Origin of the sequence: Vitreimonas sp. (assembly GCF_036392335.1) — a bacterium.
Taxonomy (GTDB): domain Bacteria; phylum Pseudomonadota; class Alphaproteobacteria; order Caulobacterales; family Aquidulcibacteraceae; genus Vitreimonas.
Genome location: NZ_DASVYD010000041.1, coordinates 1 through 52,963 on the forward strand (window position 1 = coordinate 1; position 52,963 = coordinate 52,963).

The following is a 52,963-nucleotide window of genomic DNA, read 5'->3' on the forward strand; positions in this document are numbered from 1 at the left end:
GTGATGGAAATCTCGGATCTATCGCGGCTTTATGTGTGGAACGGCCAAGGCGGCGCGCTGCCTTTGGCCGACATCGCCGACCCGCGGCTGGAGGCCGGCCCCGCTTCGATCGACCGCGTCGATCGCGAGCGCACGGCGACGGTGAGCGCCTATACGCAGAGCGGCTATCTGACCAGCGCGGTTACGGCCGATGTCGCTGAGCGTTTGCAGGCGATCAATCTGCCGGCCGGCTATACGATCTCGTTCGGCGGCCAGGCGGAAGCGCAGGAGCGCAGCTTCTCGGGCCTCGGCCCCGCGATCATGATCGCGATCTTCGGCATCCTCGCCGTGCTGCTTCTGGAATTCGGCTCCTTCGCGGTGATGACAGTGGTCGCGTTCGTGATCCCGTTCGGCATCATGGGCGGCCTCATCGCGCTCTGGATCGGGGGCGAGTCGCTCTCCTTCACCGCCATCATCGGCTTCATCGCGCTGATCGGCATCGAGATCAAAAACTCGATCCTGCTGGTGGAGTTCGCCAACCAGATGCGGGCGCGCGGGGCGCCGCTGGAAGAAGCGATCGAGCGCGCCGGCGAAGTGCGGTTCCTGCCCGTGCTGCTCACGAGCGCGACCGCCATCGGCGGCATGATCCCGCTGCTGCTGGAGGATTCGCCGCTGTTCTCACCCATTGCGATGGTGCTGATTGGCGGCCTGATCAGCTCAACCCTGATCGCGCGGATCGTGACGCCGGCTATGTACCTGCTGCTGGCGCCCAAGGACAAGCCGGCGGACGCCGCCGCAGCCTAACGCTTAGGGCAACTGGCGCTGACGCAAATCAGAGTGCTAGAAAAAGCGCGTGGAAGGAAACGCGCGATGAGTGAAGACCTGGAGCAATTCCGCGCCGAGACGCGGGCTTGGTTGGAGGCGAATTGCCCACAATCGATGCGCTCGACGTTTACGTCGGAAGACGAGATCGTTTGGGGCGGTAAGAACGCCAAGTTCGCCAATCCGGATTCAAAGCTGTGGCTTGACCGCATGGCTGAGCGCGGCTGGACGGCGCCGATGTGGCCCAAGAAATACGGTGGGGGCGGACTGAACAATGCCGAAAACGCGGTGTTGCAGGCCGAGCTGAAGCGCATCAATGCGCGCCCGCCGCTCTATTCGTTCGGCCTCTGGATGCTTGGGCCGGTGCTGCTCGAGTACGCCAATGAAGAACAGAAGCTCGAACATCTGCCGAAGATCGTGCGCGGCGAAATTCGCTGGTGCCAGGGCTATTCCGAGCCGGGCGCCGGCTCCGACCTCGCGGGCTTGCAAACCAAGTGCGAGGACAAGGGCGACCATTGGCTGATCAATGGTCAGAAGGTCTGGACGTCTTATGCCAATTACGCCGATTGGTGCTTCTGCCTGGTGCGCACGGACACGAGCGTGAAGCACGAGGGTATTTCGTTCGTGCTGATCGACATGACGACGCCGGGTGTGGAAACGCGACCGATCAAATTGATCTCGGGCTCCTCGCCCTTCTGCGAAACCTTCTTCACCGACGTAAAAGTGCCGAAAGAGCGCATGGTGGGCCGCCTGAATGGCGGCTGGGAAATCGCCAAGCGTTTGCTGCAATATGAGCGCACCAATATTTCGGGCTTCGGCTCGGGCGCGCGCACCGATGTCGTCGATATCGCGCGTGATAATGTGGGCTTGGATGATACGGGCCGCTTGGAGGACACGGACCTCCGCGCACGCATCGCCCAGCACAAGATGTTCGAGCGCGCCTATGCGTTGAGCGTGCAGCGCGCGACCGAGGAAGCGAAAGCTGGCGCCAACGTCAGCCACATGGCGTCGATGTTCAAAGTCGCGGGCGCCACGCTCAATATCGAACGCTGCGAATTGATGGTGGAAGCCGCAGGCTCGCGCGCCTTCGGCTGGTCGGGCGAAGGCTATTCGCCAGATGAACTGGCCGTGACGCGCGGCTGGCTGCGCTCCAAGGGCAATTCGATCGAAGGCGGCACGACCGAGGTGAATCTCAACGTCGTCGCCAAGCGCGTGCTGGGTTTGAGGGACACGCAATGACATTCACGCTGAATGAAGAGCAGAATCTGCTCAAAGACGCCGCGCGCGATTTCTGCCGCGAGCAAGCGCCGGTGACGCGCTTGCGCAAGATGCGCGACGACAAGAAGAACGGCCGCGATCCCGAATTATGGGCCGAGATGGCGGCGATGGGCTGGGCCGGCATTCTCGTGCCGGAAGAGTTCGGCGGCGCGGGGCTGGGCTATGTCGGCCTCGGCGTCGTGCTGGAGCAGAGCGGGCGCACTTTGGTCGCCTCGCCTCTGCTCTCAACGGCGATGATTGGCGCGAGCGCGCTGATGCTTGGCGGTACGGATTCGCAGAAGAAGGAATGGCTGCCGAAGATCGCGGCGGGCGAGTGCATTGTGGCGTTTGCTGTCGATGAGAGCGCGCACCATGCGCCGAACAAGAGCACGCTGAAGTTCGCGGGCGGCAAACTGAGCGGCGTAAAGAGATATGTGGCTGACGGCCATATCGCCGACCTCTTCATCGTCGCCGGCAAGGACGGACTCTATCTGGTGAAGGCCGATGCGGCGGGCGTGACGAAGCGTGAGTTGATCACCGTCGATAGCCGTGGCGCCGCTGACATAACCTTCGAGAACGCGCCGGCGGAAGCTTTGAATGGCGGCGCCGAGCTGGTGCAGAAAGTGCTCGATCGCGCGGCGATTGGCGTGGCGGCTGAGATGATCGGCCAAGCGCAAGAGGCGTTCGAGATTACCGGCGAATATTTGAAGACGCGCAAACAATTCGGCCAAGTGATCGGCGGCTTCCAGGCGCTGCAACATCGCGCCGCGAAGATGTTTACCGATATGGAGCTGACGCGCTCGTGCGTGATGGCCGCCCTCGATGCGCTCGATCGCGATGCGAAGGATGTGTCGGAATATGCGAGCCTGGCGAAAGCGCGCGCGGCCGATACGTTGCATCTGGTGACGAACGAGTTCGTGCAGATGCATGGCGGCATCGGCATGACCGATGCGCACGATGCGGGCTTGTATTTGAAGCGCGCCCGGGTGGCCGAAGCGCTTTATGGCGGCGCTGCGTATCACCGCGACCGGTACGCGAAGCTGCTGGGGTTCTAGCCGAGCGCCCGTTTCGCGTGCGCCAGCGCCTCGGCGCCACGATCCAAGGTCTCGTCACGCTTGGCAAAGCACAAGCGCACGAGATGCGGCGCGCCGGGCGCAGCATAGAACGCCGAATACGGGATCGTCGCGACACCATGCTCGATGGCGTGGCGCGCGAAATCCTCGCTGCTGAGTGCAATGCCGGACGCGGCAAGATCGATGCTGAGGAAGTACGCGCCTTGCGCGGGGAGCGTGGCGAAGCCTTCGTGGCGGAGCGCTTCGTTCAGCCGATCGCGGCCGCGTTGGAACTCGGCTCGCATGGTTTCGAAATAAGCGCGCTCTTTGCTGAGCCCGTAGGCGACGGCCGCCTGCAGACCCGGCGGCGTGGTGAAGGTGAGGAATTGGTGCGCGCGGGCGAAGGCTTCGGTGAGCGCCGGCGCGCCACAGGCGAAGCCGACCTTCCAGCCGGTGAGCGAGAACATTTTGCCGGCGCTGCCGATCTTCAATGTGCGCTCGCGCAAATGATGCAGCATGGACGCGTGCGCGCGCCCGTCGAACAGCACGTGCTCCCAGACTTCGTCGCTGATGACGATCGCGTCGTGCTTGCGGCAGAGCTCGGCGAGCAGCGCAAGGTCTTCCGGCGGCAAGACGCTGGCGGCGGGATTGTGCGGCGTGTTGATCATGACGACACGCGTTTTCGGCGTGAACGCAGCCGCTAATTGTTCCGCATCGAAGCGCCAATGCGGCGGCTCCAGGCGCACGATGCCTGGCACGCCGCCGGCGCGCTGCACCATGGGCAGATAGGCGTCGTAGAGCGGTTCGAACAGGATGACTTCGTCGCCAGGTTCGACGAAGGCGAGCAGCGCGGCTGCCAGCGCTTCGGTGGCGCCAGAGGTGATCGTGACTTCGCGCTGCCAATCGAGATCGATGTTCTGATGCGCGCGGTAATGTGCGGCGACGGCTTCACGCAACACGGGAAGCCCGCGCATCGGCGGATATTGGTTCGGGCCTTCGATCATCGCGCCCGCGGCGCGTTCGCGTATGTCGGCCGGGCCATCGTCCTCCGGGAAGCCCTGCCCCAAATTGACCGCGCCCTTCTCCGCCGCGCGGCGCGACATGATCTCGAAGATCGTCGTGGGCAGATTGGCGAAGACGCGGTTCATGACCGCAATCTCTAACGTGCGAGGATGCTCCGCAAGGCCGTTTCCAGGCTTTGCATCTCCGCCTCCGTGCCGATGGTAATGCGCAGGCAATCGGGCATGGCGTAATTCTGCAGGCCGCGTACGAGAATGCCGCGTTCGGCGAGCGCGCGCTCGATTTCGGCCGCGGTGAGCGGCGCGGTTTCAGGAACGCGCACGGTGACGAAATTGGCGAACGCGGGCAATGGCGCGAGGCCAATCTCCGCCAGCAACGCCGAGAGCTGCGCACGGCCTGCTTCAACACCGGCGAGCGAACGGGCGGAGAAATTCGTATCGTTCAACGCCGCGATCGCCGCTGCTTGCGCGCCGCTGGAAGCGTTGAATGGGAGGCGGATTTTGTTGAGCGCCTGGATGATCTCGGGATTGGCGTAGCCCCAGCCGAGGCGCAGTGCGGCCAGGCCGTAGAGCTTCGAGAAGGTGCGCGTAACGATGATGTTGGACGCGCTACGCGCGAGATCGAAGCCGGCATCGAAATCGGCGCGATTTTCCGCGAACTCGGCATAGGCGCCGTCGAGCACGAGGAGCACGTTTTCTGGTAGCGCGGCGTGCAGGCGCTTGATTTCCGCGAACGGAATGAACGTGCCCGTCGGGCTCGCCGGATTGGCGACGAACATCACGCGCGTGCGTGGGGTGATCGCCGCGAGCATCGCGTCGGCGTCCACGGTATAGTCGCGCTCCGGCGCCGAGACCACGTTCGCGCCCGCCGCACGCGCTGCAATGGCCCAGGCGGCGAAGGCGAATTGTGGCTGCACCATCTCATCGCCGGGATTGAGATACGCTTGACACGCCATGGAGAAGATTTCGTCCGAGCCTGTGCCAAAGATGAGCTGGGACGGCGCGAGTCCGTGCTTTCGCGCCAGCGCCTCGCGGAGCGCGTTGGCTTGCGGATCGGGATAGACGTGCAACGCATTTGCGAGCGCCGCATACGCTTGCGACGCGGCGGGGCTGCAGCCGAGCGCGTTTTCGTTCGCGGATATCTTGATCGGCTTGTCGAAGCCGGCGGCCTTGGCCTTGCCGGCCTTGTATGGCTCAATCTCTGCGATCGTGGGTTTGGCGACGGGGCCGCTCATGATGTCTTCTCGCGCTCCGCCAACACTTGCATCACATCTTCAAACGACGCGCCGCGCGCATGCAGCAGCACGCCGAGGTGATAAAGCAAGTCGGCTGCTTCGTTGCAGAGTTCCTCCTTATCGCCGGCGGCGCCGGCGAGGGCGGTCTCCACGCCCTCCTCGCCGACCTTTTGCGCAATGCGCTTTGGGCCACGCGCGATGAGCTTCGCGGTCCAGCTTTCTTCAGGTGAAGCTTTGGCGCGGTCGGCGATGGTGCGTTCGAGCGCGCCGAGTTGGCCGATGCCGCGTGTCAGCGCCGTGCCGAAGCACGTTTCCGTGCCGAGGTGGCACGCGGGGCCATGCGGTTCGGTGCGCAACAATAATGTATCGCCGTCGCAATCGAGGCTTATCGATTGCACTTTGATGCGATGGCCGGAGGTCTCGCCTTTGCGCCAACGGCCGCCACGCGAGCGCGAGAAGAATGTCGCCTCGCCGCTTTCGAGCGTTTCATCAAGCGCTGCGCGATCCATATAGGCGAGCATCAGAACTTGCAGCGTCGCCGCATCCTGCACGATCGCCGGCACAAGGCCGCCGCCTTTGTTGAAATCGACTTTGCTTGGGTCAAACCTCATGTGCGCACCTCAAAACCTGCCGCGCGCGTCGCCGCCTTCGCTTCGCCGATGCTGACCTTGTTGAAATGGAAAATACTGGCCGCCAGCGCGCCGGAGACATCGGCGCCCGCGAAGACTTCTGGAAAATGCCGCGCCGCGCCCGCGCCGCCGGAGGCGATCAGCGGGATCGAAAGCGATTTGCGCGCGGCGGCGAGTTGGGCGATGTCGTAGCCGTCACGCGTGCCGTCCTTATCCATGCAATTCAACACGATTTCGCCGGCGCCACGCTCTTGCGCCTCCACGATCCAGTCGAGCGTGTGGCGTGAAGTCCGGCGGATCGTGTTCACATCGCCAGTGTATTGATAGATCGACCATTCGCCATTTTCGCTGCGGCTGTCGACGCCGAGCACGACGCATTGCGAACCCGCGACGTTGGCAAGTTCGGTGATGAATTCGGGACGTTCGAGCGCCGGCGAATTGATCGAGACTTTATCGGCGCCGTGTTCGAGGCAGGAGATGGCTTGATCGAGCGTGCGAATGCCGCCGGCAACACACAATGGCACGTCGAGCACGCGCGCGACGCGCGCGAGCCAGGCGTAGTCGATGGTGCGCCCTTCGGCGGAGGCGGCGATATCATAGATCACAATTTCGTCGGCGCCCTCGTCGCGATAGCGCAGCGCGAGTTCAGCGGGATCGCCGGCGTCGGTGTGACCTTCGAAGCGCACGCCTTTGACGACGCGACCGCCTTTCACATCGAGGCACGCGATGATGCGTCTAGCCGGCAAGGGCGTCCTCCAAAGTGAAACGCCGTTCGTAAAGCGCGCGGCCGACGATCACGCCGGCAGCGTTGCTGCGGCGAAGTGTGGAGAGATCGTCAAGCGTGGCGACGCCGCCAGAGGCTTGCACGTCGAGATCGGGGCGCGCGGCGATAATGGTTTGTATCAGCTCGACATTCGGTCCGGTGAGAATGCCGTCGCGTGCAACGTCCGTGACGAGGATGTGCTTGAGCGCGCCGGGTGGATAGAGCGCGAGCGCTTGTTCGATCGTGGCGCCGCCGCCAGCGGTCCAGCCGCCTACGACGACTTCGAAGGCGTCGTCTTCGCGTTGCTTCACATCGAAGGCGCAACAGATGCGCTCGACGCCGAAGGCTTCGATCCAGGCGCGCACGTCTTGAGGGCGCTTCACAGCGGCGGAGCCGATGACGACGCGCGTAACGCCTGCACTGAGCAAAGCTTCCACGTGCTCGCGTTCGCGCACGCCGCCGCCGCTTTGGATGCGCACGTCGGTGCTGCGCGCCAGTTCGCCAATGAGTTCGTATTGCGCGGGTGCGCCCTGCTTGGCGCCGTCGAGATCGACAATGTGCACCCATTGCGCGCCAGCTTGCGCGAACGCTGCGAGTTGCGCGCGCGGATGGCCGTAGCGTGTGGAATCGTCGAAGCGGCCTTGCACGAGACGCACGCAAACGCCGTCCTGCAGATCGATAGCGGGATAGATCAGCATGGCAGACTCAGAAAATTCGCAAGGATGCGCGCGCCGACAGCGCTGGAGCGTTCGGGGTGGAATTGGCAGCCATAGGCGTTGCCGCGATTGACCATCGCGGCGAAGCGCTGGCCATAGGCGGCGCTGGCGATGGTGTTTGCGTCGATCGGGCACACATAAGAATGCACGAAATAGGCGTAAGCGCCGTCTTCGACGCCTTCCAGCAGCGGATTTGCCCGTTCGATTCTGAGCTTGCTCCAGCCCATGTGCGGCGCGGGCGCCTCTTTAGAGGCTGGTAGGCGCGTGACGCGGCCAGGGAGAAGCGCCAGGCCCTCGGCGTCGCCCTCGTCGCTGGACTCGAACAGCAATTGCTGGCCGAGGCAGACGCCGAGCAGTGGGCGTTCGAAGGCGCGCAGAATGTCGCGCAGGCCCTTTTGCGCGATCAGCTCCATCGCGTGCGCGGCGGCGCCGACGCCGGGAAGGATGATGCGCTCTGCGTCAGCGATACGCACGGGATCATCGGTAAGCGTCGCAAGCGCGTTCAAGCGCTCCAAGGCGAACATCACCGACGCCGTATTGCCGACGCCCAGCTTGACCACGACGGTCGACATTAGATCGAGCCTTTGGTGGAGGGCACGCGGTCACCTTCGATGCGCACGGCTTGGCGCAGCGCGCGGCCAAAGGCTTTGAAGCAGGCTTCGGTTTTGTGGTGATCGTTTTCGCCGGTGACGGAGACGTGGATCGCCGCGCCCATGCTTTGCGCCAGCGAGCGGAAGACGTGCTCGGTCATTTCGGTGGGGTACTCACCAAGCAGCGGCGCATCGAACTTGCCGTCGAACACGAGATACGGGCGGCCGCCGAGATCGACGGAGACTTTCGCTTCCGCCTCGTCCATCGGCAGCACGAAGCCGAAGCGCGCGATGCCGCGGCGGGCGCCGAGCGCCTCCTTCAAAGCTTGGCCGAGCGCGAGGGCAGCGTCTTCGATCGAGTGGTGCGTGTCGACTTCGAGGTCGCCGGCGCAGGTGAGCGCGAGCGTGAAGCCGCCGTGCGTGGCGATCTGCGAGAGCATGTGGTCGTAGAAGCCGACGCCCGTGTTGATCTGCGGCGTGGCTTCGGCGTCGAGATCGACTTGCGCGACGATGCGAGTTTCGAGCGTCTCGCGCACGACTTCGCTGCGGCGGGCATTGGATTTGGCCTCGACACCGAACGCGGCGAGTGCGCGATCGTTGGTTTCGGGCTTAAAACTGATCGGGAGCAGCAGCGTGTTCGCGTCGCGCCATTCTACATCGAGTGCGAATTTGCGAAAGACGGCGCGCGTTTCTTCCGGGTTCTCGACGCGGAGTGAGACGGCTGGCGCCTCTTCGGCGCGTGCGTCTAGCGCTTTAGCAATGCGGGTACGCTCTAATTTGACTTGCGCGACGCGGAGCGCATTGGCGCTGATGCGGGAGGGATCGAGTGCGGCGAGCGCGAGTTTGGTGATCGGTGTTGGCAGCGCGTCGGGTTCTAGCACGTCGCGGAGCTTGGCGATCGTGGCGGGCGCGGCGATGACGGCGCCGCAAGGTGCGCCGGCGAGACCGTAGGCTAGGCTGAGCGAACGGATGACGACAATGCTCTCTTGCGTTGTGGCGAACGCGGCGAGCGAGGCGCGATCCGAGAATTCGATGGCGCTTTCATCGATGACGAGGAGGCCCGGCGTGATTTGTTCGAGCTGTGCGCGGGCTTCGGCTTCGCTGAGCGGCGCCACGATGGTTGCGCCGACGCCATCGTTGTTGGTGACAAGATCAAGGCCGGAGATGCGGGCGAGCGTTAGCAGCGCTTTGGTGCTTGGCACGGCGATTTTGACGAAGCCGTCGAGCGCGGCGCTGCGGAAGACGAGTTCGATGCCGTGCAGTGTGCCACGCACGGGTAGAACGGCGCTCTCGTCGACGCCATACACTTCGGCCATACGCTTCTGCAGCGCTTTGGGCGACTGCGGCGGAGCATCGAGACCGTCACCATTGGCGACCAGCGGCGGAAACGGCGCGCGCATCATTGCACCCGCACGTCGGCGGCGCGTGCGTGCGCCTCCAAGCCTTCGAGCCGCGCCAAACGCGCGGCGGCGGGCGCCAACTCGCGGGCGCCCTGCTCGTTCATTTCTTGCACGACGAAGCTCTTCATGAAGGACGCGACATTGACGCCGCTCCAGGCGCGCGCTGCGCCGTCGGTCGGGAGAACGTGGCTAGGGCCGCAGATGTAATCGCCGAATGTCTCGGCGCTCCAGGCGCCGACGAACACCGCGCCGGCGTTGTCGAGGTTTTCAATCAGCGCGTCGGTTTGTTTGACTTGCAGCGACAGGTGTTCCGGCGCGTAGGCGTTGGAGACGTCCGCCGCCTCTTGCGCATCGCGCACACGGATGAGTCGCGCCTGGGCGAGCGAGGCTTGCGCGATCTCTGCGCGCGGCAGCAGCGGTGTTTGTTTCTCGAGCTCGGCGGCGACGGCGGCGACAACAGAGTCCGAGAGTGCGACGAGGACGACTTGCGCATCCGTGTCGTGTTCGGCTTGGCTCAGCAGATCGGCGGCGACGATGCGCGGATCAGCGCCATCATCGGCGATGACCATGAGTTCGCTGGGACCGGCGGGCACATCAATGACCGGGCCGCCGGGCAGCGAGGCCGCGTAACGCTTGGCTTCGGTCACGAAGGCGTTGCCCGGGCCGAAAATTTTCTCGGCTTTCGGCACACCGGCGCCAAAGGTGAGCGCCGCGATCGCTTGGGCCCCGCCAACCAGAGAGAGCGCTTCAACGCCGCACGCGGCGGCCGCGGCGAGGATCATCGGGTGCGGCGCGCCATCGCCCTTGCCGGGCGGGGTCACGATGATGCGTTCGCGCACGCCGGCGACGCGCGCGGGCGCCGCCAGCATGATCAGCGTGGAGAAAAGCGGCGCAGTGCCGCCGGGAATGTAGAGGCCGCAACTGGCGATAGCGCGCCACACGCGGCGGCATCGCACGCCGGCGCGAATTTCAATCTCTTGCGTTTTGGGTTTGATCGCTTCGTGATAGCGCGTGACGTTGTCGACAGCGATGTCGAGCGCTTCGAGGTCCTCACATGAAAGCTTGGCGCGGGCCGCATCCACGGTTGCGGCGTCGAGCGCGAGCGTTTGCGGCGCGCGCTTATCGATGGTTTCGGACCAGCGCCTCACAGCCGCCTCGCCCTCGCGCTCGACGTCGTCGAAGATGCGCCGCACCACGTCGGCGACTTCGTTGTCACGACGGCGCGCGGGACGCGCGAGCGCGGCTTGGCGCTCGGCGGCGTTCAAATTGCTCCACTCAAACCGCTTCATCTCACATCATCTTTTCGATCGGCAGCACCAGAATGGCGGAAGCGCCGGCAGCCTTGAGTTCTTCGAGCGTCTCCCAGAACACGGATTCTTGGCAGACCGCGTGCACCGCGACCATGTCGTCACTGCCCGCGAGCGGCGTCACCGTCGGCGAGCCAGCGCCCGGCAAGATCGCGCTGATCTTCGGCAGCACGGCGCGCGGTGCGTTCATCATCACGTATTTGGCGCCACGGCACGACGTGACGCCTTTGAAGCGCTGCACCACGCTTTCGGCCACCTTCTCCAGCTCCGGGTCGATCTTCTTCGGCGCCCGGATCAGCACGGCTTCGCTGCGCAGCACCGTATCCAGCGGCGCGAGCCCATTGGCTTCGAGCGTGGCTCCGGTGGAAACGAGATCGCAGATGGCGCTGGCGAGCTTTAAGCGTGGCGCCACTTCCACGGCGCCGCGCATGGTCACGATCTCGGCCGTCACGCCATTTTCGGCGAGGAAACGATTGAGCACGTGCGGATAGGTGGTGGCGATGCGCAGACCTTGCAGCGAACGTGGACCGCTATAGGCGAAGCCAATCGGCGCGGCGAGTTTGAGATCGCATTTGCCGAACCCGAGCGCCATCACCTGCACGGGCTCGGCGCTGCGGCCGTCTTCGCGCTCTTCGAGCACGTTCAAGCCGACGATGCCGAGATCGGCGACGCCGTCACCGACAAACGTCGGGATGTCGTCGTCGCGGACGCGCAGCAGGTCAATCGGCGCGTTTTCGATGCGATAAAGCAATTCGTTCGCGCCCTTGATGACGCGCAGGCCCGCAGCCTCGAGCAATTCGAGGCTTTTGTCGGCGAGGCGGCCGCTTTTCTGAATGGCGATGCGGAGACGTGCGGACATTTAGGCGGCTTTCAAACGATCAAGAATGCGGCGATAGCCCTGGTACGGCATATCTTTGAGGAAGCGCGCGACGCGCGTGACGGTCGCGGTGCTGGCTTCGGCGATCTTGGCGATGTCGCGATAAGAGAGCTCCCCTTCATCCAGCAGACGCGCGACCTGCCAACGTTCGTTGAGCGCTTTGACTTCGCCAGGCGTGCAAAGGTCGGCGAGGAACGCCTCTGCTTCCTTGCGGTCGCGGAGCGCCAGGATTGCGTCATAGACGTCGGGGCGCAGAGCGCCGGTTTGAGCTTGCTTGGCCATTGTGGCGCTGTGCTACTACGTTAAAACACGCAGTGCAAGCAGCCAAGCTGCCGCATGGCAGTATTATCTTGTTTTTACTTGATTATCTGGACCGCCCGCGGGCGGTGACAGGCCAGATGTCGACCAAAGTGCCGTCCCGGACCACGTGATAGGCGTCATAGAGGTTCACGGTCGGGTCACAGTGCGGGACGGCGAGGGTAACGAGATCGCCGAGCTTGAATTCGTGGCCGGGCGCGATGAGGGCGGCGTGTTCGTCGCCCATGAAAAAGAACGCCGACGTCGCGGGCGCACCATCGACGATGGTGGGCAGGCCGCCATCGGTGGACATGGATTTGAAGCCGGAATCGAGCGTGGCCATGCTTTGCGCATTGGCGCTGATGACGCGCGCGTCGATGAAAAGCGAGGTCTCGAAACCCGCGCCCCCTTCGCCGGTGATGTCGCATTCATTGTATTGGCGATCCATGAACACGTAGGAGCCGGTCTGCAATTCGTTGAAGACGCCAAGACTGGCGTCGATGCGGTGCGTGCCGGTGCCGCCGCCGGTGATAAAGTCCGGCGCCAGCCCCTCGCCTTCCAGCAATGAAACAACGCTGCTCAGATAGAGCGTGCGCTCTTCAATAGCGCTGCGGCGATCGGCGAAGGACTCGATGTGCTGTTGCTGGCCACAATAGAATTGCACGCCGCGATATTTGAGCGACGGCAAAGCGGCAATGCGTTGCGCGAGCTCCAACGCGGCCTCGGGTGAGGCAACGCCGGTGCGGCGGATGCCGGGATCGATGTCGACGAGCACTTGAAGTACGATATGCGCTTGGGTCGCCGCGATTGCGAGCGCATCGACATTGTCTGGGTGATCGACGACGACCCGCAGCGATTTGATCCGCGCGGCCAGCGAAATGAGGCGCGTGATCGCTTGCGGCGTCACCACCGGCGAGGTGATCAGGATGTCATCGACGCCGCCCTGCGCCAACGCCTCCGCTTCACCCAGCTTGGCGCAGCACACGCCGACAGCGCCCGCTTCGATTTGCATTTGCGCGATATGAGCGCTTTTGTGCGTCTTCGCATGCGGGCGGAGCGCGATCTTGTGTGCGCGCGCGAACGCCGCCATCGCGTCGATATTGCGCTTCAGCGCATCGGCGTCGACAACGAGAACCGGCGTGTTGAGCGCTTGGCGCGAGCCCTGTTGGCCGATGAGCGCACTGTGCAGATTGATGTCGGACATTAAGCAGGCTCCGGGCCGAACAGCGGCGCGAGATGGGCGTTGAGGAATTTGCCGCTTGGATCATAAGCGGCGCGCACGTCGCGGAAGCGCTGCGCTTGCGGATAGAGCGCATCAACGTCCGCGCGATTGAGCGTATGGCGCTTGGCCCAGTGTGGGCGGCCGCCATGGGCGCGGAAAATTTGTTCGGCTTCGGCAAACATCTCGCGCCATTTCATCTTCGCGTATTGGTGCATCGAGATCGAAACGCAGGGCCCTGCGTTGAAAGGGCTCAGCCAGATATCGTCCGCGGCGATGATGCGGAACTCGAACGGGAACGTGACCGGCAGATTGCGCTTTTTGATCCAGGCGATGACCTCACGCAATGCGGCCCACCCGGCTTCGCGCGGGATTTCGTATTCCATTTCCTCGAAGCGCACGGTGCGATCTGAGGGGAAAATTTGATAGGCCGGGCCGACACGGCGTTGGCGCACGCCAGGCGGCACGATGGCGGGTTGCAGCATTGATGTGAGGAACGGCGCGACCGAACACACATCACAAACCATGCGAAACGCGCTCTCGTCCATGTCGTTCTTCTGCGCCAGCGGCCCCTCGCCTGGCACGGGATTGAGGCGCTTCAGCACGACGTTCTTGCCGTACGGAAAAACGAAGAATTCGACGTGGCGATTGCTCGCGGCCATCTCGTCCCAGTTTTCGGCGACCCAGTCGAACGGATGCGATTCCAGCTTTTCCTCGAGATGATAGGCCGGCAGCACATCGATCTCGATGCGCGTGGCGACGCCTAGCATGCCAAGTGAGAGACGCTGCGCTTGGAAGAGATCGGGGTTCTCGGTTTCGCTGCAGGTGACGATCGAGCCATCGGCCAGCATCAGCCGGAAAGCGCGCGCGGCCGTGGAGAGTGAGCCGAGTTCCCGACCCGTGCCGTGCGTGCCCGTGCTGATGGCGCCGGCGAGCGCTTGCGGGTTCACGTCGCCTTGGTTGATGAGCGAGACGCCCTGCGCCCAAAGCGCGGCGGTGAGATCGGCGAGACTTGCGCCCGCGGGCGCCCAGACACGGCTCTTGTCGGCGTTGAACTCGATGCCGCCTTCAAGCTCGGCGAGCGAGAGCAGCGCGCCGTCGGTCGCGCAGAGCGGCATGAACGAATGGCCTGCGCCGACCACGCGGAGCTTGCGGGCTTCGCGGACGATGCGCGCGAGCTCATCTTCAGTCTTGGGTTTGGCCACCTGCGCGGGGCGTGCGCTGACGCTGCCCGACCAATTCTTCCATTCCGCCATGGGCCGCCCTTTTCGCTCGGCGGCAAAGTGCATGATTGCCGTCTTCGCGCCAAGCGGCGCTTAGGCGCACGTCGCCCCACCGCCTTGCGGGCAATGGAGCAGTATCTCGAACAGCGGGCGCAGCGCGTCGAGGTAGTCCTCCTTCTTGAGTCTGGGGTTCTTCACCCCGCGCACGACCCAGCCGTCGATCAGCATGGCGATCATATCAATGCGCGCTTCGAGCTTGTCGTCATCCACGGCGCCGTTGCGCAGCAGCACGTCTTTCAAATGGCCGCGCATCACGCCATCGACCACGCGCACAATCTCGCCGATGCGGGGATTGCGCGCGGCTTCAGCGAGGAATTCGAGCGAGAGCGCGGCTTGTTCGGGCGCGACGACCTTTTCGATATGGAAGCGCGCGACTTCCATCATCTCTTCGAGCAGATCGCCATTGCGGGCGCGCACTTCGGCCATGCGCTTGGCCCATTCAGCGAGCTTCTGCTCGACGATGGCGGCGATCACCGCCTCCTTGTTCTCGAAATAGCGATAAATCTGGCCAACGCTCATGCCGGCTTCGGCGGCGATCGAGGACATGCTCGCGCTGTGAAAGCCCTCGTTGTTGAAGCACTTGGCCGCAGCGTCCAGCACCTGGGCGCGGCGGAGTTCCGCCTTACTTAGCTCGGTGGTCGTGACGGGCTCGGCCGAATCCATCGCGTTTCCTCTCTATTTTTTTAGCACCCTAGCGCTCTTGACTTAGCGCAAAGGAACCCTCATTTCCCCCACATATGAGAATGAACGCTCATTCTCAACCTTTGTGTGTTGTTTTTATGTGCGTTTCCTGAACGCACCGTAATGAAGCGGGGACTTCAAAATGTCATATCGTGTGGTAGCCGGAGCGGGTCTGGTCAGCCTCGCGGCGCTTTTGGCGGCTTGCGGCGGGCCCGCGGGCGCAGAGGGCGCAGCCCCGCCGGCCCCGGAAGTCGGCATCGTCGAAATCGCCCCCCAACAATATGAAGTGACGCTCCGGCTGGCTGGCCGGGTCGCGGCGTTCGAGACCTCGGAAGTCCGACCGCAGATTGGCGGCATCGTGCGCGCGCGCAGGTTCGAGGAAGGCGCGACCGTCCGCGCCGGCCAGGTGCTTTACGAGATCGACGCCGGCCCCGCTCAAGCGCAGCTCTCGAGCGCCAGCGCCGCGGCGGCTTCCGCGCGGGCGCGCTATGAGCGCTACCAGCAATTGATCGAGATCGGCGCCATCAGCCAACAAGAGCTGGACGACGCGCGCGCGGCCGCGGATCAAGCCTCGGCGACCTTGGACAACGCGCGCATCAGCGTGAACTACACGCGCGTGACCGCGCCGATCAGCGGCATTATCGGCGCATCGAGCGTGACGCCAGGCGCGTTGGCGACGCCGGCGCAGGCCGAACCGTTCGCGGTGATCCAAAACATCGATCGCGTCTATGTCGACATGACGCAATCGAGCGCGGACATGCTGCGCTTGCGCCAAGCGCTCGCACAGAATGGCCAAACGCATGCGCAAGTGCGCCTCGTCATGCCGGATGGCAGCGAGTACGCGCACCAAGGCGAGCTGCAATTCTCGGAAGTCACCGTGAACCAAACCACTGGCACGGTGCGTTTGCGCGCCGTCTTCCCCAATCCTGATCACGTTCTTCTCCCCGGTATGTTCGTGCAGGCGCGCCTGATTGAAGGTGTGAACCAGCAGGCGATCCTCGCCCCGCAACAGGGCGTCACGCGCAATGCGCGCGGCGAAGCCGTTGCGATGGTGCTCAACCAACAAAACGTGGTTGAGCAGCGCGTGATCGAGACCGGCGCGACGGCGGGCGACCAATGGGTGGTGACGGCCGGGTTAAATCCCGGCGACCGCCTGATCGTCGACGGCCTGCAACGCATCCGCCCCGGCGCCGAAGCAACGCCCGTCAACATTGAAGCTGAACAATCCACGCAAGAAGGCGCTGTCTCGCTGCGCGGGCGCAACGGCTAACAACGGCTAACAACTCATGTCACGGTTTTTCATTGAACGCCCCATCTTCGCATGGGTGCTGGCGATCGTTGTCGCGCTCATGGGCGCGCTCTCGATCACGCAATTGCCGATCGCGCAATATCCGGAAATCGCCCCCCCGGCGGTGACGATCACCGCGAGCTATCCCGGCGCCTCCGCCCAAACAGTCGAAGACTCGGTCACGCAGGTGATCGAGCAGCAGATGAACGGGATCGACAATCTCCGTTATATGTCGGCCTCAAGCGACAGCTCTGGCACGGCGACCATCACCCTGACCTTCGACCAAGGCACGGATCCCGACATCGCGCAGGTCCAGGTGCAGAACAAATTGCAGAACGCACTGCCGCTCTTGCCGCAAGCGGTGCAGCAGCAGGGCGTGCAGGTCGCCAAGTCCGCGAACAGCTTCTTGATGGTCGTGGGCGTCGTTTCGGACGATCCGAACGCGAATTCGACCGACCTGGGCGATTTCATCGCCTCATCTCTGAAGGACGAAATCAGCCGCGTTGAAGGCGTCGGCGAGGTGCAAACCTTCGGCTCGCCGTACGCGATGCGCATATGGCTCGATCCGAACGCGCTGCTCTCCTATTCGTTGACGCCGGCGGACGTCGCCGCCGCTATTCGCGCGCAAAACGCGGAAGTTTCCGCCGGCCAGATCGGCGGCACGCCCTATGTGGACGGTCAGCAACTCAACGCCACGGTCACGTCGCAATCGCTTTTGACCACGCCCGAAGAGTTTCAACAAATCCTGGTCCGCACCATGCCGGATGGCGCCACGGTGCGCCTGCAGGATGTCGCGCGCGTCGAACTCGGGGCTGAAAGCTACATGATGGAGGGCCGCTTCAACGGCCGGCCAGCAGCAGGCATGGGCATTCGCCTAGCGTCGGGCGCCAATGCGGTCGCCACGGCGGAAGCCGTGCGCCATCGCCTCGATGAACTCTCCGCCAATTTCCCGGCAGGCGTGCGCACGGTTGTGCCCTACGACACGACGCCGTTCGTGGAGAAATCGATTGAGGAAGTGGTCAAGACGCTGATCGAAGCCTTCGTGCTCGTGTTCATCGTCATGTTCCTGTTCCTGCAGAATTGGCGCGCGACCTTGATCACAACGGTCACGGTGCCGGTGGTGTTGCTAGGCACGTTCGCCGTGCTGTCGGTGCTCGGCTTCTCCATCAACACGCTGACGATGTTCGCCATGGTGTTGGCGATCGGCCTCTTGGTCGATGACGCCATCGTCGTGGTGGAAAACGTCGAGCGGGTGATGCGCGAGGAGCATCTCTCGGCCAAGGAAGCCACCAAGAAGTCGATGCAGCAGATCACCGGGGCCTTGATCGGCATCGCGCTGGTGCTCTCGGCCGTGTTCATTCCGATGGCGTTCTTCCCCGGTTCGACCGGCGTGATCTATCGCCAGTTCTCGGTGACGGTGGTCTCGGCGATGGCGCTTTCGGTGCTGGTCGCGCTAACGCTGACGCCGGCCTTGACGGCGACTTTGCTCAAGCACACGCCGCCGCCGCCGGAAGGCTCCCGTCTCGGCAAGTTCTTCAACGCCTTTAATCGCGGCTTCGAGAGCCTTTCCAATCGCTATGCGGGCATTGTCACGCGGACGCTTGCGCCGAAGGCCGGCAAGCGCGTGCTGGGCTTCTACGCCGTGATCCTGGTCGCGCTCGGCCTGCTGATGGCGCGGCTGCCCTCCTCGTTCTTCCCGGAAGAAGATCAAGGCTTCTTCATCACCATCGTGCAGCTGCCCTCCGGCGCCACCGCCGAACGCACACGCGCCGTGATGGAGCAGATCGAGACGTATCTGTTGGAAGATGAAGGCGAAGCCGTCGACTCGGCGTTCTCGGTGATCGGATTTGGCTTTGCTGGCGTCGGCCAGAACCAAGGCATCGTGTTCGTGAACATGAAGGATTGGGCCGAACGCGGTGCCGGCGCCAACAGCGCACAAGCCGTGGTGCAGCGCGCGTTTGGCCGCTTCAGCCAAATCCGCGACGCGATGGTGTTCCCGATCATCCCGCCAGCCGTGTCCGAACTCGGCTTCGCGTCGGGTTTTGACATGCACCTGACCAACCTCTCGGGCATGGAGCGCGCGCAATTCCTCGCCGTGCGCGATCAATTGCTGGGCGCGGCCGCGCAAGACCAACGCTTGCAGCAAGTACGTCCAAACGGTCAGGAAGATACGCCGCAACTGCAGCTCGACATCGACCACCACGCGGCTTCCGCGCTGGGTGTCGCCGTCGCCGACGTGAACAACACGCTCTCGGCGGCGTGGGGCGGTCAATACATCAACGATTTCGTCGATCGCGGCCGGGTGAAGCGCGTCTATTTGCAAGGCGATGCGCCCTACCGCATGGTCCCGGAAGATTTGAATTCCTGGTACGTGCGCAACAGCCAGGGCGAAATGGCGCCGTTCTCGGCTTTCTCCAGCTCGCGTTGGATTTCGGCCCCGCCGCGCCTCGAACGCTTCAACGGCGCGCCGTCGTTCAATATTCAGGGCCAAGGCGCGCCGGGCGTGAGCTCCGGCACGGCGATGGACCGGATGCAAGCCTTGGCCGCCGAATTGCCGCCAGGCACAGGCCTGCAATGGTCGGGCATGTCGTACGAAGAGCGGCTGTCGGGCTCGCAGGCGCCGCTGCTCTACGCGCTGTCGCTGCTCGTCGTCTTCCTCTGCTTGGCCGCACTCTATGAAAGCTGGACCATTCCGCTTTCGGTGCTCGTGGTCGTGCCGCTTGGCCTCTTGGGCGCGGTGTTGGCGGCGAACCTGCGTGGCTTGTCGAACGACATCTATTTCCAAGTCGGCCTGCTGACGACGATGGGCCTCGCCGCGAAGAACGCGATCCTGATCGTGGAATTCGCACGCTCGCTCGCCCAACAAGGCATGGATTGGGCGGACGCCGCACTCGAAGCCGCCAAGCTACGCTTGCGGCCGATCTTGATGACCTCGTTCGCATTCACCTGTGGCGTGCTGCCCTTGGCGATCGCCACGGGCGCAGGTTCGGGCGCGCAAAATGCGATCGGCACCGGCGTAATCGGCGGCATGCTGGCGGCGACTTTGCTCGTCACTGTGCTGACGCCGTTCTTCTTCGTCCTCGTGAGCCGCATGTTCGCGCGCCGCCGCACCAAGCCTGCTGAGGCGACCAACACGACGGCGCAAATTGGAAACGCGTAATGAGAAACCTATTCCTCCCCCCGTTGGCGGCTGTGCTGCTCGCCGGCTGCGTGTCGCTCGACCCGCACTACGAAACGCCGGCCGCGCCGACGCCGGACACTTGGCCGCAAGGTCCGGCGTATGCGGCGCCTGCTGCCGACGCGAGCACGGCGCTGCCGACTTGGCGCGATTTCTACGCTGATCCGAAGCTGCGTCAGGTGATCGAGCTGGCGCTGGACCAGAACCGGGACCTGCGTATCGCCGCGCTCAACATCGAGCGCGCACGCGCCGCCTATCGCATCCAGCGCTCGGAGCTGCTGCCGAGCGTGGATGGTTCGGTGTCGGGTTCATCGCAGGAATTGCCGATTGCGATGGGCGGCACGGGCGAGACCACGCGGCAATATTCCGCGACCGTCGGCGTCACGGCGTTTGAGCTCGATTTCTTCGGCCGCGTGCGCAGCCTCAATCGCGCGGCGCTGCAGAATTATCTGGCCACGGAAGACGCCCGCGACAGCGCCCAGATCAGTTTGATCTCGGAAGTCGCCTCGCTCTATTTCATCTATGCGGGCGATACCGAACTCCTGCGCTTGGCGCAGGAGACGCTGGAGGCGCAGCGCCAGAGCTTTGACCTGACCAATCGCCGCTTCGAAGCCGGCGCGGCGTCCATGCTTGACGTGCGCCGTGCACAGACGACGGTGGAGACGGCGCGGGCGGACGTGGCGCGTTATACGACGCTGGTGGCGCAAGATGAGAACGCGCTGGCCTATCTCGTCGGCGGCACAGTGCCCGAGGAGCTAAAGCCGACCTCCATCGATGCGGTGACGTTCGGCACTGAGACGCTGCCGCCGGGCCTGCCCTCGGAAGTGCTGCTGGCGCGGCCAGACATTCGTGCGGCGGAGCACACCTTGCGCGCATCGAACGCCAATATCGGCGCGGCGCGCGCGGCCTTCTTCCCCAGCGTGTCAATCGCCGGCTCGAGCGGCGAGATCGATTCAAGCTTCGAGAATTTGTTCAATGGCGCGGGCGACATCTGGTCGTTCACGCCGCGCGTGACCATCCCGTTGTTCGACGCCGGCGCGCGCCGCGGGCAGCTAGGCGTCGCCAACGCCGATCGCGACATCGCCGTGGCGCGCTACGAGCAATCGATCCAGGTGGCGTTCCGCGAAGTATCGGACGCGCTGGCTGAATACGGCACGATCGATGAACAAGTCGATGCGCGCCAGTCTCTGGCGGAAGCGGCGACCGATACGTACCGCATGTCCGAAGCCCGCTATCGCCAAGGCATCGACAATTATCTGAGCCTGCTCGACGCACAGCGCGAGCTCTACACGGCGCAACAGGCTTTGGTCAGCGCCCGCGTCCAACGCGCCACGAATTTCGTGACGCTCTACAAGGCGCTCGGCGGCGGCGTTTAGTCCGCACTCGGGATTGGCTGCGTCGCGACCACGATCGTGCGCGCCAGTCCCGCGTCGCGATGATGGAGCGCGGCATGATATTCCGGCACGTTCTCCATCGAAAGAATAGCGGACTGGCTAGGATATCGCATCGCCGCGACGTCATCCCATACGCCAGCGGCCGGCCCCGCCGTCGCCGGCCGCACGATCTCCAGCACCCTGCCGTAGAACATGAGCGCTCCGCCCGTGCGATACACGGTCTTCATCGCGACAGTCCCGTAGCGGCGATAAGCATCGGCGCCCGAACCGGTGCGACCGTCCGCATAATTGGCCTGCGGCAGATAGGCGAGGAAATTGACCATCGTGGGCGCGTAGGCTGTCGGGCGTGACAGAAGAGCCGCGATTGATTCGTTGTTGGGTATCACGTCCTTGCGAAAGTGGACGCCGTCGACATTGCGCATCACCTCCCCTTTCGGCTTCGCGATGATGCCGAGATTGCACAGACAGCGCAGCATGCCGAGCGCGAACGATGGCGGCGCGAACAGCGCTATGCGCGCGACAAAAGCGTCTTCCATGTCGTCAGACAAAAGCGGCGACTGGCCGACCCTTCCTCCCGCGAGAACGTAGAAGCGCGTCCAATACGATTCTTCAGCGCCGATCAGCGGGAAGTCCGCCGCGCCGCTCCAGGTGATGCGCACACCCGGCGTGAAGCGCGGCGTCGCATTCGCGCGCACGGCGACGAACCATGCCGGTTCGCCGTCCTTCACGCTGTACACGGGCTCGCGAGCGCCAATGATCCAGATCGTCCCGATGACCAGGATGATGACGATAACTACAAGCGTCCAAAGCATTCAATTCGACCAGTAGATGTATTCTTGTTCTTCGGTCCAGGGCGCGTTGAGCGGGACGTCGATGCGCACGGGGCCCTCCAGCAGCGCCGGCCACAACGGCGGAGGCAGGTTTGCGTTGTGCTGTTCTATGAGCGCGCGCAGCTCGGCCACGCGTTGCGGCTCCTGCGCGGAAAGATCGTTCTGCTCGTAGGGATCCGCACGCAGATTGAAGAGCCAGACGCGGTTCGGCGTTTCCGAGACCTGCAGCTTCCAATCGCCGGCGCGAACCACGCGATACGGGCCAGAGCGCCAGAACAGCACGTCGTGACGCGGCGCGCCCTGCTCGCCGCGCAGCATCGGTAAGAGGTCAATGCCGTCGACGGCGCGTTCGATCGGCGCGCCTGCGGCGGCCGCAGCCGTCGCGAAGATGTCCATATGCGTCGCCGGGCCCTCAACAACCGTGCCCGCCGGCAAGCGGCCCGGCCAACGCGCGAAGAACGGCGTGCGGATGCCGCCCTCGAAGAAGGTCGCCTTCCAACCGCGGAACGGACGATTGAGGTTGGGCAAGCCAACATACCAGGCCCCGCCATTGTCGCTGGTGAAGATCACAAGCGTGTTGTCGTCGATGCCGTTGTCGCGCAGCGCCTGCATGACTTGGCCAACGCCGCGATCGAGCGCGCGGATCATGGCGCCGTACACACGCTCGGTGTGATCCGGGATGTTGCTCAGCGCCTCGTAATCTTCGCGCGAGGCCTGCAGCGGCGTGTGCGGCGCGTTGAAGGCGAGATACATGAAGAACGGCCGATTGCGGTTCGCTTCGATGGCGCTGACGGCTTGGTTAGCGAAATAATCGGTGATGTAGCCCTCGGGACGGAAGCGTTGGCCCCCATTCCATTGCACAGCATAGGGCAGGTTCGCCCACAGGAAGCGGTCGATGGGATCGAACGACACTTCGGCGTTGACGACGTTGGGATCGTTCGCCGGCAAGAACATGCCGGCGCCGGCCATGAAGCCGAGGCTTTCATTGAAGCCTTGCGCTTCTGGGCGCATCTCGGCTGTCTCACCCAAATGCCATTTGCCGATGTGCATGGTGTGATAACCGCGTCCTTGCAGCAGCTCGGCGATCGTTGTTTCGCTGGGCGGCAAGCCGAGGGTTTCGAGCGGCGGCACATCGGCGACGCGCTCTTCGTGGAAGATGGGACGGCGCAGCGCGTTTTCGTCGCCGTGTGAAAGATAGCGCGAGAACGCAACGGGCGCGGAGGTGAATTCAAAGCCGAAGCGCCACGGATAACGGCCCGTCATCATCGCGGCGCGCGAGGGCGAGCATGTGGCGTTGGCGGCGTAGGCGATATCAACGCTGACACCTTGGCTCGCGAGCGCATCGATGTTTGGCGTTTGCACCAAGCCGCCGGCGACGCCGCCATTGCGCGAAATGTCGTTGAAGCCCAAATCGTCGGCGACGATGACGATGATGTTCGGCGGGCGCTCGCTTTCCGGCGCCTCAGCTGGACCTTGCGCCCAAGTCACGGCCTGCGTGTCGGCGATAGGATCGCGAATGTTGGAGATGATGCCCGGCAAGTAATAGGCGTATTGCTTGAACAGGAAGAAGCCGCCGACGCCGAGGGCGACGAGGATACCGAGAACGATTGCGAGCCGTTTCATGTGCCCTCCTCAACGCATGTGATGTGAGCGGACGAGACCGCCGTCGCGCGGCAGCGAGATCACGTCGCCATCGCGCATCGCCCAGACGGGGCCGGCGTAGGTCGTGCGCGCGGCGCGGACGAAGACTTGATCGAGTCCTGGGATCGGCGTCGGCGGCAGCAGATGCGTGAGCGCAAGCGCGCCGGCTTCCGCTTCGGTCGCGACGGCGCCCGCGTCTTCTGGGCTCGTGTGATAATCGAGGATATCGTTGAAGATCGTTCCGACGTTGCGGCGATCATTGCTGTTCGCCGCGTCTTGCATAATGGCGTTGAGCTCGGTCGAGATGGCTTCGTGCACGAGCAGATCGGCGCCGCGCGCGGCCCGCGCCACGGATTCGGCGCGCGAGGTGTCGCCGCTGACGACGATCGAGCGGCCGGCGTACTCGATGCGATAGCCGAAGGCGTTGTCGACGGGCGCATGATCGACGCCAAACGCCGTGATGCGCACACCGTCCACATCGTAGACGACGAGATCGCTTGCGCCTTCGGGGATGGCGAATTCGGTCGCGGCAAGGCCGAATCCGCCGGCGGGCACGATCTCTGGGCCGTGATGGGCCATGCGATAGCCGCTATCGATCGTGTAGGCCTCATTGAGGCCCGCGGCGACGCGCGACGTGCCGATGGGGCCGACGACGTCGAGCGGCGTGGTCGAAGCGGCGCCCGCCCAATGCTGAAGCGCGAGCGGCGCCAAGCCGTCGAAATGATCTGAGTGAAGGTGCGTGAGGAACACGTGCTCGATGTCGCCCGCGTTCACGCCCATCAACGCGAGCGTTTCAGAAGCGCCCTCACCCGCGTCGAACACGAACACACGCTCGCCCGCGATCACGGCGAAGCACGGCCCGGCGCGGCTGCGATCGGGCAAGGGTGAGCCGGTGCCGCAGAACACGGCGTGCAGTCCGTCAGGGAGTTCGGCCTTGAGCGAGGCGCCGACGCCCGCGCTTGCGGCGCGGCGCAGGATGTTCGTGGCGATGTCGGCTCTGAACCAATAGACAGCCGCAGCGCCAACGCCCAAAAGCGCCAGCACGACGAGCCAGATGATCCCGGTGCGGGATTTCATGGGCTTCCTCCCCTATTGTCTGCGGACCGAATTCACGCTTGACGCCGGCGCCATTCTTTCGGCACTCTTAGTGCCACTATATAAGCCGCATGCCGCAAGGCGGTCAATGCAAAAGCGGTTTGGAGGACACCATGCAGGTTTTGCGCACGCCCGAAGAACGCTTCGCCAATTTGCCGGACTTTCCGTACACGCCGCATTACACAGAGATTTCCGACGCTTCGGGGGCCACGCTGCGCATCGCCGCAATCGACGAAGGCCCACGGAATGTAGCGCCGGTTCTGCTCATGCATGGCGAGCCGACTTGGTCGTTTCTCTATCGGAAAATCATCGCGAAGCTGGTTGAGGCGGGGCACCGCGTGGTCGCGCCGGACCTCGTCGGCTTCGGCCGCTCGGATAAGCCCGCGGCGCGTGAGGACTATACCTACGAGCGGCATGTCAAATGGATGAGCGATTGGCTGGTGGCCAATGAGCTGCGCGACATCACATTGTTCTGCCAGGATTGGGGCGGACTGATCGGCTTGCGCCTGGTGACGGGGATGCCGGAGCGGTTTGCGCGCGTGGTGGCCGCCAACACCTTCTTGCCGGCCGGCACAGGCGCCACGCCAGCGTTCGAAGCGTGGCTGCAATTCAGCCAAAGCGTGCCGGTGTTTCCGACGCCGATGATCGTCAACGGCGGCGCCGTGCGCGAATTGAGCCAAGCCGAGCAGGATGCGTACGAGGCGCCTTATCCGGACGAGAGTTACAAGGCCGGCGCGCGGCAATTCCCGGCCTTGGTGCCGATCAAGCCGGAGATGCCGTCGGTGCAGGAAAATCTGGCGGCGTGGAAAGTGCTTGAGGATTTCAAAAAGCCGTTCCTCACCGCCTTCAGCGATCAGGATCCCATCACGCGCGGCGGCGATCTGCGCTTGCAGGAGCGCATTCCCGGCACAAAGGGCCAAGCGCACACGACGATCCAGAACGGCGGACACTTCTTGCAGGAAGATCAGCCGGACGCGATCGCTGAGGTGATCGATTCATTTATCAGGCGCACGCGCTAGATTGTGAGTCGTGAGCACATCAGAACCCCAGACCGACGGACGCCGGAAACGCGCCGACGCCAACCGCCGCCGCATCGCCCTGGCGATGCTCGAATTGGTGCGCGCGGGTGAGACCAAGCCGAGCGCCGACCAGGTGGCGGAGGCCGCGGGCGTGGGTCGGCGGACCGTGTTCCGCCTGTTCGACGATATGGAAGGCGTCTATCGCGAGATGCACGCGGAGATGACGTCGCGGCTCGCGCCGAGCTTCATGGCGCCCTTTGTATCCACCACGTGGCGCGAGCGTGTGGACGAATTGATCGAGCGGCGCGCACGTATGTTCGAGGAAATGCTGCCGATCAAAACAGCTTCGGACGCACACCGATACGCGTCGCCCTTCTTGCAGGCCGAGCACAAGAAGCTGACCAAACTGCAGCGCGACACGATGCTTGCGGTGCTGCCGCAGAACATTGCGGCGCAGCCCGAACGGGTGAGCGCGCTGGAATTGACCTTGAGCTTTGAGGCGTGGCGGCGGCTGCGTATCGAGCAGAAACTGCCGATCAAACAAGCGATCGCAACGCTGCGGCTGATGGCCAAGGCGCTGCTGCCTTAGAAGCATGCGCTCGGATCTCAATCTCCCACCGTGCGAAACCCGATATGCGACATGCCGAGGCCGGGATCGCCGGGTTGGCGCGCGCCGCTGCGGAAGCGTGCGCAGAAATTGCGGGCGCAGAGATTGGAGCCGCCTTTGATGACGCGCGGATGTTCGCCGCTGGGGCGGCCGACATCGTTCGGCGTGACGCCATCTTCATAGAGATCGCTGGTCCATTCCCACGCATTGCCGATCATGTCGTAGAGGCCGCGCGCATTGGGCGGAAAGCAGCCTATGGGCGCAAGACCTTGGTGACCGTCGTCGCCGCTGTCGCTGATGGGAAAGAAGCCCTGCCAGGTGTTGGCGATCGGTCGGCCTTGCGCGTCGAAGGCTTCGGCGCCGACGTCCTCTGGCGCGGGTGCAGCGCCGCGCATGGCGAATTCCCATTCGTTCTCAGTCGGCAAGCGCCGGCCCGCCCAAGCGGCGTAGGCTTGCGCGTCTTCGTAGGCGACCATCGTCACCGGATAGCGTTCACGGCCTTCTATCGAGGAGCCCGCGCCTTCGGGATGACGCCAATCCGCATCGGCGTCGAGGCGCCAGCCGCCTTGCGCCCGGTCGAAGATCGCCGCGCCGAGGCGTTGACCGTCCGGACCGTCGCGCTCGGCGACGGTGACGTAATTGGTGGCCGCGACGAAGGCGGCGAATTGCTGGTTGGTGACTTCGTGCGCGTCGATATTGAACGCGCCGACCACGCCGCTGCCGCCGACGCGTTCCTCCAGCTCAAAATGGGCGTCGCCGCGGGCAACGCGTCCGCCCTCGATAGCGACCACATCACCGATCTCGACCCCAACGCCGCATTGCGCTACCTGCTGCTGCGCGGGCGCACAGGCGCTGGCGGCCAGTAGCACCGCGATCGACAGCGCGTGCGCCAGAGACATCCAACTCCCGTTCATCGCGTCTTCGATGCTCCACCCGTTTTGCGCCACAATCATAGCCCCGAATGCGCAGGGGGAGGATAGAGTGATCCATCGACGCACATTCGCGCTGGCAGGCGCCGCCGCACTTTTCTCCGGCGCCGCGCGCGCGACCGAGACCGACGAGATGACGATCGGCGCCGCCAATGCGCCGCTGCATCTGATCGAATATGCGTCAGCCACCTGCCCGCATTGCGCGCATTTTCATGAAACAAATTTCGCGCTGCTCAAGTCGAATTATATCGACAGGGGAAGCGTCCGGCTGACGATGCGCGAAATGCTGACGCCGCCGCCGGCCGTCGCGCTCGCGATGTTTCAGGTCGCCCGCTGCGCCGGTGCGGGTGCGGACGAATATTTCCGCCGGTTAGGCGTTTTGTTCGCACGACGCCAAGCCATCCTTGAGAGCGGCACAATGGCTGGGGTCCGCGACGCCTTGTTCGCGATCGGCGGCGAATGGGGCTTGAGCAACGACCAGATCTGGGGGGCGATCTCCGATCCAGCCGGCGCCGCGCGCGTGCGGCGATCCATCGAGGAAGCCTCAGCGCGCGGTGTGAACGGCACGCCCGCCTTCTTCCTGAACGGTCAACGGGTGACCGATCCCAATTTCCTGACACCAGATGGAATGCCCATTATTCTGGACGCAGCGCTGGCTAATTAGGAAGATTGTTTCCCGCACCCCACGTATTGGCTTGCCCAAGGGCAAAATCTTCTCCAGTCTAGGGGTGAAACTATCCCAGCCCGGAGCTGTGGGAGGAAACATTGTCCGAAACGTTGGACGCGGTGGACACCCGCATCCTGGAATTGCTGCAAGACGACGCCAGTCTCTCGATCGCCGATATCGCCGAAAAGGTTGGCCTCTCCTCTTCGCCCGCGTGGCGACGCATCGAGCGGCTCAAGAAGGCGGAAATCATCCAGAAGCAGGTGACCCTGCTCGACAAGAAGAAGCTCGGGTTCAATTTCGAGGTCATGGCCTCGGTGAAGCTGCAGCTGCCGTCGCGCGAGAACCTCGAAAAGTTCGAAAAGGCGGTCGCCGACTGGCCGGAAGTGGTCGATTGCGCGACGGTCACCGGCGCCGTCGATTACATGATGCGGATCGTGACGCTCGACATGCACGCTTATGACGACTTCTTGCGCGACAAGATGTTGGCGCTGGGGCTCGTCTCGGACGTGCAGTCGCGGATCGTGATGCGCGTCTCCAAACGCACTACGGCGGCGCCGCTGGAATTGCTCACGGCCGCCAAGGAGTCCAAGAAAGAGGACTAGCGCGCGGCGCGCTCAGCGCGGCGGAGCATGTCGGCGGCGCGCGCGCCAACGGACCGCTGTGGGTTCGAGGGCGGCGTAAGCCGCTGCTCGCGCTCCCAACGCTCGATCAGAACCTTGGCGCGATCGAAAGCCTCGAGCAGCGGCTCGCCGTTGCGCAGATTGTGGCTGAACAGCGCATCGCCGAAGAACGTCCAATCGCGTTGCGGCTGGCAGCCAAAGGACGAGCGGTCGTGTTGGGCGGCTGTCAATATAATCGTGTTGTCATCCATCAGCGGCGCGATGAATGCGCCGCTGAAACAGGCCGAGACAATAATGACGCGGTTGCGGATGCCGGCGGCGTTGAGCATGTCGCGCAAATGCGTGGGGCGCATCGAAGCGCCGAGCCGATTGTGTTCGCGAATGGCGATCGAGCCGTCGGGCGAGCCGTGTGAGGTGAGAAAGAGCACGACGAGATCCTCGTTTGGATCAATGGTCGCGCCGACCTGGCCGATCGCGGCGGAGAAATTGTCCGGCGTCGCCGCAGGGTAATTGCGCACGCCCTGGCCGCCGGCGCTGAGGACGATGGAGCGCCCCTGCACGGCGTCGCCAAAGTGCGCGCCAAGAATCTCCGCGGCCTGCGTGGTTTCGCGCTCGAAGACGGCGTCACTCCAGAAGCCGGCGCTGATCATATAGACATCGAGCTGGCCCGGACGCTGCGGCGCGAGGCCATCGAGCGAATCGCCCATCAATTTCGCAAGCCGCGCGGCCTCGCCTGGCGGGGCGGCGATCTCGAACGAGCCGAATTGGCCATTGAATGGATCGCGCTGCTGTTGCGCTGCGACGGGCGCGGCGAAGGCCGCCCAAAGCAAAGCGATCAACATCCAGAACCGGGCCATGCATCAGCTCCCTTCGCGAACGGGGCGAGCATTCCGTATCCGGCGCTCCGCCGCAATCCCGACAAGCCGGATAGCGCTGTGGCGCCTGCTGCGCTAGCACTTGGCGCATGTACGAGGGGACCACGATAGACGAGCGCCGCCGCGATGGCTTCATCGCCGCGCGCAAGGGGCAATTGGCCGAGGCGATCGCCGCCGATCCTGGGCTGCCGCCGGGCGACAGCGCGGCCGTGCGCGACCTGTTTCGGTTGCTGGGCGCCTATCTCCACCACGAATCGCACGAGCAGCTGGACGAATTGCGGGCGCTCTATTTCCCGCTGGACCCGGACGCGGCCCCCTCGCTGCGCGACACAAGCGCCAGCGCATTCGAGACTTTTGAAGCCGCCCTGATCGAAGCTTTGGGCCGCGCGAACTTCGTCGAGATCGATCCTGACACAGTGCAGACGCGCGAGGCGACCAAGCGGCTGACGGGGCTGGCGATCAAGCCGTCGCACGCGGGCATTCGACGCATCCGCTATTTCGCGCGCGGGGCGCGGATCGAATCCATCACCGTCAAATCCTGGTTCGGCCTGCGCACGCATGTCATCGAAACACAGATGATGAGCGACGTGGTCGTGCTGGTGGGGTTCAAAGCGAGCGAGGAGATTTCGCGTGAAGATCGGCGCGCCTTCGCCGACACGCGACGCGGCGTGCGGCCCGGCGCGGCGCTGGTGAAGCATTTCCGCAATGTGGCCTCGCCCGAATTGGTGACGCTGCATCCGGGCGCGCGGCCTTCGATGCGGCCGCGCGATCAGGTGTTTTTGGCCGCGCCGGCGGTGGCGACGGGCGTGCCTGTGCTGTTGAATTTGTGGCCGGCGCTGACGGTGCTGTTCGCGGTGATCGCCGCCTATTTCGGCGCGCAGGGCGTGATCGAGGAAAATGAACTGAAGCGCGCCATCGCGGCGATTTCAGGCTTGGTCGCGGTCGGCGCCTTCGTGATGCGGCAGCGGCTCAAATATGAAGCGACGACGCTGCGCTATCAGAAGCGGCTGGCCGACACGGTGTATTTCCGCAATCTCGCCAACAATGCCGGCGTGCTCGATCTGCTGGTCGGCGCCGGCGAGGATCAGGACGCGAAGGAAGCGATCCTGGCCTATGGCTTGCTACGGCGCGCGGGCCGGCCGCTGGCGAAGGGCGAGATCGACAATTTCGCGGAAGATTACCTGCGCGAACGCTTCGGCCTCGATATCGATTTCGAAATCCACGATGCGCTGAACAAGCTGGAACGGCTTGGGCTGGTGACGCGCGAAGGCGAAACCTACACGCCCGTGCCGCCGGATGAAGCGCTGCGCAAGGTGGACGCGGCGTGGGACGGGCTGTTTAGCTTTTCGGCGCGCAGATAAACGCCCAGCACTTTGGGCCGCGCGGAGCTCGGCTCGGCGCGGTTTGGGCTTGGATTGAGGATGCCGGCTGGCAGCCGGCGGTCCGATTAAGAGCTATCGGCGGCGAGCACCTGCGGCGTGGCCAACGTGCGCACGGCATCGTGCGGCGGACGCACGGCGCGGATCGCGAACAAGCGCGTGAGGCCATGGCGCAAGCGGCGCGCGGCGCGGGCGGCCAGTGCGTCGATATCATTGAGCGCTTGAACGATGAGGCCAAGGCGCGCCAGCGGATTGCGATGTTTGAGACGGCGACGCAGCCACACGCCTTGGCCAGCGCGCAGGATGTTGCGCACGTGGGTGCGCAGCGCAAAGCCCGCGCCGGTGTAATCGCGCAGTTTGAAGGGTGTGCCGCCACGGCCTGAATAGCCGAGTTTGGCGAAGGCGTGCAGCAGCACGATATTGGCGATGGTCGCGGCGACGCGGTCGAGATTTGTGTAATACATGCGCGCCAGCAGATGGCGTTCGCTGATCTTGCCGAGCGTCGTCGAAAACATCAGCGCCCCCACCCACGCCAGCATGAGACGGGCCCAGGCGACGAGCCTGGCGTTTCTCTGCGTGCTGAGGATGGGGGACGGTTTTTTCATGCGCCTGATTATGCGGGCGGTGTGAAACCGGTTGAATAGAATCGCCGCTTCGGACCGCCGGCTTCCAGCCGACATGGTGGAAAGGCCAAGACCGTCAAAGGCTTTGCACTCGAAAAAGTAGGCCGGCTGGAAGCCGGCGGTCCGAAGGGGGTGGCGCGAATCCCTCATATTGCGCTGCCCTATGGGCATCTGGCGCGGGGTGGCGCGGCTGCTAGGTTCGGCGCGGGAGAACGCGCATGAATTATGACGAGGTGGTGCTGGGGCGGCGGAGCATTCGCGGATTCAAGCGCGAGCCGGTGCCGAAAACGCTGATCCGCGAGATCCTGCAACTCGCGATGCGGGCCCCCTCTTCGCTCAACACGCAGCCTTGGAATTTCTACGTCGTCAGCGGCGCGCCGCTCGATCGCATTCGCGCCGGCAACACCGAGCGTAATCTCGCGGGCGTGCCAGACTCGCGCGAGTTTCGTACGCAGGGCGCGTATGAAGGCGCGCATCGCGAGCGGCAGATCGAGATCGCCAAGCAATTGTTCGCGGCCATGGGCATCGATCGCCACGACGCCGAGAAGCGCAAGGATTGGGTGCTGCGCGGCTTTCGCCAATTCGATGCGCCGGTCTCGATCGTGGTGACCTATGATCGCGCGGCGCATGGCGGCGATATCGCGCCATTCGATTGCGGCGCGGTGACCAATGCGCTGGTGAATGCGGCGTGGTCGCGCGGGCTCGGCTGCGTGATCAACAGCCAAGGCATCATGCAATCACCCGTGGTGCGCGAGCATGCGAACATTCCGGATGATCAGGTGATCATGATCTGCGTGGCGATGGGTTATCCGGACAATGAGTTTCCCGCGAACGCCGTGGTGTCACGGCGCAAGAGCGTGGATGAGGCGGTGGTGTTTGTGGGGTTTGGGGATTAGGGCGGCGCGCCAAAATCTCTGATTGTGATGAGCCCTCTCTGCATTAGAATTGCGCGAGTCTAAGTGGGGGCGGACGTCATGAAACTCACACGAAACACTATTGGAAGACTTTCGGTCGCGCTCGCGAGCTTAGCGCTGAGCGCATGCGCCAGCATTCCACCGCCACCTGCGAACATGCCTCCGGCCCTCACACTAAGAGAACTCGGCGCCATTCCCGGCGTGCAATACTCTGATGTGATTGAGGCGACCGGCGCCCCATCCATTGCCTCAGGCGATATCGCGAGCGGCGGTGTGCTGATCTCCTTTCCTTACAGGTTCAAACACACGGCCGTTCTAACTGAGGATGTTATTGGATTTAGCATGACGGTCGGTGGCGTGCAGGCGCCCACGGGCTCGCCTGGATATTATGCCGGCACGTTCCGTTCGGTCGGCCCCAACGCGAGCGCTGGACCTTCCGATCTCTGGTGTTTCCTGCCGAGCGCGGCCGGTGGCGAGCGCACGAATATCTGTCTGCTTCGCAGCGCCGGCTCTCTTGCGGCGATCGCGCCCACGAGAATGAATCCGTATCTTTGGCGGCAATTCGCGGCGGCGACAGGGACGTTCGATTATGTTCACACGCCGATCTTCGAGCGCCGCGACATCGATATCCCTGGCGACCTTCGCGTGGAGTATCGGTTCGAGCGTTGGGCGTCGAACTACGTGCGGCTGGGTGAGTATGCCGTCGGCCGCCAAGTGGGCGATCTGACGCTGCCGATCAATCAAGACGGCGTCGCCATACTGCAGACGGTGGCGGGGACCGTGCGTATTTCGCGCGTGCCAGAGAATGACAGCATCGCCCGCGTAAGGACGGACACACCTTAGTCGCCGCGCTATGTTCCTTCGCTTTACGCTTCTCGTTGAGGACACAGATTCTGGACGCAAGCGCGGCGTTTTGGTCGCTGCGCACGAATTGCGCGACTCTGACAAATTGAGTGCGGACGAACACGGCGTGCTTCAAGACGCGCTACGATGGTTCAATCAAAACCTGCACGTCCCACCCTGCCTCAAGCTACCAGAGAACAGGCGCGCGTTGTCGTGGTTCAAGTCCGACGCCAAGGCGCCGCTCAGTCGTATGTGGGCATTGGTAGAAATCTTGAAGGCGCACGGATTGCAGGTTGAACTCCATAAAACGCGAACGCCTGGGCGCGTGATCTATGAGGATGGTTGGCAGGTCGTCGCGAAGCCGGTGCGCGGACAGCGCGAGGGCTGGTAATGCGCCTGTAGAACAGCATCACGCCCGTTACTCATAAATGAGCGGCATTGCGGTCCCAATAACGCGAACCTCGCTCACCAGCGCTTGGCTATCAAACACAAACTCCACCCGACGGCTCTCGGACCAACCAGGTCTGCTGCGGCCCCTGCAATTGAGCAATTCGAATGTCCACGCACCGCTGTCGGGATCGCGCCGCGCATCGAACCCCGAATAATAGACCCATCGATACCGATCGGGCTCTGGCCCGGGCTCGATAGACGCTGGCGCACCAAAATTCTGGCGCACGACGCTTTCGGTTGTCCTCCCCGGCCGGATGGTCACGCGGCCGATGACGACCGGCTCACCGGTGCAATACGGGACGTTGACCACGACGTTGGGGTCGCGATGCAATTGTCCGGCGCATCCCGAAAGGACGGCGCTCAAGACCAGAACCAGAAAATGGCGTTTCATCCGCGTCCCGCGTTTGAGCTTACGGTGCAAGCTTACCCACACGGGGGCGGAGTTGAACTCATTTCACCCTAAAGTCGCAAACCAGATCGCGTGCCTTGCGCCTTTGCCGTTGGTGTTAGCGCGGAGTTGGGATTCTTCGACGTTGGCGGGCGACGGCTAATCTTTTCGGCCTAGCGCCCAGAGAAAGAGAGCGGCCAAGCGGAAGCCGTAGATGACCGTCATCACCACAATAAGAATCTGCAGAATGCGAAGCCGCTCAGCGCCGATTAGTCCCTCGATGTGCGGCGCCAGAAAAAACATGAGCGCACCCGCGACCAGCCCAAAGGCGGCAAAGCCTACGGCTTGGTGTGCGTGCTTCTTCAACATCATCCAAGTATAGGATCGGGGCGTCTCGCCGACATAGTGCAATCGTTATTCTGGCCGTGGTGGGCACCTTGGATGTCTCACTGTCCCCCTCCCGTCGGCTTCGCCGACACCCTCCCCCGCTTTGCGGGGCGAGGGAAGCTAGGTCGTCGCAAACCAGATCACGTGCCGCGCGCCTTTGCCGTTGGTGCGGGCGCGGACTTGGGATTCTTCTACATTGAAGCCGGCGTGCTTGAGGCGGCGGGTGAAGGCGGCATCGGGCCAGGCGGACCAGATGGCGAGCACGCCGCCGGGTTTGAGTGCGGCTTTGGCGGCGGCGAGGCCGCGGCTGGAATAGAGGCGATCGTTTTCCGCGCGGACGAGACCGTCGGGGCCGTTGTCGACATCGAGCAGGATGGCGTCGTAGCGCGCGGCGCCGATGGCGTCGGCGACGTCGCCGATGATGATGCGCACGCGCGGATCGTCGAGGCAGCCGGCGGTGAGATGTTGCATGGGCCCGCGCGCCCAATCGATGATTTCGGGCACGAGTTCGGCGACATCGACGCGCGCGTCTGGGCCGAGCGCGCCGAGTGCGGCGCGCAAGGTGAAGCCCATGCCGTAGCCGCCGATCAAGAGATGCGCGGTTTTGGAATCGCGCAGGCGCTCGATCGTCATCAACGCGAGCGCTTCTTCCGAGCCGCTTTGACGGCTGCTCATCAGCTCATTGCCGCCGAGCATGATCATGAAATCGCCGCCGCGCCGGAAGAGACGGAGCTCTTCCCCGCCCGGGATTTGGGCTGTGCTTATGAGCTCGCGCGGTTGCATGACGCTCCTGTCTCAGATCGCGTGCGACTTGGCGAGAGCTTCAGCGGCTAACGCGCGTTAACGTCGATTGCGTGCACGGCTTAAGCCAATCTTGGCGCTATTACCCTAGGTTGTCCGCATGACGACCCAGTCTTACCCAGGCGATTTGGCGACGCCGCAGCAAATCCGAGCGCTGGCCGACGAATATCGGGACGCGGCGCATCTGCTGCTGAAATCCGGCAAAGCTGCAAAGTCGCTCACGCGCGCACCGTTTCGGCTCACCGCCATTCACGCGATTGAGCTTTATCTCAGCGCGCAGCTGTTACATCGCGGCTTCGCGGCGAAGAAGATCCGCACGCTCGGTCATAACCTTGCGGCGCGTGCTCTCGACAGTGGATTGGTGTTGCGCAAGCGCACGGCCGAACATCTGAAAACCTTGAGCGAACGCCGCGAATATCTCGTCACACGCTACGGGCCCGAACGCGCCGCGAGCACATCGCAGATCAACCGGTTGACCGCGACGCTTGATGAGATCGCAGAGAAAGTCACAATCGCGCTAACGACCGACGCCTCGCCGAAGCCCAAGCCTTTGGCCCTCGCCGCTCGGTGAGCTTGCGGCGAGGTGGTGCAATCAGGCTTATGAGGTTGGCGGCGTTGCCGCGCCGGCGATTTGACCTTCTGGCAGCTCGAAGCCGCATGCGACACAGAGTTTCGCGCGCGGCGTGCGGAGCGGTTTCTCGCAGCTGGGGCAGAGGCGCCCATATTGCGATAGCCGGACCCAATCGAGCTGATCGGGGTGCGCAAGCCTGACCCCGCTGATCTTCTCGTAATAATCCAAAGCATCGTCGCAACAATGCTGCGCCGCTTCCGCCAAGCTGGCGCGCGCATGCGTGCGGCAGTATTCCTTCATGCGCTCGATACGATTTTGGAGCGCGCTATGGATCGGCGCGAACTCCTCATCCGAGAGCATGGGAAGCGTGCGTTTCAGCTTCCAACTATAGGTCAAGAACGGCATGGCCCGCCCAATCTAGGCGATTGGGCGCTTATTCAAAATAGTGCGAGAACGAGGAAACGCTTGCTCCTGCGCTACCCCCTCACCCTGCCCTCTCCCCCTCTCGGGGGAGAGGGTTCTTGGTGGCGACGTTTTATTCCGCGCCGGTGCGACGAACCAGAACGTCTCTGGGGCCATCTGGCGACAATGGATCACCTTGCGCTTCGACGCGTCCGGTCGCCACCAAGGACCTCAAGCGCCACGAGAAAAAAGTATCGCTGATGAGATTGGCGCCGTCGCAATCCGCCATGGCGTTACCGACGACGTAATACCACTTCGTCCAATCGGTCGGGCAATGCTCCAGCAGATGTTGATCAAGGGCGTCATCAGGCCGCGCAACAAGCGCGCCTCCTTGCAACACTCTCACGCCACGACTTGGACGTATTTGCTTCTCGAACACTTCAGCCCAGGTCGCGCGTTCGGCGATCGTCATCAACCGCTTATTGATCTCCATTGCCGCGAGCTCGTCCGCATCGCGGAACGTCACGCCTTCCAGCTTACCAGAGGCGGGAATATCGACGTGAAAGATGTTGGTGCGATCCCGGAGCATGAACGCCGCCATGCGTTCAAATACGAAGTCGCCAGCAGAGTGCGACGACCAAAGTAGGATTTCGCTTTCTGCTGTAAGATCGGCGCCGATCGCCTTCCACTGATCATACAATCTCGGTTGGTGGGCTTCCGCATGTGGTCCGTAGGTGGTCAGCCACCATGCATCTCGCTCCTCGTCATCTCGGAGCGGCCCGAGCGAAAGTTCATCATCAATCACACGCACTTCGCCGGGCAAACCAAAATCGCGGATCGCTTGCCGCAGCAATGCTCCGGCGCTGTGGCCCTGAACAAGATTGATCCTCATGTGGCGACATTAGAGCATGGCGCATTGATTGCGAGGGCCGGCTTTACGCTCCACCCTCACCCGCATTCGCGCAGATTGCGCTTCGGCGGGCCAAGCCCTGCCCTCTCCCCCTCTCGGGGGAGAGGGTTCTCTGCGTCGTAGGGTGAGCTTGCTCGGTTTGTGTGCTGCGTTTTACATGCGCGCCAACGGAGGAAGACATGGGCGTGTTGAGCGGCAAGGTGGTGGTGGTCACGGGCGGCGGCAATGGGATTGGGCGCGAGTGTGCGTTGCTGGCGGCGCGCGAGGGCGCCGCGGTGCTGGTCAATGATCTCGGCGGCACGCTGAAGGGCGACGATGCGGGCTCGGCGGGGCCGGCCGAGACGGTGGCGCAGGAAATTCGCGCCGCGGGCGGTGTGGCGATTTCGAATTCGGACAGCGTGACCGATTATGACGCGGTCGCTTCGATGTTTGAGACGGCGAAGAAGGAATTCGGCGGCTTGCACGCCGTGATCAATCCGGCCGGGATTTTACGCGACGGCATGTTCCACAAAATGGCGGTGGACGATTGGAAGGCCGTGATCGACGTGCATTTGAACGGCGCGTTCAATGTGACGCGCGCCTCGATCGAGCATTTCCGCGCGCAGGAGGATGGCGCCTATGTGCTGTTCACATCCACGACGGGCCTGATCGGCAATATCGGCCAGGCCAATTATGGCGCGGCAAAATTGGGCGTGATGTCGCTGTCGCACATTATCGCGATGGAAAATGCGGCCAAGAATGTGCGCTCGAACGTGCTGGCGCCGTTTGCGTGGACGCGGATGATCGCGTCGATCCCGGTGAAGGATGAAGCGAGTGCGGCGCGCGTGGAGCGGATCAAGAAGAATATGCGCGCCGATCAGGTGGCGCAGATCGCGGTGGCGCTGTGCGCGGATGGGGCCAAGGACACGACCGGGCAAGTGTTTGCGGTGCGCGGCAACGAATTGTTCCTGTTCAATCAGCCGCGCCCGGTGCGCGGCATGGCGCGGGTCGAGGGCTGGTCGCCGGAGAGCATCATCGATCACGCTTTGCCGGCGCTGAAAGCGAATTATACTGACCTGGGGGCCTCAGCGAGTGTGTTCTCATGGGATCCAGTTTGATACGCGCGGCGATCGCCGCTTTGGCCTTGGCCGCGTGCGCGGCGAGCCCGGAAGCGCCGGTGCATAATCCCTTGGACGGCACGAGCTGGCGCGAAGTCAGCGGCGGCGAACATGCGCCGACGATTGAGTTCGCGGAGGGGCGCGCTTCCGGTCACGCCGGCTGCAATCGCTGGTTCGCCAGCGTGACGCATGGCGAGGGCGTGGCGATGACATTTGGCGACGCGGGCTCCACGCGCATGATGTGCGAGCCGGCGCGCATGGAAGTGGAACGCCGCTTCTTGGCCGCGCTCAACGAGACGCAGATCGCGGTGGTCGAAGGCGACACGCTGATCCTGCGCGACATCGCCGGCGCGGATGTGGCGCGGTTCACGCGCATAGGAAGCGCGCCTTAAGACGCGCTTCCGTTTGCGATCAGATTATGGCGTTGCTGGCGCGGGCGCCGGGCTTGGCATGGCGTCCACCGTCGGCAGGACGCGGCCTGAGCAACGGTCGCGCGTGCCGTCCGCGCAATTGAGCACAGCTGCTTCCGTGGCGCCTGGCGCGAAGATCACCAGCCAATGCTCAGCCGGATCGGAGCGCACTTGCGTGAGTTGCGGGCCGCATTGGATCGCGAACACGAGCGAGCCGGCGTGGCCCGCGTAAATGCTCGCCGGATCGATATTGGGCGGGACGATGCCGCGCGCTTCGGCGGCGCGGATCGAGGTGCAGGGCGGCTGCGCCTCAGGGTGCGCGCCTTGATAGGCGGTGAGTTGCTGCCACGCGAACACGGGCTGCTGGTCGGCCGGCATGGCCTGCACCTGCTCCATGAGGGACGCGGAGGCGGCGGGCGCGGCCTCGTCAGCGGGCGCTTCGGCCGGCTGGCCGCATGCTGCGAGCGCGAAAAGCGCCGCGCAGGCGAGAACGATCTTTTTCATGTATTCCTCCCTCGTCTTGCCTAAGCACGACGCCCTGGCGCACACGTCAAGCCAGTATTCAATCTGTGCCTTGAGAGCGCGCAAATCGGCGCCAACATGGGGCGTCGAAAGGTGATCCCATGATTGAGAAACGCAGCTTCGACAGCCTGGGCAAGTTCGACGCGGACTGGCTCAAGGCCCGCTATCATTTTTCCTTCTCCGGCTATCACGATCCGGAGCGCGTGCATTGGGGGGCGCTCCGCGTCTGGAACGACGACACGATCGAGCCAAAGACGGGGTTTCCGCCGCATCCGCATAGCGACATGGAAATCATTACCTACGTGCGCTCGGGCGCGATCACGCACCAGGATTCGCTGGGCAATCGCGGCCGCACCGAAGCGGGCGACGTGCAGGTGATGAGCGCGGGCTCCGGCGTGACGCACGCGGAATACAATCTCGAGGACGAGAAGACGACGATCTATCAGATCTGGATTCTGCCGAAGGAGCGCGGCGGCAAACCTTATTGGGGCGCGGCCAAGTTTCCGAAAGCCGACCGCGCAGGGTCGTTGGTCACGCTGGCGTCCGGGTTCGAAGACGACCAGAGCGCCGGCGCGTTGCCGATCCGGCAGGATGCGCGCGTGCTGGCGGCGACCTTGAACAAGGGGCAGGACGTCTCCTACCCGCTGGGCGCGGGGCGTCACGCGTACGTGGCCTTGGCCAAGGGCTCCGCGCGGGTCAATGGCGTGGACCTTGGGCCGCGTGACGGCGCCGCAATCCGCGCGGAGGACGCAATCCGAATCGAGGCCTCCGACGATGCGGAAATCGTCTTGGTCGACGCGCCTTAAAGGTGAGACACGCGTCATTTTAGGTGGCAACCGGTGACCGCCGGGCCGTCCGCGCGACAAAATGCGCGGGCGGCCCGGATTTCGGCCCAGGTCGGGTAAAAATTTACCGCCTGTTTGCCGTTCGGGCGTTCTCTCGGGACATTCTGAGGAGCGCTGAGACCGTGACGTCGCTGAGCGACATGCATGTGCTGATGGTGGACGACAGCCGCCAGATGCGCTTCCTAATCCGCAGCCTGCTGCGGGCCAGCGGCATCTATCACATGTCGGAGGCCGAGAGCGCCGCGGAAGCGCTCGACATCATGCGTATGAGCACGGTCGATCTGGTCATTCTCGATTGGAAGATGGAGCCGATCGACGGGCTGGCGCTGGCGCGCATGCTGCGCTGGTCGGAGCAGAGTCCCAATCCGTATGTGCCTATTCTGATGCTCACCGCGCACACGGAAGCCTCGCGCGTGGCGGCGGCGCGGGATGCGGGCGTATCCGGCTTCGTCAAGAAGCCGATCAGCGCCCGATTGTTGTTCGAGCGCGTGTCGTTTGCCCTGACCGACAGCCGCATGTTCGTGCGCAGTGCGGACTTCTTCGGCCCCGACCGGCGCAAAGGGCAGACGCCGGGCTATGCTGGCCCGTTCCGCCGCAAGAGCGACAGCGGCGAGGAAGAATTGTTCGACATCGAGGATGTGCGCTACCGCGCCTGAGCTGCGGCAATGGCTTGCTTGTACGCGAGCTCAAGCGCAAGGCTGGGGGCGTTCGCGGGGATAACATGCTGAGACTTGCGATTGTAGCTGTGATGCTGGCGTCGTTGAGTGCGTGCGTCGCGGGCGCCGTGGTGGGCGCCGCGGTGGGCGTGACCGGCGCCGTGGTCGGGACCGCGGTGAAGACGACGGGCGCGGTCGTCGATGCGGCGATTCCGGACGACGACGACGATGAGGATGATGACGACGACGATGATTGAGGTCGTCGCGCGAACGTGAATGGCGCCATCGCCGCGACATGCCCATATTGGCTCCAGGATCATTCGAAGGAGCCGCTTCATGCGCGTGACGTTCGCTCTCGTTGGTTTAGCTGCTTTGTCGTTCGCAAGTGCAGCGTCGGCGGATGCGCCGGTCGTCGCGCCGATCTCCTTCTCCTCTGAATTCCAGACCGATCTCGACGAAGAATATGGCGCGCGCGAGGGCGAGTATCTGCGCACCTATGCGCACCGCGCGGTCACCGAAGCGCTGGCGCGGCGCGGCGCGGGCAATGGCCTGACGATCGAGATCGAAATCGTCGACGCCGATCCGAACCGGCCCACCTTCCAACAGGCGTCGCACCGTCCGGGGCTAGATTCGTTCCGTTCGATCTCGATCGGCGGCGCGGAATTGCGTGCGGTGCTGCGTGATGCGAACGGCGCGGTGGTGAGCGAAGTCGAGCATGATCGCTACAATCACTCGCTCGCGGATTTGACTGGCGCGGAATCGACGTGGTCGGAGGCGCATCGCGCCATTCGCCAATTCGCGAATAAGGTCGCCGACGCCTACGTCGCCAACGCGCGCTAATCCCTAGCGGATGCCGAGAATTTTGTGCGTCTGGACGCTTAAGCGCCATTGCGGGTGCGCGAGGCAATAGGCGATCGCGGCGTGCGTGTTGGCGTCACGCGTGGGGCTATCCATCGGCTGCAGATAGAAATGCTTGAAGGCGAGCCCCGCGTAACGCGCGGGGTCGCCGTTTTCTTGCGGATAGACAAGCTTTAGCTCGTGGCCGCTCTGCTGGATGAATTCGGCATTGGCTTTGGGGCTGACGCAAATCCAATCGATGCCGGCGGGCGCTGCGATCGTCCCATTGGTCTCCACGGCGATCTCAAAGCCGCGCGCGTGCAGCGCATCGATCAAAGGCGCATCGAGTTGCAATAGAGGTTCGCCGCCGGTGCAAACAACGTAAGGCGCGCCGCCGCCTGGCCAGAATTTGGCTGCGGCGTTGGCGAGCGCTTCGGCGGTTTCAAATTTGCCGCCGCCGTCGCCATCCACGCCGACGAATTGCGTGTCGCAGAATTGGCAGATCGCATCGGCGCGATCTTGTTCGCGGCCAGTCCAGAGATTGCAGCCGGCGAAGCGCATGAACACGGACGGTCGCCCCGCCCGCGCGCCCTCGCCTTGCAGCGTATAGAACATCTCTTTGACGCTGTAGGTCATCGCGCCGCGCCCCACGCTTCCCATCCCTTCGCCCTCAGGTCGCAGGCGGGACAGGCGCCGCAGCCATAGCCCCAGGCGTGGCGATGGGTGCGGTCGCCTTCGTAACAGGTGTGGGTGTGTTCGACGATGAGGTCGACGAGCGCATCGCCGCCGAGATCGTACGCGAGGCCCCAGGTCGCGCCCTTGGTGAGATGCATCAGGGGCGTTTCGATTTTCATCGGCCGTTCGAGGCCGAGCGCGAGCGCGCGTTCTTGCGCATCGATCGTATCGCGCCGGCAATCGGGATAGCCGGAGAAATCGGTCTCACACATGCCGCCCACGAGCACATCGATGCCGCGCCGATAAGCTTGCGCGGCGGCGACGGTGAGGAAGACGAGATTGCGGCCAGGCACGAACGTGGTTGGCAATCCGCTCTCGGCCATTTCAATGGCGCGATCAGCGGTCAGCGCGCTTTCGGCGAGCGCGCCATAGCCGGAAATGTCGACGACAATGTCTGGCCCCAGGCGCGCGGCCCAATCGGGGTTCAGCGCGGCCATGCATCGGCGCACGGTTTCGCGTTGTTCCAATTCGATGGCGTGACGCTGGCCGTAGAAAAAGCCGATGGTCTCGACGCGCGCATAGCGCTGCAGCGCCCAGGCGAGGCAGGTCGCGGAATCCTGTCCGGCGGAGAAGAGAACGAGCGCGGCGTCAGTCATTTGCCGGTCTTATATACGGGCGCTGTGGACTGCTCACCATGCCATGCTGCAGCCGCGAAATTTGCTGCAACGCAGCATTGATTGCCCGTTTTGCATAAGTTTCAGGCAGTCACGTTCCGCCATCGTAACGTCAGTGTTGCCCGCCCGCCTCAAGCGCCAAAATCGCGTGACGGCGCCGTCAGTTTGGCCAGCGTGGCCGGTTGACACATGCCTGTCTCCTAAGCGCTATAGCGACGGACAGGTAGGGTGCGCTGGGACTCACGTGAGTCTCACATAACTCTAATTTGCCGAATGGTTCGCCGCCGCGCTCATATCAGAAAGCGCCAGGCGGCTCTGGGAGGACGGCGATGAGCAAGAAATCAAATTGGGGACGGGTTCTTTTGACGGGCGCTTCGCTCGCGGCGATGGGCGCGCTGTCGCCGGCGTTGGCGCAGGACGAGGACGTGTCGGAAGAAATCGTCGTGACGGCCACGGGCCGCGCGGCGGCGATCCAGGACGTTCCGATCGCAGTGACCGCGGTCAGCGGCGAAGCTCTGCAAAATTCCGGCGCGAATGATCTCCGCGACGTGACCCAAGTCGCCCCTTCGCTCGAAATGGGTACGGGCCAATCGAATTCGTCGGGCACCACCGCCCGCATCCGCGGCATCGGCACCGGCTCGGACAATCCGGGCTTTGAAGCCGCCGTCGGCATCTTCATCGACGGCGTCTATCGCGCCCGCGCCGGCGCGGCCCTCGCCGACCTCCCGGAGCTTGAGCGCGTTGAAGTGCTGCGCGGCCCGCAAGGCACGCTCTACGGTCGCAACACCTCGGCTGGCGCCATCTCGGTCATCACCGCGGGTCCGGATTTCAGTCCGGGCATGTGGATGGAAGGCACCGTTGGCTTCGACGACCTCGAAGAAACCGGCGCCCGCGTTGGCGGCAACCTCCCGTTGACGGATACGCTGGCGGTGCGCCTCGACGGCTCGATCCGCGCGCGCGACGGCTACATCACCGACCTGATCTCAGGCGACGATATCAACAATCGCGACCGCTCTTCGCTGCGCGCTCAGGCGCTGTGGGATATCTCCCCGGACGCCACACTGCGCGTGATCGTCGATGGCGCGCAATCGGATGAAGTGTGCTGCGGCATCACCCCGCTCATCTATGGTTCGACCAACACCGCCGTGGGCCTAATCACGGGCGGCGCAGGCAGCCCGCCGATTGATCTCGACGCGCGCGCCATGACTGTGACGCCGGGACGCTCCTACGGTGAAGAGACCGAAGAATGGGGCATCTCCGGCCAACTCGATTGGGATTTGGGCTTCGCCAATCTCACCTCGATCACGGCCTATCGCGATTGGAGCGCAACGCGCGATCAAGACGTCGATTTCAACGTGATCGACATCGCTTATCGCGACGGCTTGGAAGTCGGCTTCGAGAACTTCACCCAGGAATTCCGCCTGCAAGGTGAAACGGGCCGCGTCAACTGGCTCGTCGGCGCCTTCTATGCGGACGAAACGCTGGACACGACGGACACGATCCGGATCGGCGCGAACTCGAACCTGTTCGCCAACCTCGTGACCCGCGGTGCGTCGACCACGCTCGCCACGCCGAACGGCTGCGAATTGTATGATTCCACCGCCGCCGACGCGGACGGCGTGACCGACCCGATCCCGTCGTTCTTCCTGTGCGCCACGGGCAACCCGGCGTTCGCCGACGTCTATCTAACCGGCAACACTACCGGCCAGGGCCAGCAAAATGACCACTGGGTCGTCGATACGCAGAGCATCGCGCTCTTCACGCACAACGAAATCAGCCTGAGCGACGCGCTCACGCTGACGGTTGGCCTGCGCTACAGCTCGGAAACGAAGGACCTCACGGGCGATCTGCTCTCGACGTCGAATTCGTGCTTGTCATTGCAGGGTGTTGAAGCCTTCACCGACGGCCTTGTCCCGGGACCGGGCGGCATCGTCACGGTGCTGCAGGGGAGCGCAGCCTCGGCTCTGATGAACATCGCCTGCAACCCGGCCGTTAACCCAATCGCCAACGGCAACTGGGAAGGCGACAGCGAGGAAGAAGAGCTCAGCGGCACGCTCTCGCTGGCCTACAACCTCAATGACGACGTGATGATCTACGGCGGCTATTCGCGCGGTTACAAAGCGGGCGGCTTTAACGTCGATCGCTCGGGCTTCGCGATCACTCCGGCCCTCATCGACCCGAGCCTGCTCAGCGTCGACCAGCTGGCGTTCGCACCGGAATTCACGGATGCGTTCGAAATCGGCATCAAGTCGACAGTGCTTGGCGGCACCACGACGGTGAATCTCACCGGCTTCTACCAAGAGATCCACGACTACCAGCTGAACGCCTTCAACGGCTTCAACTTCATCACCCGCAACATTCCGGAAGCAATCAGCCAAGGCGCCGAGCTCGAAATTTCGGCTCGTCCGACCGACAATCTGACGCTGACGGGCGGCGTTGTGTACACGGATGCGTTCTACGACAGCGAAGTGCGGTTCAATCCGCTGACGGAGGTCCTCGGCGATGCTGACCCGAACGCCGTCTTCTCCGGCCAGCCGTTCGCGTTCGCGCCAGAACTGACGGTGACCGCTGCGGCCACCTACGTGCACCCGATCGGCGATAACCTGCAGGCGTTGTTCTACATCGACACCCGCTGGAACGATGGCTATCGCACGCAGACCCTCAGCCGCGAGCCGAACGGCGCGACGGACAACGATGCGTTCGCGATCTTCAATGGCCGCGTCGGCATCGGTTCGCAGGACGAGCGCTGGTCGCTCGAATTCTGGGGCCGCAACCTGTTCGACGAGAGCTATTTCGTCGGCGCGTTCTCGCCGCCGTTGCAGAACGACTACGTCGTCTACCCGAACGAGCCGGCGACCTACGGCGTCACGCTCCGCGCCCGCTACTAAGCGCACGCGAAGCAACGATTACGGCGATGGCCGGAGCGAAAGCTCCGGCCATTTGCTTTTGTGTTGGAGGCGCGCGCGACGCGGCGTAAAGGCTGGCGCATGGGCGGCGACCTCGACGTTCTGATCGTGGATGATCACGAAGCCATGCGCGTGATGCTGGCGCGGGTGATGGCGTCGGCAGGCGCCAAACGCGTGCGAGAAGCGTCACGCGGGGAATTGGGCCTGGAGATGCAGGCGGAGGCGCCGGCGCACTTAATCCTGGTCGACAGCGGTATGCCGGGCATGGACGGGGTCAGCTTCATCAGCGCCGTGCGCAGCGACGCGCGCTACGGGGCGCCCTGCATCGTCATGATCACCGGACATGACAATGCGGAACTGAATGAAGCCGCACACGCGGCCGGCGCGAACGCGGTGATGGTGAAGCCGGTGAGCCCGCGCGCGTTGATCAGCAAGGTGCAGGATTTGCTGCGCTAGGCGCGGCGCGTCGCCCTTCGACAAGCTCAGGGGGACGCGATTGTCGGCGACAGCGCTCGCTAGGCCCGGCCGCGCAGCATCTGCAGGACGAAGGAGAAATCCTTGCCCGCATGGCCAGCGGCGACGAGCTCTTCGTAGATCGCGGCCGCCGCGCCGCCGAGCGGGGTTGGCGCGCCCGTGCCGTCGGCGGCTTCCTGCGCGAGCTTCAGATCCTTCAGCATCATGGCGGAGGCGAAGCCGCCTTCGTAATTGCGGTTCGAGGGCGCGGTCGGCACTGGGCCAGGCCATGGGCAATAGGAGGTGAGCGACCAGCATTGGCCGCTGGCCTTGCTGGCGATGTCGTAGAATTTCTGCGCGTCGAGGCCGAGCGATTCCGCGAGCGTAAAAGCTTCGCTGACGCCGATCATGGAAATGCCGAGCAGCATGTTGTTGCAAATCTTGGCCGCCTGCCCGGCGCCGCTGTCGCCGGCATGGATGATGGCTTTGGCCATTGGCTTCAGCGCCTCTTCGATCTCGGCGAAATCCTGCTCGCGGCAGCCGACCATGAAGGTGAGCGTGCCGCCGCTGGCCGCCGCCGTGCCGCCAGAGACCGGCGCATCGGCGGCGCGGAAGCCTTGCATGGCGGCGTCGCGCGCGACGGTGCGGGCGCTGTCGACATCGATGGTGGAGCAATCGATCAGCAGCGCATCGCGCGGCGCATTGGGCAGGATCGCGCTCATGTACACGTCGCGCACGTGCTGGCCCGCGGGCAGCATGGTGATGACGATATCTGCGTCCTTCACGGCGTCGGCGGCGCCCGCCGCGGCGTTGATGCCGTGTTCCTTAGCGCGCTCCAGCGCTTCGGCGGAGAGATCAAACGCGATCACTTCGCGCCCGGCCTTGGCCTGATTGGCCGCCATGCCCGAGCCCATATTGCCGAGGCCGATAAATGCAACGCGGGTCATGTGTTTGCTCCTAAATCTCAGGCCAACGGCTTCCACGCCTCGCCTTCCGGCAGGGGCGCGAATATTTCGTCCAGCATCGCATCGGTGACGCCCGCGAGCGTGGCTGGGTTCCATCGGGGTTTGTTGTCTTTGTCGACGATCAGCGCGCGCACGCCTTCGATGAAATCGTGGCGCTGCACGACGCGCGCGCCGATCGCGTATTCTTGGCGCATCTCGTCGGCGAAGCTTTGCATGGCCGCGCCTTCGCGCAGTTGGCGGAAGGCGACTTTCAAGGTCTGCGGCGATTTGCTCGCGAGTGTAGCGAGTTGGGCTTTGGCCCAGTCGGAGCCATCGGCTTCGAGCGCGGCGATGATGGCTTCGACGCTTTCGATCGCGAAGATGCGATTGATGCGCTCGAGATTCTCCGGCGTGAGTTCTTTCGGGCGGCCAGCGCCTTCGCTGAGCGCTTCCAACCCGCTTTCGAGCGCGCGTTCGGGTTCGTGCGTTTGTGCAGCGCCGGCGATTTGCGCGCGCGCGGCAGCGAGGATTTCGGTCGGCATGTAATGCGTGGCGATGCCGGCGACGAGACAATCGGCGGCTTTCAGCCGCGCGCCGGTGAGCGCGAGCCACATGCCGATGGCGCCCGGCTTGCGCGGCAAATACCAGCCGCCGCCGACGTCGGGAAACAAGCCAATGCCGGTTTCGGGCATGGCGTAGGTGGTGTTCTCGGTGGCGATGCGGAAGCGCGCGGGCATCGAGATGCCGACGCCGCCGCCCATCGTGACGCCGTCGATCAACGCGACGATCGGCTTCGGGTACGTGAACAGCAGATGGTTGAGCTGATACTCAGTGTAGAAGAAGTCGCGCGCCTCGGCGCCGTCGCGCGCGCCGCTTTCGGCCAACATGCGGATATCGCCGCCCGCGCAAAAACCGCGCGTGCCTTCGGCGTGATCGATCATGATGACGCGCACGCTTTCGTCCGCGCGCCAGCTTTGCAGCGCCGCGATCATGTCGCGGCACATGTGCGTGTTGAGCGCGTGCAGGGCAGCGGGGCGGTTCAGCGTGATGCGGGCTAGGCCGGCGTTGGTGGAGGTGAGGATTTCAGTCATTGCGAGTTTCTATCGGCTCGTTAGCTGTGCGGATCAAGCCGCCCATTCGAGCGGTGGCGGGAGCGGATCGGCGCAATAATCGATGCGGATGGCGCGACGGTTGGTGTTGGTGCGTGAAGGCGACGAGCGGTGCAGGATAAGCGCTTTGGCGAAGAGCGCGTCGCCGCGTTCCGCCACGCAATCTTCCACACACGCGGCATTGGCCACACTATCGGCGGTTGATACCGCGATCCTTCCCTGAGCGTGAGTTTTTAGAGCAAGTTGGAGGCAACCATTTTCAGGATCTGCTGAATCCAGATGGACACGCGCGAAGATCATGCGTTGCAGAAATTCTATCGGTGGCTCTGCGTGCCAGACGCCGTCCTTGTTCGTCCAGTTCTCGAAAGCAGGCGTTTCAACACGCTCCTTCAACGCGATCACGCGGTCCTGATGCCAAGGTAGCGCCCAATTTGCATCTTGCGTTTTGTTGAACGCGATGATCCGAACGGGACGAGCGTTGGGGAGCAGACAAGCCGCGAGCGCGTTAATCTCAGCGAGTCCATCTAGCGCGTTCAGCCTTTGGCCTGGCCGATCTTCAACAGCTATTGCGGCATCCAGGATTGCTAAGCTGGCGCCAGAAAGAGCGCGCCTCTTCCAGACACGCCCCTCCTGTTCAAGAGTCGCCAAGTTCATCACCGCATCGTCGGAATGACGAAGCTCTGATCCCCCACGTCGCCTTCCGGCCAGCGGGCGGTGACGGTTTTCACTTTCGTGTAAAACTTCACGCCTTCCATGCCGTGCTGGTTGGTGTCGCCGAAGGCGCTGCGCTTCCAGCCGCCGAAGGTGTGATAGGCGACCGGCACCGGGATCGGCACGTTGATGCCGACCATGCCGACATTGACGCGTTGCGCGAACTCGCGCGCGGCGCGGCCGTTGCGGGTGAAGATGGCGACGCCGTTGCCGTATTGGTGTTGGCTCGGCAGCGCGAGCGCTTCTTCGAAATTCTCCGCGCGCATGATCTGCAGCACCGGACCGAAGATTTCTTCCTTGTAGGTGCGCATCTCGGTGGTGACTTTATCGAAAAGCGTCGGGCCGACGAAGAAACCTTCTTCGTAGCCTTGCAGTTTGAAGCCGCGGCCGTCGCGCACGAGCTCGGCACCCTCCTTCGCGCCGAGGCCGATATAATCTTCGACTTTGCGCTTGTGCGCGAGGCTGACGACGGGGCCGTATTGCGCGTCGGCATCGGTCGAGATGCCGACTTTCAGCTTTTCGATTTCCGGGATCAGCCGTTCGCGCAAATCGTCGGCGGTTTTCTTGCCGACCGGCACGACGACCGGCAGCGCCATGCAGCGTTCGCCAGCGGAGCCGTAGGCTGCGCCAACGAGATCCTTCACGACCTGATCGAGATCGGCGTCCGGCAGAACGATGCCGTGGTTCTTGGCGCCGCCCATCGCTTGCACGCGCTTACCATTGGCCGTGCCGTGGCTATAGATGTAGTGCGCGATGTCGGACGAGCCGACGAAGCTGATGGCTTTGATTTCCGGATGCGCGATGATGGCGTCGACGGCTTCCTTGTCGCCGTGGACGACATTGAGCACGCCTTCGGGCGCGCCGGCTTCCATCATCAGCTCGGCGAGGCGCACCGGGACGGATGGGTCTTTCTCGCTCGGCTTCAGAATGAAGGTGTTGCCGGTGGCGATAGCGATTCCGAACATCCACATTGGGATCATCGCGGGAAAGTTGAACGGCGTGATGCCGGCGACGACGCCGAGCGGCTGGCGCATTGAATAGACGTCAATGCCGGGGCCGGCGCCTTCGGTGTATTCGCCCTTCAACGCGTGCGGGATGCCGCAGGCGAATTCGATCACTTCGAGGCCGCGTTGAATGTCGCCTTTGGAGTCCGCGATCACCTTGCCGTGCTCGGACGACAAAAGATGCGCGAGTTCGTCCATGTTCTTTTCGACGAGCTGCTTGAACGCGAACATGACGCGCGCGCGACGCTGCGGATTGGTGGCGGCCCAGCCGGGAAACGCTTTCGCGGCGGACTGGACGGCGTCGTCGACGGATTTGGCGTTGGAGAGACCGACTTCGGCCTGCTGTGCGCCGGTATTGGGATTGAATACAACGCCAACGCGCCCGCCATCGGCGAGCGCGCTTTTGCCATTGATAAAGTTCTGAATCGCACGCATTGGCGGCTCACTCCCGGGTTCATTTTGCGGCCCTTATGGCCTCAAAATGAACCGGCGTCCATGCCGCCGCGCGCTCCGTTAGGGGCCCCTGCGCGCCATGCCCATGATGAGCGATACAACAAAGAGCACGAGGAAGAGGAAGAACAGAATCTGAGCGATGCCGGCCGAGGCGGAGGCGATGCCGCCGAAGCCGAAAACCGCCGCGATAATGGCGATGACGAAGAAAATGAGCGCCCAGCTGAGCATGTGGTCGTCCTCCAGATTGAGATGCCGAACCAACGCTGTCGCCGGGCGCCAGTTCCTTAGCTTGGGAAGACCCAACCGCCCTCGCCTTTGCGCGCAGCTTCATATTGCGCTTCGGCGAAGCGCCAATTGGCGAGCTTCTCAATGAAGGCCGTGACGAATTTGGGACGCTCATTGCGATAGTCGATGTAGTAAGCGTGCTCCCACACGTCGCAGACGAGCAACGGCGTTGTGCCGATTTCCGTGATGGGTGTGTCGGCGTCATGCAGATCGACCAGCTTCACAGCGCCGGACTTGTCACTGACCAGCCAGACCCAGCCCGACGCGAAATGACCGACACCTTGCGCGACAAATTGCTCGCGGAAGGCGGCGATCGACCCGAACGCCTTGTCGATGGCGAGCTTCAGATCGCCTTGCGGATCGCCCTGCGGCGTCGGCGTCATGCTTTGCCAGAAGAAGCCATGGTTCCAGGTCTGCGCCGCGTTGTTGAACAGCTTCTTGTTGTTCTCGCGTACGGCAAGGCGCACCACCTCTTCCACCGTCTTTGGCGCATCGGCGCGCTCGACCAAAGCCGCATTCATGTTCTTGATGTAAGCGGCGTGGTGTTTGCCGTGGTGAAACGCGAGAGTCTCTTTCGACATGTGCGGTTCGAGCGCGGTCGGTTCATACGGCAACGGGGGGAGGTTAAACATCGGCCATGGACTCCTTCAAATGCGTTCGTACTTCTCCCGCGCTTTGGCGCGCGGCACCGGCCATAATTCGCCGGCGACGCCCTCCATCACCCAATCGCCGCGTTTGGCGTGTTGTTCGCCTTCGAGCGTTTCAACGACAGCGTCGCGATCGAGAACAAAATAATTGAGCACGATGTCCGTGCGTTTCTCGAACACGCCGCCGCCTATGGGTGTGTAGGTGCGCTGGAAAATGTCGTCGCGCACGACTGCGCGGGCGCCATCTTCGTACTGGACGATGTAGTCCGCGCCACCATTCGCCACAAGCACGCCGCCTTCAGTTTCGACGCGCGTTTCACCTTCAGCGCGCCAAGCCCTTACTGGCGGTGTGGGCTTCGGACGCGCTTGGCGCCATTTCACGTTCCGCGGCGGCTCGTCGATGCGCCAACGCGGCCGCGCGCCGACGACGAATTCAACGAGGTTCATGTCACGTCACCGATTGGCCGCGCAGCGCGCGGATGACGAAGCCGATCACGAGCACGGCCAGGAATATCCAGAACAGGATCTGCGCGATGCTCGCGGCCATGCCGGCAAGGCCGGCGAAACCGAGGTAACCGGCCACCAAAGCGAGAACAAAAAAGATCAGCGCCCAACCAAGCATGCGTTCGTCTCCATCGATGGGTGTGGTTCGAAAGAAACGTGCGCAATTTGCCGTGTGTTCCAGGCATGCACGGAAGGAACCCTGCAGTGCAGCATGTGTTTAGTCACTGAAGCGGCGGGATGCGCCGCGCTCATGCAACACCAAGGAGACGAACATGGCACAAGCGTTCGAAACCGTCGGGCGCAGCAAGCGCAATGGCGCGGCGCGCGACGCCATCCGCGCCCGCGCAAGCGACGTGATGGAGGATTTCTCGGAACTCCGGAAGGACGTGAGCCGCCTTGCGGACGCCGCGAGCAAAGCCGCGCGCGACGAGGTCAAGCACACTGGCGTCCGCCTCAGCAAGTTGAGCGGCGTGATGAAATCGCGCGCCAGCGAGAGCGCAGCCTATGTCGGCGATAAGGTGCGCGAGCATCCAGGCGCCGCAGTCGGCATCGCCGTCGGCGCTGGTTTGCTTCTCGGACTTATGCTGTCGGGCCGGCGCCACTAAGTCGGCGTCGCCAGCTCGGAGGTTTGAGACTCGGGGTCGCTCCGGCGGTCCCGAGTTTTGCCGTCATGGGGACGGCATCGGCGGCACACAGACCCAATGCATGAATGGCCGCTCGGGATCGCGGCCAATCGCGGCTCCGAGCTGCCGGGCAAAGGCGTCTATCAGGCGCGCGCCAGGGCCGGGCGCGCCGGCGCGCTCGGTGTCGATGTCGGAATCGATGGCGAATCGGGTGACGCCATCTGCGTCCTGATGCACGAACAGGCGCAATTCGACCGGCCCGGCGCCCGCCAGGGCGTCAAGCGCCATCGAGACACCCTCGCCGATCAGGAAGGTCAGCGGCACGGCCCGATCGACATCGGCGCGCGCTTCATCCACCTGCATGACCAAATTGATGTCCTTGGCCGCGGCGCCGCGCGATTGCAGCAAATGGCGAGCAATCTCGGCGGCCAGCTCATCGACACGCAGTTCGCGGACTTCGCCCGAAGAGTAGATTTTCTGATGCACGAGCGCGAGCAATTGCACGCGATCATGCGCGCGCGCCAGGCCCCAGGCCTCGCTGTCGTCGCGCGCGCTGCGGGCTTGGATGTTCAGCAGGCTCGCGACCATTTGCAGGTTGTTCTTGACGCGGTGGTGTACTTCGCGCAGCAGCGCGCGCTCTTCGGCCAACGCCTCGACGAGGCGCGTCTCGC

60 protein-coding genes (1 of these 60 cut by a window edge) are annotated in these 52,963 nt (G+C 63.7%); 24 read left to right on the plus strand and 36 right to left on the minus strand.

What is annotated here, in order from left to right:
* The 3 genes from VF769_RS09320 to VF769_RS09330 form a co-directional block, all read left to right on the plus strand.
* Positions 1–783 (plus strand): efflux RND transporter permease subunit (locus VF769_RS09320; protein ID WP_331008123.1); only part of this gene is annotated, 783 nt, incomplete at its 5' end.
* Between the two features lie 66 nt (positions 784–849).
* The gene (locus tag VF769_RS09325) at positions 850–2,040 is read left to right on the plus strand and encodes an acyl-CoA dehydrogenase family protein (RefSeq protein WP_331008124.1); all 1,191 of its coding nucleotides are present in this window, start codon (positions 850–852) and stop codon (positions 2,038–2,040) included.
* Positions 2,037–3,113, plus strand: coding sequence for an acyl-CoA dehydrogenase family protein (locus VF769_RS09330; protein WP_331008125.1), 1,077 nt, complete (start codon positions 2,037–2,039; stop codon positions 3,111–3,113). Before VF769_RS09325 ends, VF769_RS09330 begins: the two co-directional genes overlap by 4 nt.
* Here VF769_RS09330 and VF769_RS09335 read toward each other — a convergent pair.
* The 13 genes from VF769_RS09335 to VF769_RS09395 all read right to left on the minus strand — a co-directional run bounded on the left by VF769_RS09335 (position 3,110) and on the right by VF769_RS09395 (position 15,108).
* Positions 3,110–4,258, minus strand: coding sequence for an aminotransferase (locus tag VF769_RS09335; RefSeq protein WP_331008126.1), 1,149 nt, complete (start codon positions 4,256–4,258; stop codon positions 3,110–3,112). The two genes, VF769_RS09330 and VF769_RS09335, sit on opposite strands and share 4 nt — an antisense overlap.
* An 11-nt stretch (positions 4,259–4,269) precedes the next feature.
* Positions 4,270–5,364, minus strand: coding sequence for a histidinol-phosphate transaminase (gene hisC, locus VF769_RS09340; RefSeq protein ID WP_331008127.1), 1,095 nt, complete (start codon positions 5,362–5,364; stop codon positions 4,270–4,272).
* The gene (gene hisIE / locus VF769_RS09345; protein WP_331008128.1) at positions 5,361–5,975 is read right to left on the minus strand and encodes a bifunctional phosphoribosyl-AMP cyclohydrolase/phosphoribosyl-ATP diphosphatase HisIE; all 615 of its coding nucleotides are present in this window, start codon (positions 5,973–5,975) and stop codon (positions 5,361–5,363) included. The genes hisC and hisIE overlap by 4 nt, the downstream gene beginning before the upstream one ends.
* Positions 5,972–6,739: an imidazole glycerol phosphate synthase subunit HisF gene (gene hisF, locus VF769_RS09350; RefSeq protein ID WP_331008129.1), complete on the minus strand. Its 768-nt coding sequence runs from the start codon at positions 6,737–6,739 to the stop codon at positions 5,972–5,974. The genes hisIE and hisF overlap by 4 nt, the downstream gene beginning before the upstream one ends.
* Positions 6,729–7,454, minus strand: coding sequence for a 1-(5-phosphoribosyl)-5-[(5-phosphoribosylamino)methylideneamino]imidazole-4-carboxamide isomerase (gene hisA, locus VF769_RS09355; RefSeq protein ID WP_331008130.1), 726 nt, complete (start codon positions 7,452–7,454; stop codon positions 6,729–6,731). Before hisA ends, hisF begins: the two co-directional genes overlap by 11 nt.
* Complete coding sequence (gene hisH / locus VF769_RS09360) at positions 7,448–8,044, minus strand: imidazole glycerol phosphate synthase subunit HisH (RefSeq protein WP_331008131.1); 597 nt, start codon at positions 8,042–8,044, stop codon at positions 7,448–7,450. Before hisH ends, hisA begins: the two co-directional genes overlap by 7 nt.
* Entirely contained in the window at positions 8,044–9,465 is a 1,422-nt protein-coding gene (gene hisB, locus VF769_RS09365; RefSeq protein WP_331008132.1) for an imidazoleglycerol-phosphate dehydratase HisB, read from the minus strand. The genes hisH and hisB overlap by 1 nt, the downstream gene beginning before the upstream one ends.
* Positions 9,462–10,751: a histidinol dehydrogenase gene (gene hisD, locus VF769_RS09370; protein WP_331008133.1), complete on the minus strand. Its 1,290-nt coding sequence runs from the start codon at positions 10,749–10,751 to the stop codon at positions 9,462–9,464. Before hisD ends, hisB begins: the two co-directional genes overlap by 4 nt.
* A gap of 1 nt (position 10,752) precedes the next feature.
* Positions 10,753–11,628: an ATP phosphoribosyltransferase gene (gene hisG / locus VF769_RS09375; RefSeq protein ID WP_331008134.1), complete on the minus strand. Its 876-nt coding sequence runs from the start codon at positions 11,626–11,628 to the stop codon at positions 10,753–10,755.
* Positions 11,629–11,928, minus strand: coding sequence for a YerC/YecD family TrpR-related protein (locus VF769_RS09380; protein WP_331008135.1), 300 nt, complete (start codon positions 11,926–11,928; stop codon positions 11,629–11,631).
* A gap of 82 nt (positions 11,929–12,010) precedes the next feature.
* Positions 12,011–13,147: a DSD1 family PLP-dependent enzyme gene (locus VF769_RS09385; RefSeq protein ID WP_331008136.1), complete on the minus strand. Its 1,137-nt coding sequence runs from the start codon at positions 13,145–13,147 to the stop codon at positions 12,011–12,013.
* Positions 13,147–14,418 (minus strand): D-arabinono-1,4-lactone oxidase, encoded by a 1,272-nt coding sequence (locus VF769_RS09390; protein ID WP_331008137.1) that lies wholly within the window; start codon positions 14,416–14,418, stop codon positions 13,147–13,149. The genes VF769_RS09385 and VF769_RS09390 overlap by 1 nt, the downstream gene beginning before the upstream one ends.
* Before the next feature lie 60 nt (positions 14,419–14,478).
* Positions 14,479–15,108, minus strand: a complete 630-nt coding sequence (locus VF769_RS09395; protein ID WP_331008138.1) for a TetR/AcrR family transcriptional regulator — start codon at positions 15,106–15,108, stop codon at positions 14,479–14,481.
* A gap of 160 nt (positions 15,109–15,268) precedes the next feature.
* Here VF769_RS09395 and VF769_RS09400 point away from each other — a divergent pair, with 160 nt between their 5' ends.
* The 3 genes from VF769_RS09400 to VF769_RS09410 are packed head-to-tail and all read left to right on the plus strand — an operon-like array spanning position 15,269 to position 20,968.
* Positions 15,269–16,396, plus strand: a complete 1,128-nt coding sequence (locus tag VF769_RS09400) for an efflux RND transporter periplasmic adaptor subunit (RefSeq protein WP_331008139.1) — start codon at positions 15,269–15,271, stop codon at positions 16,394–16,396.
* 16 nt (positions 16,397–16,412) lie between these two features.
* Positions 16,413–19,574 (plus strand): efflux RND transporter permease subunit, encoded by a 3,162-nt coding sequence (locus VF769_RS09405; RefSeq protein WP_331008140.1) that lies wholly within the window; start codon positions 16,413–16,415, stop codon positions 19,572–19,574.
* Positions 19,574–20,968 (plus strand): efflux transporter outer membrane subunit, encoded by a 1,395-nt coding sequence (locus tag VF769_RS09410; protein ID WP_331008141.1) that lies wholly within the window; start codon positions 19,574–19,576, stop codon positions 20,966–20,968. The genes VF769_RS09405 and VF769_RS09410 overlap by 1 nt, the downstream gene beginning before the upstream one ends.
* Here VF769_RS09410 and VF769_RS09415 read toward each other — a convergent pair.
* The 3 genes from VF769_RS09415 to VF769_RS09425 are packed head-to-tail and all read right to left on the minus strand — an operon-like array spanning position 20,965 to position 24,534.
* The gene (locus tag VF769_RS09415; RefSeq protein ID WP_331008142.1) at positions 20,965–21,798 is read right to left on the minus strand and encodes a hypothetical protein; all 834 of its coding nucleotides are present in this window, start codon (positions 21,796–21,798) and stop codon (positions 20,965–20,967) included. The two genes, VF769_RS09410 and VF769_RS09415, sit on opposite strands and share 4 nt — an antisense overlap.
* Positions 21,799–23,439, minus strand: a complete 1,641-nt coding sequence (locus VF769_RS09420) for a sulfatase-like hydrolase/transferase (RefSeq protein ID WP_331008143.1) — start codon at positions 23,437–23,439, stop codon at positions 21,799–21,801.
* 9 nt (positions 23,440–23,448) lie between these two features.
* Positions 23,449–24,534, minus strand: a complete 1,086-nt coding sequence (locus VF769_RS09425) for an MBL fold metallo-hydrolase (protein WP_331008144.1) — start codon at positions 24,532–24,534, stop codon at positions 23,449–23,451.
* Between the two features lie 131 nt (positions 24,535–24,665).
* Here VF769_RS09425 and VF769_RS09430 point away from each other — a divergent pair, with 131 nt between their 5' ends.
* Entirely contained in the window at positions 24,666–25,571 is a 906-nt protein-coding gene (locus tag VF769_RS09430) for a haloalkane dehalogenase (protein WP_331008145.1), read from the plus strand.
* Between the two features lie 10 nt (positions 25,572–25,581).
* On the plus strand, positions 25,582–26,160 hold the full coding sequence (locus tag VF769_RS09435) for a TetR/AcrR family transcriptional regulator (RefSeq protein ID WP_331008146.1): 579 nt from the start codon (positions 25,582–25,584) through the stop codon (positions 26,158–26,160).
* 17 nt (positions 26,161–26,177) lie between these two features.
* Here VF769_RS09435 and VF769_RS09440 read toward each other — a convergent pair whose 3' ends face one another.
* Complete coding sequence (locus VF769_RS09440; protein WP_331008147.1) at positions 26,178–27,077, minus strand: formylglycine-generating enzyme family protein; 900 nt, start codon at positions 27,075–27,077, stop codon at positions 26,178–26,180.
* Between the two features lie 82 nt (positions 27,078–27,159).
* Between VF769_RS09440 and VF769_RS09445 the strand changes: the two genes are divergently transcribed.
* Positions 27,160–27,771 (plus strand): thioredoxin domain-containing protein, encoded by a 612-nt coding sequence (locus VF769_RS09445; RefSeq protein ID WP_331008148.1) that lies wholly within the window; start codon positions 27,160–27,162, stop codon positions 27,769–27,771.
* 101 nt (positions 27,772–27,872) lie between these two features.
* Positions 27,873–28,376 (plus strand): Lrp/AsnC family transcriptional regulator, encoded by a 504-nt coding sequence (locus VF769_RS09450; protein ID WP_331008149.1) that lies wholly within the window; start codon positions 27,873–27,875, stop codon positions 28,374–28,376.
* On the opposite strand, the gene VF769_RS09455 is transcribed toward VF769_RS09450, so the two are convergent.
* A complete protein-coding gene (locus VF769_RS09455) occupies positions 28,373–29,251 on the minus strand; it encodes a C13 family peptidase (RefSeq protein WP_331008150.1) in 879 nt (292 codons plus the stop codon). The genes VF769_RS09450 and VF769_RS09455 overlap by 4 nt on opposite strands.
* Positions 29,252–29,358: 107 nt before the next feature.
* Between VF769_RS09455 and VF769_RS09460 the strand changes: the two genes are divergently transcribed.
* Positions 29,359–30,630, plus strand: a complete 1,272-nt coding sequence (locus VF769_RS09460) for a DUF3754 domain-containing protein (protein WP_331008151.1) — start codon at positions 29,359–29,361, stop codon at positions 30,628–30,630.
* A gap of 86 nt (positions 30,631–30,716) precedes the next feature.
* Here VF769_RS09460 and VF769_RS09465 read toward each other — a convergent pair whose 3' ends face one another.
* A complete protein-coding gene (locus tag VF769_RS09465; protein WP_331008152.1) occupies positions 30,717–31,253 on the minus strand; it encodes a hypothetical protein in 537 nt (178 codons plus the stop codon).
* 236 nt (positions 31,254–31,489) lie between these two features.
* Between VF769_RS09465 and VF769_RS09470 the strand changes: the two genes are divergently transcribed.
* The 3 genes from VF769_RS09470 to VF769_RS09480 all read left to right on the plus strand — a co-directional run bounded on the left by VF769_RS09470 (position 31,490) and on the right by VF769_RS09480 (position 33,419).
* Positions 31,490–32,167, plus strand: coding sequence for a nitroreductase (locus VF769_RS09470; protein WP_331008153.1), 678 nt, complete (start codon positions 31,490–31,492; stop codon positions 32,165–32,167).
* Positions 32,168–32,527: 360 nt separating this feature from the next.
* Complete coding sequence (locus VF769_RS09475; protein WP_331008154.1) at positions 32,528–33,028, plus strand: hypothetical protein; 501 nt, start codon at positions 32,528–32,530, stop codon at positions 33,026–33,028.
* A gap of 10 nt (positions 33,029–33,038) precedes the next feature.
* Complete coding sequence (locus VF769_RS09480) at positions 33,039–33,419, plus strand: hypothetical protein (protein WP_331008155.1); 381 nt, start codon at positions 33,039–33,041, stop codon at positions 33,417–33,419.
* Positions 33,420–33,446: 27 nt separating this feature from the next.
* Here the strand turns inward: VF769_RS09480 and VF769_RS09485 are convergent, their stop codons facing one another.
* The 3 genes from VF769_RS09485 to VF769_RS09495 form a co-directional block, all read right to left on the minus strand.
* Positions 33,447–33,869, minus strand: a complete 423-nt coding sequence (locus VF769_RS09485; protein WP_331008156.1) for a hypothetical protein — start codon at positions 33,867–33,869, stop codon at positions 33,447–33,449.
* Between the two features lie 156 nt (positions 33,870–34,025).
* Complete coding sequence (locus VF769_RS09490) at positions 34,026–34,277, minus strand: hypothetical protein (RefSeq protein ID WP_331008157.1); 252 nt, start codon at positions 34,275–34,277, stop codon at positions 34,026–34,028.
* Positions 34,278–34,373: 96 nt separating this feature from the next.
* Positions 34,374–35,036 carry a hypothetical protein gene (locus VF769_RS09495; protein WP_331008158.1) on the minus strand — a complete coding sequence of 221 codons (663 nt, stop codon included), beginning with the start codon at positions 35,034–35,036 and terminating at the stop codon, positions 34,374–34,376.
* A gap of 118 nt (positions 35,037–35,154) precedes the next feature.
* Between VF769_RS09495 and VF769_RS09500 the strand changes: the two genes are divergently transcribed.
* Positions 35,155–35,625 (plus strand): hypothetical protein, encoded by a 471-nt coding sequence (locus tag VF769_RS09500; RefSeq protein WP_331008159.1) that lies wholly within the window; start codon positions 35,155–35,157, stop codon positions 35,623–35,625.
* Between the two features lie 27 nt (positions 35,626–35,652).
* On the opposite strand, the gene VF769_RS09505 is transcribed toward VF769_RS09500, so the two are convergent.
* Both VF769_RS09505 and VF769_RS09510 read right to left on the minus strand, forming a co-directional pair.
* Positions 35,653–36,030 carry a hypothetical protein gene (locus tag VF769_RS09505; RefSeq protein WP_331008160.1) on the minus strand — a complete coding sequence of 126 codons (378 nt, stop codon included), beginning with the start codon at positions 36,028–36,030 and terminating at the stop codon, positions 35,653–35,655.
* Positions 36,031–36,160: 130 nt separating this feature from the next.
* Positions 36,161–36,919 carry a DUF3658 domain-containing protein gene (locus VF769_RS09510; protein WP_331008161.1) on the minus strand — a complete coding sequence of 253 codons (759 nt, stop codon included), beginning with the start codon at positions 36,917–36,919 and terminating at the stop codon, positions 36,161–36,163.
* A 197-nt stretch (positions 36,920–37,116) separates the two neighbouring features.
* On the opposite strand from VF769_RS09510, the gene VF769_RS09515 reads away from it, so the two are divergent.
* Both VF769_RS09515 and VF769_RS09520 read left to right on the plus strand, forming a co-directional pair.
* On the plus strand, positions 37,117–38,034 hold the full coding sequence (locus tag VF769_RS09515; protein ID WP_331008162.1) for an SDR family NAD(P)-dependent oxidoreductase: 918 nt from the start codon (positions 37,117–37,119) through the stop codon (positions 38,032–38,034).
* The gene (locus VF769_RS09520; protein WP_331008163.1) at positions 38,019–38,426 is read left to right on the plus strand and encodes an META domain-containing protein; all 408 of its coding nucleotides are present in this window, start codon (positions 38,019–38,021) and stop codon (positions 38,424–38,426) included. Before VF769_RS09515 ends, VF769_RS09520 begins: the two co-directional genes overlap by 16 nt.
* 24 nt (positions 38,427–38,450) lie before the next feature.
* Here the strand turns inward: VF769_RS09520 and VF769_RS09525 are convergent, their stop codons facing one another.
* Positions 38,451–38,948, minus strand: a complete 498-nt coding sequence (locus VF769_RS09525; RefSeq protein ID WP_331008164.1) for a hypothetical protein — start codon at positions 38,946–38,948, stop codon at positions 38,451–38,453.
* A 119-nt stretch (positions 38,949–39,067) separates the two neighbouring features.
* On the opposite strand from VF769_RS09525, the gene VF769_RS09530 reads away from it, so the two are divergent.
* The 4 genes from VF769_RS09530 to VF769_RS09545 all read left to right on the plus strand — a co-directional run bounded on the left by VF769_RS09530 (position 39,068) and on the right by VF769_RS09545 (position 41,307).
* Positions 39,068–39,772 carry a pirin family protein gene (locus VF769_RS09530; RefSeq protein ID WP_331008165.1) on the plus strand — a complete coding sequence of 235 codons (705 nt, stop codon included), beginning with the start codon at positions 39,068–39,070 and terminating at the stop codon, positions 39,770–39,772.
* 161 nt (positions 39,773–39,933) lie between these two features.
* Positions 39,934–40,467, plus strand: coding sequence for a response regulator (locus tag VF769_RS09535; RefSeq protein ID WP_331008166.1), 534 nt, complete (start codon positions 39,934–39,936; stop codon positions 40,465–40,467).
* 65 nt (positions 40,468–40,532) lie between these two features.
* Entirely contained in the window at positions 40,533–40,724 is a 192-nt protein-coding gene (locus VF769_RS09540) for an NF038104 family lipoprotein (protein WP_331008167.1), read from the plus strand.
* Positions 40,725–40,803: 79 nt separating this feature from the next.
* Positions 40,804–41,307: a hypothetical protein gene (locus tag VF769_RS09545; protein WP_331008168.1), complete on the plus strand. Its 504-nt coding sequence runs from the start codon at positions 40,804–40,806 to the stop codon at positions 41,305–41,307.
* A 3-nt stretch (positions 41,308–41,310) separates the two neighbouring features.
* On the opposite strand, the gene queE is transcribed toward VF769_RS09545, so the two are convergent.
* Both queE and queC read right to left on the minus strand, forming a co-directional pair.
* On the minus strand, positions 41,311–41,940 hold the full coding sequence (gene queE / locus VF769_RS09550) for a 7-carboxy-7-deazaguanine synthase (RefSeq protein WP_331008169.1): 630 nt from the start codon (positions 41,938–41,940) through the stop codon (positions 41,311–41,313).
* Positions 41,937–42,635, minus strand: a complete 699-nt coding sequence (queC, locus tag VF769_RS09555) for a 7-cyano-7-deazaguanine synthase QueC (RefSeq protein ID WP_331008170.1) — start codon at positions 42,633–42,635, stop codon at positions 41,937–41,939. Before queC ends, queE begins: the two co-directional genes overlap by 4 nt.
* A 347-nt stretch (positions 42,636–42,982) precedes the next feature.
* Between queC and VF769_RS09560 the strand changes: the two genes are divergently transcribed.
* Together VF769_RS09560 and VF769_RS09565 are read left to right on the plus strand one after the other, a co-directional pair.
* Positions 42,983–45,541: a TonB-dependent receptor gene (locus tag VF769_RS09560; protein WP_331008171.1), complete on the plus strand. Its 2,559-nt coding sequence runs from the start codon at positions 42,983–42,985 to the stop codon at positions 45,539–45,541.
* Positions 45,542–45,640: 99 nt separating this feature from the next.
* Positions 45,641–46,015, plus strand: a complete 375-nt coding sequence (locus VF769_RS09565) for a response regulator (protein WP_331008172.1) — start codon at positions 45,641–45,643, stop codon at positions 46,013–46,015.
* 59 nt (positions 46,016–46,074) lie between these two features.
* On the opposite strand, the gene mmsB is transcribed toward VF769_RS09565, so the two are convergent.
* The 8 genes from mmsB to VF769_RS09605 all read right to left on the minus strand — a co-directional run bounded on the left by mmsB (position 46,075) and on the right by VF769_RS09605 (position 51,787).
* Positions 46,075–46,959, minus strand: a complete 885-nt coding sequence (gene mmsB / locus VF769_RS09570; protein WP_331008173.1) for a 3-hydroxyisobutyrate dehydrogenase — start codon at positions 46,957–46,959, stop codon at positions 46,075–46,077.
* A gap of 17 nt (positions 46,960–46,976) precedes the next feature.
* On the minus strand, positions 46,977–48,047 hold the full coding sequence (locus VF769_RS09575; protein ID WP_331008174.1) for an enoyl-CoA hydratase/isomerase family protein: 1,071 nt from the start codon (positions 48,045–48,047) through the stop codon (positions 46,977–46,979).
* A 33-nt stretch (positions 48,048–48,080) separates the two neighbouring features.
* Positions 48,081–48,719: a phytanoyl-CoA dioxygenase family protein gene (locus VF769_RS09580; protein WP_331008175.1), complete on the minus strand. Its 639-nt coding sequence runs from the start codon at positions 48,717–48,719 to the stop codon at positions 48,081–48,083.
* A complete protein-coding gene (locus tag VF769_RS09585; RefSeq protein ID WP_331008176.1) occupies positions 48,719–50,215 on the minus strand; it encodes a CoA-acylating methylmalonate-semialdehyde dehydrogenase in 1,497 nt (498 codons plus the stop codon). Before VF769_RS09585 ends, VF769_RS09580 begins: the two co-directional genes overlap by 1 nt.
* A gap of 78 nt (positions 50,216–50,293) precedes the next feature.
* A complete protein-coding gene (locus VF769_RS09590; protein ID WP_331008177.1) occupies positions 50,294–50,461 on the minus strand; it encodes a DUF1328 domain-containing protein in 168 nt (55 codons plus the stop codon).
* A 56-nt stretch (positions 50,462–50,517) separates the two neighbouring features.
* Positions 50,518–51,150 (minus strand): superoxide dismutase, encoded by a 633-nt coding sequence (locus VF769_RS09595; RefSeq protein WP_331008178.1) that lies wholly within the window; start codon positions 51,148–51,150, stop codon positions 50,518–50,520.
* 15 nt (positions 51,151–51,165) lie between these two features.
* Positions 51,166–51,612, minus strand: a complete 447-nt coding sequence (locus VF769_RS09600; RefSeq protein WP_331008179.1) for a hypothetical protein — start codon at positions 51,610–51,612, stop codon at positions 51,166–51,168.
* Between the two features lies 1 nt (position 51,613).
* Positions 51,614–51,787, minus strand: a complete 174-nt coding sequence (locus VF769_RS09605) for a DUF1328 domain-containing protein (RefSeq protein WP_331008180.1) — start codon at positions 51,785–51,787, stop codon at positions 51,614–51,616.
* 154 nt (positions 51,788–51,941) lie between these two features.
* On the opposite strand from VF769_RS09605, the gene VF769_RS09610 reads away from it, so the two are divergent.
* Positions 51,942–52,274, plus strand: coding sequence for a glycine zipper domain-containing protein (locus VF769_RS09610; RefSeq protein ID WP_331008181.1), 333 nt, complete (start codon positions 51,942–51,944; stop codon positions 52,272–52,274).
* A 63-nt stretch (positions 52,275–52,337) separates the two neighbouring features.
* Here the strand turns inward: VF769_RS09610 and VF769_RS09615 are convergent, their stop codons facing one another.
* Positions 52,338–52,963: the 3' end of a sensor histidine kinase gene (locus VF769_RS09615; RefSeq protein ID WP_331008182.1), read on the minus strand. Its footprint extends 1,009 nt past the window's final position; 626 of the gene's 1,635 nt are visible here — the last part of the coding sequence; its start codon lies beyond the right edge, outside the window — the gene reads right to left on this strand; its stop codon occupies positions 52,338–52,340.

What these genes read in the sequence shown, in the direction of transcription:
- VF769_RS09325 (WP_331008124.1), top strand. Translation starts at nt 850, where the DNA reads ATGAGTGAAGACCTGGAGCAATTCCGCGCCGAGACGCGGGCTTGGTTG.
- VF769_RS09330 (WP_331008125.1), top strand. Translation starts at nt 2,037, where the DNA reads ATGACATTCACGCTGAATGAAGAGCAGAATCTGCTCAAAGACGCCGCG.
- VF769_RS09335 (WP_331008126.1), bottom strand. Translation starts at nt 4,258, where the DNA reads ATGAACCGCGTCTTCGCCAATCTGCCCACGACGATCTTCGAGATCATG.
- hisC (WP_331008127.1), bottom strand. Translation starts at nt 5,364, where the DNA reads ATGAGCGGCCCCGTCGCCAAACCCACGATCGCAGAGATTGAGCCATAC.
- hisIE (WP_331008128.1), bottom strand. Translation starts at nt 5,975, where the DNA reads ATGAGGTTTGACCCAAGCAAAGTCGATTTCAACAAAGGCGGCGGCCTT.
- hisA (WP_331008130.1), bottom strand. Translation starts at nt 7,454, where the DNA reads ATGCTGATCTATCCCGCTATCGATCTGCAGGACGGCGTTTGCGTGCGT.
- hisH (WP_331008131.1), bottom strand. Translation starts at nt 8,044, where the DNA reads ATGTCGACCGTCGTGGTCAAGCTGGGCGTCGGCAATACGGCGTCGGTG.
- hisB (WP_331008132.1), bottom strand. Translation starts at nt 9,465, where the DNA reads ATGATGCGCGCGCCGTTTCCGCCGCTGGTCGCCAATGGTGACGGTCTC.
- hisD (WP_331008133.1), bottom strand. Translation starts at nt 10,751, where the DNA reads ATGAAGCGGTTTGAGTGGAGCAATTTGAACGCCGCCGAGCGCCAAGCC.
- hisG (WP_331008134.1), bottom strand. Translation starts at nt 11,628, where the DNA reads ATGTCCGCACGTCTCCGCATCGCCATTCAGAAAAGCGGCCGCCTCGCC.
- VF769_RS09380 (WP_331008135.1), bottom strand. Translation starts at nt 11,928, where the DNA reads ATGGCCAAGCAAGCTCAAACCGGCGCTCTGCGCCCCGACGTCTATGAC.
- VF769_RS09385 (WP_331008136.1), bottom strand. Translation starts at nt 13,147, where the DNA reads ATGTCCGACATCAATCTGCACAGTGCGCTCATCGGCCAACAGGGCTCG.
- VF769_RS09390 (WP_331008137.1), bottom strand. Translation starts at nt 14,418, where the DNA reads ATGGCGGAATGGAAGAATTGGTCGGGCAGCGTCAGCGCACGCCCCGCG.
- VF769_RS09395 (WP_331008138.1), bottom strand. Translation starts at nt 15,108, where the DNA reads ATGGATTCGGCCGAGCCCGTCACGACCACCGAGCTAAGTAAGGCGGAA.
- VF769_RS09400 (WP_331008139.1), top strand. Translation starts at nt 15,269, where the DNA reads ATGTCATATCGTGTGGTAGCCGGAGCGGGTCTGGTCAGCCTCGCGGCG.
- VF769_RS09405 (WP_331008140.1), top strand. Translation starts at nt 16,413, where the DNA reads ATGTCACGGTTTTTCATTGAACGCCCCATCTTCGCATGGGTGCTGGCG.
- VF769_RS09410 (WP_331008141.1), top strand. Translation starts at nt 19,574, where the DNA reads ATGAGAAACCTATTCCTCCCCCCGTTGGCGGCTGTGCTGCTCGCCGGC.
- VF769_RS09415 (WP_331008142.1), bottom strand. Translation starts at nt 21,798, where the DNA reads ATGCTTTGGACGCTTGTAGTTATCGTCATCATCCTGGTCATCGGGACG.
- VF769_RS09420 (WP_331008143.1), bottom strand. Translation starts at nt 23,439, where the DNA reads ATGAAACGGCTCGCAATCGTTCTCGGTATCCTCGTCGCCCTCGGCGTC.
- VF769_RS09425 (WP_331008144.1), bottom strand. Translation starts at nt 24,534, where the DNA reads ATGAAATCCCGCACCGGGATCATCTGGCTCGTCGTGCTGGCGCTTTTG.
- VF769_RS09430 (WP_331008145.1), top strand. Translation starts at nt 24,666, where the DNA reads ATGCAGGTTTTGCGCACGCCCGAAGAACGCTTCGCCAATTTGCCGGAC.
- VF769_RS09440 (WP_331008147.1), bottom strand. Translation starts at nt 27,077, where the DNA reads ATGTCTCTGGCGCACGCGCTGTCGATCGCGGTGCTACTGGCCGCCAGC.
- VF769_RS09455 (WP_331008150.1), bottom strand. Translation starts at nt 29,251, where the DNA reads ATGGCCCGGTTCTGGATGTTGATCGCTTTGCTTTGGGCGGCCTTCGCC.
- VF769_RS09460 (WP_331008151.1), top strand. Translation starts at nt 29,359, where the DNA reads ATGTACGAGGGGACCACGATAGACGAGCGCCGCCGCGATGGCTTCATC.
- VF769_RS09465 (WP_331008152.1), bottom strand. Translation starts at nt 31,253, where the DNA reads ATGAAAAAACCGTCCCCCATCCTCAGCACGCAGAGAAACGCCAGGCTC.
- VF769_RS09470 (WP_331008153.1), top strand. Translation starts at nt 31,490, where the DNA reads ATGAATTATGACGAGGTGGTGCTGGGGCGGCGGAGCATTCGCGGATTC.
- VF769_RS09475 (WP_331008154.1), top strand. Translation starts at nt 32,528, where the DNA reads ATGACGGTCGGTGGCGTGCAGGCGCCCACGGGCTCGCCTGGATATTAT.
- VF769_RS09480 (WP_331008155.1), top strand. Translation starts at nt 33,039, where the DNA reads ATGTTCCTTCGCTTTACGCTTCTCGTTGAGGACACAGATTCTGGACGC.
- VF769_RS09485 (WP_331008156.1), bottom strand. Translation starts at nt 33,869, where the DNA reads ATGAAACGCCATTTTCTGGTTCTGGTCTTGAGCGCCGTCCTTTCGGGA.
- VF769_RS09495 (WP_331008158.1), bottom strand. Translation starts at nt 35,036, where the DNA reads ATGCAACCGCGCGAGCTCATAAGCACAGCCCAAATCCCGGGCGGGGAA.
- VF769_RS09500 (WP_331008159.1), top strand. Translation starts at nt 35,155, where the DNA reads ATGACGACCCAGTCTTACCCAGGCGATTTGGCGACGCCGCAGCAAATC.
- VF769_RS09505 (WP_331008160.1), bottom strand. Translation starts at nt 36,030, where the DNA reads ATGCCGTTCTTGACCTATAGTTGGAAGCTGAAACGCACGCTTCCCATG.
- VF769_RS09510 (WP_331008161.1), bottom strand. Translation starts at nt 36,919, where the DNA reads ATGAGGATCAATCTTGTTCAGGGCCACAGCGCCGGAGCATTGCTGCGG.
- VF769_RS09515 (WP_331008162.1), top strand. Translation starts at nt 37,117, where the DNA reads ATGGGCGTGTTGAGCGGCAAGGTGGTGGTGGTCACGGGCGGCGGCAAT.
- VF769_RS09520 (WP_331008163.1), top strand. Translation starts at nt 38,019, where the DNA reads ATGGGATCCAGTTTGATACGCGCGGCGATCGCCGCTTTGGCCTTGGCC.
- VF769_RS09525 (WP_331008164.1), bottom strand. Translation starts at nt 38,948, where the DNA reads ATGAAAAAGATCGTTCTCGCCTGCGCGGCGCTTTTCGCGCTCGCAGCA.
- VF769_RS09530 (WP_331008165.1), top strand. Translation starts at nt 39,068, where the DNA reads ATGATTGAGAAACGCAGCTTCGACAGCCTGGGCAAGTTCGACGCGGAC.
- VF769_RS09540 (WP_331008167.1), top strand. Translation starts at nt 40,533, where the DNA reads ATGCTGAGACTTGCGATTGTAGCTGTGATGCTGGCGTCGTTGAGTGCG.
- VF769_RS09545 (WP_331008168.1), top strand. Translation starts at nt 40,804, where the DNA reads ATGCGCGTGACGTTCGCTCTCGTTGGTTTAGCTGCTTTGTCGTTCGCA.
- queE (WP_331008169.1), bottom strand. Translation starts at nt 41,940, where the DNA reads ATGACCTACAGCGTCAAAGAGATGTTCTATACGCTGCAAGGCGAGGGC.
- queC (WP_331008170.1), bottom strand. Translation starts at nt 42,635, where the DNA reads ATGACTGACGCCGCGCTCGTTCTCTTCTCCGCCGGACAGGATTCCGCG.
- VF769_RS09560 (WP_331008171.1), top strand. Translation starts at nt 42,983, where the DNA reads ATGAGCAAGAAATCAAATTGGGGACGGGTTCTTTTGACGGGCGCTTCG.
- VF769_RS09565 (WP_331008172.1), top strand. Translation starts at nt 45,641, where the DNA reads ATGGGCGGCGACCTCGACGTTCTGATCGTGGATGATCACGAAGCCATG.
- mmsB (WP_331008173.1), bottom strand. Translation starts at nt 46,959, where the DNA reads ATGACCCGCGTTGCATTTATCGGCCTCGGCAATATGGGCTCGGGCATG.
- VF769_RS09575 (WP_331008174.1), bottom strand. Translation starts at nt 48,047, where the DNA reads ATGACTGAAATCCTCACCTCCACCAACGCCGGCCTAGCCCGCATCACG.
- VF769_RS09580 (WP_331008175.1), bottom strand. Translation starts at nt 48,719, where the DNA reads ATGAACTTGGCGACTCTTGAACAGGAGGGGCGTGTCTGGAAGAGGCGC.
- VF769_RS09585 (WP_331008176.1), bottom strand. Translation starts at nt 50,215, where the DNA reads ATGCGTGCGATTCAGAACTTTATCAATGGCAAAAGCGCGCTCGCCGAT.
- VF769_RS09590 (WP_331008177.1), bottom strand. Translation starts at nt 50,461, where the DNA reads ATGCTCAGCTGGGCGCTCATTTTCTTCGTCATCGCCATTATCGCGGCG.
- VF769_RS09595 (WP_331008178.1), bottom strand. Translation starts at nt 51,150, where the DNA reads ATGTTTAACCTCCCCCCGTTGCCGTATGAACCGACCGCGCTCGAACCG.
- VF769_RS09600 (WP_331008179.1), bottom strand. Translation starts at nt 51,612, where the DNA reads ATGAACCTCGTTGAATTCGTCGTCGGCGCGCGGCCGCGTTGGCGCATC.
- VF769_RS09605 (WP_331008180.1), bottom strand. Translation starts at nt 51,787, where the DNA reads ATGCTTGGTTGGGCGCTGATCTTTTTTGTTCTCGCTTTGGTGGCCGGT.
- VF769_RS09610 (WP_331008181.1), top strand. Translation starts at nt 51,942, where the DNA reads ATGGCACAAGCGTTCGAAACCGTCGGGCGCAGCAAGCGCAATGGCGCG.